Origin of the sequence: Pseudomonas sp. OST1909 (assembly GCF_015277575.1) — a bacterium.
In the GTDB taxonomy this organism is placed as follows: domain Bacteria; phylum Pseudomonadota; class Gammaproteobacteria; order Pseudomonadales; family Pseudomonadaceae; genus Aquipseudomonas; species Aquipseudomonas synxantha_A.
On sequence record NZ_CP063780.1, the window covers coordinates 5,869,102 to 5,926,772 of the forward strand.

The 57,671-nt window shown below is 59.7% G+C and carries 54 protein-coding genes and 1 tRNA gene (2 of these 55 only partly in view); 36 read left to right on the forward strand and 19 right to left on the reverse strand.

The window, feature by feature from the left end:
• Positions 1-78: the beginning of an iron-sulfur cluster insertion protein ErpA gene (erpA, locus tag IH404_RS25680; RefSeq protein WP_003176443.1), read on the reverse strand. The gene continues 273 nt to the left of window position 1, outside the view; 78 of the gene's 351 nt are visible here — the first part of the coding sequence; the start codon lies at positions 76-78; its stop codon lies off the left edge, out of view.
• 164 nt (positions 79-242) lie between these two features.
• Entirely contained in the window at positions 243-1,277 is a 1,035-nt protein-coding gene (argC, locus tag IH404_RS25685; RefSeq protein ID WP_122736018.1) for an N-acetyl-gamma-glutamyl-phosphate reductase, read from the reverse strand.
• 134 nt (positions 1,278-1,411) lie between these two features.
• On the opposite strand from argC, the gene hemJ reads away from it, so the two are divergent.
• The 6 genes from hemJ to coq7 all read left to right on the forward strand — a co-directional run bounded on the left by hemJ (position 1,412) and on the right by coq7 (position 5,828).
• A complete protein-coding gene (gene hemJ, locus IH404_RS25690) occupies positions 1,412-1,840 on the forward strand; it encodes a protoporphyrinogen oxidase HemJ (RefSeq protein WP_005792007.1) in 429 nt (142 codons plus the stop codon).
• A gap of 25 nt (positions 1,841-1,865) precedes the next feature.
• Positions 1,866-2,828: a nitronate monooxygenase family protein gene (locus IH404_RS25695; RefSeq protein ID WP_005792009.1), complete on the forward strand. Its 963-nt coding sequence runs from the start codon at positions 1,866-1,868 to the stop codon at positions 2,826-2,828.
• Positions 2,829-2,896: 68 nt separating this feature from the next.
• A complete protein-coding gene (locus IH404_RS25700; protein ID WP_005792011.1) occupies positions 2,897-3,859 on the forward strand; it encodes a DUF805 domain-containing protein in 963 nt (320 codons plus the stop codon).
• Positions 3,860-3,922: 63 nt separating this feature from the next.
• The gene (locus tag IH404_RS25705; protein ID WP_005792013.1) at positions 3,923-4,711 is read left to right on the forward strand and encodes an SDR family oxidoreductase; all 789 of its coding nucleotides are present in this window, start codon (positions 3,923-3,925) and stop codon (positions 4,709-4,711) included.
• A gap of 45 nt (positions 4,712-4,756) precedes the next feature.
• Entirely contained in the window at positions 4,757-5,095 is a 339-nt protein-coding gene (locus IH404_RS25710) for a histidine triad nucleotide-binding protein (protein WP_005792015.1), read from the forward strand.
• A gap of 85 nt (positions 5,096-5,180) precedes the next feature.
• On the forward strand, positions 5,181-5,828 hold the full coding sequence (gene coq7, locus IH404_RS25715; RefSeq protein ID WP_005792017.1) for a 2-polyprenyl-3-methyl-6-methoxy-1,4-benzoquinone monooxygenase: 648 nt from the start codon (positions 5,181-5,183) through the stop codon (positions 5,826-5,828).
• A gap of 49 nt (positions 5,829-5,877) precedes the next feature.
• On the opposite strand, the gene IH404_RS25720 is transcribed toward coq7, so the two are convergent.
• A complete protein-coding gene (locus IH404_RS25720) occupies positions 5,878-6,300 on the reverse strand; it encodes an OsmC family protein (protein WP_005792019.1) in 423 nt (140 codons plus the stop codon).
• 246 nt (positions 6,301-6,546) lie between these two features.
• On the opposite strand from IH404_RS25720, the gene crp reads away from it, so the two are divergent.
• The gene (crp, locus tag IH404_RS25725) at positions 6,547-7,191 is read left to right on the forward strand and encodes a cAMP-activated global transcriptional regulator CRP (RefSeq protein ID WP_005792020.1); all 645 of its coding nucleotides are present in this window, start codon (positions 6,547-6,549) and stop codon (positions 7,189-7,191) included.
• On the opposite strand, the gene IH404_RS25730 is transcribed toward crp, so the two are convergent.
• From IH404_RS25730 to IH404_RS25745, 4 genes are all read right to left on the reverse strand, one after another.
• Complete coding sequence (locus tag IH404_RS25730) at positions 7,188-7,883, reverse strand: lipoate--protein ligase family protein (RefSeq protein ID WP_194439376.1); 696 nt, start codon at positions 7,881-7,883, stop codon at positions 7,188-7,190. The genes crp and IH404_RS25730 overlap by 4 nt on opposite strands.
• 83 nt (positions 7,884-7,966) lie before the next feature.
• Positions 7,967-8,803 (reverse strand): indole-3-glycerol phosphate synthase TrpC, encoded by an 837-nt coding sequence (gene trpC / locus IH404_RS25735; protein WP_122736012.1) that lies wholly within the window; start codon positions 8,801-8,803, stop codon positions 7,967-7,969.
• Complete coding sequence (gene trpD / locus IH404_RS25740) at positions 8,800-9,849, reverse strand: anthranilate phosphoribosyltransferase (RefSeq protein WP_003194694.1); 1,050 nt, start codon at positions 9,847-9,849, stop codon at positions 8,800-8,802. The genes trpC and trpD overlap by 4 nt, the downstream gene beginning before the upstream one ends.
• Before the next feature lie 9 nt (positions 9,850-9,858).
• On the reverse strand, positions 9,859-10,452 hold the full coding sequence (locus IH404_RS25745; RefSeq protein ID WP_005792025.1) for an aminodeoxychorismate/anthranilate synthase component II: 594 nt from the start codon (positions 10,450-10,452) through the stop codon (positions 9,859-9,861).
• A gap of 410 nt (positions 10,453-10,862) precedes the next feature.
• Between IH404_RS25745 and estP the strand changes: the two genes are divergently transcribed.
• Positions 10,863-12,785 carry an esterase EstP gene (estP, locus tag IH404_RS25750; protein WP_194439379.1) on the forward strand — a complete coding sequence of 641 codons (1,923 nt, stop codon included), beginning with the start codon at positions 10,863-10,865 and terminating at the stop codon, positions 12,783-12,785.
• Between the two features lie 122 nt (positions 12,786-12,907).
• Here the strand turns inward: estP and trpE are convergent, their stop codons facing one another.
• The 4 genes from trpE to IH404_RS25770 all read right to left on the reverse strand — a co-directional run bounded on the left by trpE (position 12,908) and on the right by IH404_RS25770 (position 17,181).
• Positions 12,908-14,389, reverse strand: coding sequence for an anthranilate synthase component I (gene trpE, locus IH404_RS25755; RefSeq protein ID WP_005792028.1), 1,482 nt, complete (start codon positions 14,387-14,389; stop codon positions 12,908-12,910).
• A gap of 69 nt (positions 14,390-14,458) precedes the next feature.
• On the reverse strand, positions 14,459-15,277 hold the full coding sequence (locus tag IH404_RS25760) for a phosphoglycolate phosphatase (protein ID WP_122736009.1): 819 nt from the start codon (positions 15,275-15,277) through the stop codon (positions 14,459-14,461).
• Complete coding sequence (gene rpe / locus IH404_RS25765; RefSeq protein WP_057702265.1) at positions 15,274-15,948, reverse strand: ribulose-phosphate 3-epimerase; 675 nt, start codon at positions 15,946-15,948, stop codon at positions 15,274-15,276. Before rpe ends, IH404_RS25760 begins: the two co-directional genes overlap by 4 nt.
• Before the next feature lie 84 nt (positions 15,949-16,032).
• A complete protein-coding gene (locus IH404_RS25770; RefSeq protein WP_194439381.1) occupies positions 16,033-17,181 on the reverse strand; it encodes an iron-containing alcohol dehydrogenase in 1,149 nt (382 codons plus the stop codon).
• 183 nt (positions 17,182-17,364) lie between these two features.
• Here IH404_RS25770 and IH404_RS25775 point away from each other — a divergent pair, with 183 nt between their 5' ends.
• Positions 17,365-18,339 (forward strand): alpha/beta hydrolase family protein, encoded by a 975-nt coding sequence (locus IH404_RS25775; RefSeq protein WP_194439383.1) that lies wholly within the window; start codon positions 17,365-17,367, stop codon positions 18,337-18,339.
• A gap of 58 nt (positions 18,340-18,397) precedes the next feature.
• On the opposite strand, the gene IH404_RS25780 is transcribed toward IH404_RS25775, so the two are convergent.
• From IH404_RS25780 to IH404_RS25790, 3 genes are read right to left on the reverse strand one after another with little or no spacing between them, the layout of a single operon-like run.
• Positions 18,398-19,165 (reverse strand): TerB family tellurite resistance protein, encoded by a 768-nt coding sequence (locus IH404_RS25780; protein WP_194439385.1) that lies wholly within the window; start codon positions 19,163-19,165, stop codon positions 18,398-18,400.
• A gap of 1 nt (position 19,166) precedes the next feature.
• Positions 19,167-19,841, reverse strand: coding sequence for an N-acetylmuramate alpha-1-phosphate uridylyltransferase MurU (gene murU / locus IH404_RS25785; RefSeq protein WP_194439387.1), 675 nt, complete (start codon positions 19,839-19,841; stop codon positions 19,167-19,169).
• Complete coding sequence (locus tag IH404_RS25790; RefSeq protein ID WP_194439389.1) at positions 19,838-20,863, reverse strand: phosphotransferase; 1,026 nt, start codon at positions 20,861-20,863, stop codon at positions 19,838-19,840. Before IH404_RS25790 ends, murU begins: the two co-directional genes overlap by 4 nt.
• A 130-nt stretch (positions 20,864-20,993) precedes the next feature.
• Between IH404_RS25790 and IH404_RS25795 the strand changes: the two genes are divergently transcribed.
• The 11 genes from IH404_RS25795 to IH404_RS25845 all read left to right on the forward strand — a co-directional run bounded on the left by IH404_RS25795 (position 20,994) and on the right by IH404_RS25845 (position 35,157).
• On the forward strand, positions 20,994-23,837 hold the full coding sequence (locus IH404_RS25795; protein WP_194439391.1) for an LPS-assembly protein LptD: 2,844 nt from the start codon (positions 20,994-20,996) through the stop codon (positions 23,835-23,837).
• Positions 23,818-25,152: a peptidylprolyl isomerase gene (locus tag IH404_RS25800; protein ID WP_164366076.1), complete on the forward strand. Its 1,335-nt coding sequence runs from the start codon at positions 23,818-23,820 to the stop codon at positions 25,150-25,152. The genes IH404_RS25795 and IH404_RS25800 overlap by 20 nt, the downstream gene beginning before the upstream one ends.
• Positions 25,149-26,138, forward strand: coding sequence for a 4-hydroxythreonine-4-phosphate dehydrogenase PdxA (pdxA, locus tag IH404_RS25805; protein ID WP_078822479.1), 990 nt, complete (start codon positions 25,149-25,151; stop codon positions 26,136-26,138). Before IH404_RS25800 ends, pdxA begins: the two co-directional genes overlap by 4 nt.
• Positions 26,135-26,947 carry a 16S rRNA (adenine(1518)-N(6)/adenine(1519)-N(6))-dimethyltransferase RsmA gene (rsmA, locus tag IH404_RS25810; protein WP_194439393.1) on the forward strand — a complete coding sequence of 271 codons (813 nt, stop codon included), beginning with the start codon at positions 26,135-26,137 and terminating at the stop codon, positions 26,945-26,947. The genes pdxA and rsmA overlap by 4 nt, the downstream gene beginning before the upstream one ends.
• Positions 26,948-27,137: 190 nt before the next feature.
• Positions 27,138-27,518: a Co2+/Mg2+ efflux protein ApaG gene (apaG, locus tag IH404_RS25815; protein WP_005792049.1), complete on the forward strand. Its 381-nt coding sequence runs from the start codon at positions 27,138-27,140 to the stop codon at positions 27,516-27,518.
• Positions 27,518-28,369, forward strand: a complete 852-nt coding sequence (locus IH404_RS25820) for a symmetrical bis(5'-nucleosyl)-tetraphosphatase (RefSeq protein WP_194439395.1) — start codon at positions 27,518-27,520, stop codon at positions 28,367-28,369. The genes apaG and IH404_RS25820 overlap by 1 nt, the downstream gene beginning before the upstream one ends.
• A gap of 9 nt (positions 28,370-28,378) precedes the next feature.
• Positions 28,379-28,708, forward strand: a complete 330-nt coding sequence (glpE, locus tag IH404_RS25825; RefSeq protein WP_194439397.1) for a thiosulfate sulfurtransferase GlpE — start codon at positions 28,379-28,381, stop codon at positions 28,706-28,708.
• A 286-nt stretch (positions 28,709-28,994) separates the two neighbouring features.
• Positions 28,995-30,917 (forward strand): PrkA family serine protein kinase, encoded by a 1,923-nt coding sequence (locus IH404_RS25830; protein ID WP_003194732.1) that lies wholly within the window; start codon positions 28,995-28,997, stop codon positions 30,915-30,917.
• A gap of 113 nt (positions 30,918-31,030) precedes the next feature.
• Positions 31,031-32,302, forward strand: a complete 1,272-nt coding sequence (locus tag IH404_RS25835) for a YeaH/YhbH family protein (RefSeq protein ID WP_005792055.1) — start codon at positions 31,031-31,033, stop codon at positions 32,300-32,302.
• A complete protein-coding gene (locus IH404_RS25840; RefSeq protein WP_194439399.1) occupies positions 32,299-33,864 on the forward strand; it encodes a SpoVR family protein in 1,566 nt (521 codons plus the stop codon). The genes IH404_RS25835 and IH404_RS25840 overlap by 4 nt, the downstream gene beginning before the upstream one ends.
• Positions 33,865-33,927: 63 nt before the next feature.
• Positions 33,928-35,157 carry a multifunctional CCA addition/repair protein gene (locus tag IH404_RS25845; RefSeq protein WP_194439401.1) on the forward strand — a complete coding sequence of 410 codons (1,230 nt, stop codon included), beginning with the start codon at positions 33,928-33,930 and terminating at the stop codon, positions 35,155-35,157.
• Between the two features lie 27 nt (positions 35,158-35,184).
• Here IH404_RS25845 and folK read toward each other — a convergent pair whose 3' ends face one another.
• On the reverse strand, positions 35,185-35,703 hold the full coding sequence (gene folK, locus IH404_RS25850; protein ID WP_194439403.1) for a 2-amino-4-hydroxy-6-hydroxymethyldihydropteridine diphosphokinase: 519 nt from the start codon (positions 35,701-35,703) through the stop codon (positions 35,185-35,187).
• A complete protein-coding gene (gene folB, locus IH404_RS25855) occupies positions 35,694-36,047 on the reverse strand; it encodes a dihydroneopterin aldolase (protein WP_032803736.1) in 354 nt (117 codons plus the stop codon). Before folB ends, folK begins: the two co-directional genes overlap by 10 nt.
• 74 nt (positions 36,048-36,121) lie before the next feature.
• On the opposite strand from folB, the gene plsY reads away from it, so the two are divergent.
• Complete coding sequence (gene plsY / locus IH404_RS25860; protein ID WP_005792062.1) at positions 36,122-36,691, forward strand: glycerol-3-phosphate 1-O-acyltransferase PlsY; 570 nt, start codon at positions 36,122-36,124, stop codon at positions 36,689-36,691.
• 31 nt (positions 36,692-36,722) lie between these two features.
• Here the strand turns inward: plsY and tsaD are convergent, their stop codons facing one another.
• Positions 36,723-37,748 (reverse strand): tRNA (adenosine(37)-N6)-threonylcarbamoyltransferase complex transferase subunit TsaD, encoded by a 1,026-nt coding sequence (gene tsaD, locus IH404_RS25865; RefSeq protein WP_005792063.1) that lies wholly within the window; start codon positions 37,746-37,748, stop codon positions 36,723-36,725.
• 203 nt (positions 37,749-37,951) lie between these two features.
• Here tsaD and rpsU point away from each other — a divergent pair, with 203 nt between their 5' ends.
• The 14 genes from rpsU to pqqE all read left to right on the forward strand — a co-directional run bounded on the left by rpsU (position 37,952) and on the right by pqqE (position 55,466).
• Entirely contained in the window at positions 37,952-38,167 is a 216-nt protein-coding gene (gene rpsU, locus IH404_RS25870; RefSeq protein WP_002551877.1) for a 30S ribosomal protein S21, read from the forward strand.
• A gap of 443 nt (positions 38,168-38,610) precedes the next feature.
• The gene (gene dnaG / locus IH404_RS25875) at positions 38,611-40,581 is read left to right on the forward strand and encodes a DNA primase (RefSeq protein WP_005792066.1); all 1,971 of its coding nucleotides are present in this window, start codon (positions 38,611-38,613) and stop codon (positions 40,579-40,581) included.
• A gap of 67 nt (positions 40,582-40,648) precedes the next feature.
• Complete coding sequence (gene rpoD / locus IH404_RS25880) at positions 40,649-42,499, forward strand: RNA polymerase sigma factor RpoD (protein WP_194439405.1); 1,851 nt, start codon at positions 40,649-40,651, stop codon at positions 42,497-42,499.
• 120 nt (positions 42,500-42,619) lie between these two features.
• Positions 42,620-46,363: a bifunctional diguanylate cyclase/phosphodiesterase gene (locus tag IH404_RS25885; protein WP_122735995.1), complete on the forward strand. Its 3,744-nt coding sequence runs from the start codon at positions 42,620-42,622 to the stop codon at positions 46,361-46,363.
• A gap of 15 nt (positions 46,364-46,378) precedes the next feature.
• Positions 46,379-46,455 (forward strand) — tRNA-Ile (locus tag IH404_RS25890).
• A gap of 110 nt (positions 46,456-46,565) precedes the next feature.
• Entirely contained in the window at positions 46,566-47,012 is a 447-nt protein-coding gene (locus tag IH404_RS25895; protein WP_003194755.1) for an Lrp/AsnC family transcriptional regulator, read from the forward strand.
• 167 nt (positions 47,013-47,179) lie between these two features.
• Positions 47,180-48,862, forward strand: coding sequence for an NAD(P)/FAD-dependent oxidoreductase (locus IH404_RS25900; RefSeq protein WP_032803990.1), 1,683 nt, complete (start codon positions 47,180-47,182; stop codon positions 48,860-48,862).
• A 10-nt stretch (positions 48,863-48,872) separates the two neighbouring features.
• Complete coding sequence (locus IH404_RS25905; RefSeq protein WP_194439407.1) at positions 48,873-49,667, forward strand: carbon-nitrogen hydrolase family protein; 795 nt, start codon at positions 48,873-48,875, stop codon at positions 49,665-49,667.
• Between the two features lie 48 nt (positions 49,668-49,715).
• Complete coding sequence (gene pqqF, locus IH404_RS25910) at positions 49,716-52,091, forward strand: pyrroloquinoline quinone biosynthesis protein PqqF (RefSeq protein WP_194439409.1); 2,376 nt, start codon at positions 49,716-49,718, stop codon at positions 52,089-52,091.
• Positions 52,092-52,249: 158 nt separating this feature from the next.
• Entirely contained in the window at positions 52,250-52,324 is a 75-nt protein-coding gene (pqqA, locus tag IH404_RS25915) for a pyrroloquinoline quinone precursor peptide PqqA (protein WP_003194766.1), read from the forward strand.
• A 71-nt stretch (positions 52,325-52,395) separates the two neighbouring features.
• On the forward strand, positions 52,396-53,307 hold the full coding sequence (gene pqqB, locus IH404_RS25920) for a pyrroloquinoline quinone biosynthesis protein PqqB (RefSeq protein ID WP_005792074.1): 912 nt from the start codon (positions 52,396-52,398) through the stop codon (positions 53,305-53,307).
• Positions 53,308-53,318: 11 nt separating this feature from the next.
• Complete coding sequence (gene pqqC / locus IH404_RS25925) at positions 53,319-54,071, forward strand: pyrroloquinoline-quinone synthase PqqC (RefSeq protein ID WP_194439411.1); 753 nt, start codon at positions 53,319-53,321, stop codon at positions 54,069-54,071.
• Positions 54,068-54,343 (forward strand): pyrroloquinoline quinone biosynthesis peptide chaperone PqqD, encoded by a 276-nt coding sequence (gene pqqD / locus IH404_RS25930; RefSeq protein WP_005792077.1) that lies wholly within the window; start codon positions 54,068-54,070, stop codon positions 54,341-54,343. Before pqqC ends, pqqD begins: the two co-directional genes overlap by 4 nt.
• Complete coding sequence (gene pqqE / locus IH404_RS25935; protein ID WP_005792079.1) at positions 54,315-55,466, forward strand: pyrroloquinoline quinone biosynthesis protein PqqE; 1,152 nt, start codon at positions 54,315-54,317, stop codon at positions 55,464-55,466. Before pqqD ends, pqqE begins: the two co-directional genes overlap by 29 nt.
• A 5-nt stretch (positions 55,467-55,471) precedes the next feature.
• Here the strand turns inward: pqqE and IH404_RS25940 are convergent, their stop codons facing one another.
• A complete protein-coding gene (locus IH404_RS25940) occupies positions 55,472-55,630 on the reverse strand; it encodes a YqaE/Pmp3 family membrane protein (RefSeq protein ID WP_003194776.1) in 159 nt (52 codons plus the stop codon).
• A 183-nt stretch (positions 55,631-55,813) separates the two neighbouring features.
• The gene (locus tag IH404_RS25945) at positions 55,814-57,082 is read right to left on the reverse strand and encodes an aminotransferase class III-fold pyridoxal phosphate-dependent enzyme (protein ID WP_194439414.1); all 1,269 of its coding nucleotides are present in this window, start codon (positions 57,080-57,082) and stop codon (positions 55,814-55,816) included.
• 209 nt (positions 57,083-57,291) lie between these two features.
• Here IH404_RS25945 and IH404_RS25950 point away from each other — a divergent pair, with 209 nt between their 5' ends.
• Positions 57,292-57,671 carry the beginning of a LysR family transcriptional regulator gene (locus IH404_RS25950; protein WP_005792083.1) on the forward strand. 520 nt of this gene lie beyond the right edge of the window, so the window shows 380 of its 900 coding nt (coding positions 1-380); its start codon is at positions 57,292-57,294; the stop codon falls past the right edge of the window.

The following is a 57,671-nucleotide window of genomic DNA, read 5'->3' on the forward strand; positions in this document are numbered from 1 at the left end:
ATCGACCAGGCTCTTCACCTTGTGCGCAGCACCGTGGGTGAATTGCAAAGCCGTGGGGGTGAAGGATTCAACGCTCATGCTGATAATCTCCCGGCGTAGCGCCGCCATATGCGTAATGACCGGCATTATCCGCTTCTCCTAGAAAAGCGGTCAACTATTGTTACGGTATATCAATCCGTGCAGCCGCCATAAAAACACGAAAGGCCCGATCACCGGGCCTTTTGCGTAACCACCAAACTGCGTTAAGGCAACATCCCCGCATGGGCCAGGCCCAACTTCTCATCCAGACCGAACAGGATGTTCATGTTCTGCACCGCCTGGCCCGACGCGCCTTTGACCAGGTTGTCGATCACCGACAGCACCACAACCAGGTCGCCATCCTGCGGACGATGCACGGCGATACGGCACACATTGGCACCACGCACACTACGAGTCTCCGGGTGGCTGCCCGCCGGCATCACGTCGACGAACGGCTCATTGGCATAACGCTTTTCAAACAGCGCCTGCAAGTCGACCGAGCGATCAGTGACGGTTGCATAAAGCGTGGAGTGAATCCCACGGATCATTGGCGTCAGGTGCGGCACAAAGGTCAGCCCCACATCCTTGCCCGCGGCGCGACGCAACCCCTGGCGGATTTCAGGCAAGTGGCGATGGCCTTTTACCGCATAGGCTTTCATGCTTTCCGACGTTTCGGAGTACAAAGACCCCACCGCAGCACCACGACCAGCGCCGCTGACGCCCGATTTGCAGTCGGCAATCAGGCGCGACGCATCCGCCAAGCCCGCTTCCAGCAATGGCAGGAACCCCAACTGTGTCGCCGTCGGATAGCAGCCTGGTACCGCAATCAGCCGTGCTTGCTTGATCTGCTCACGATTGACTTCCGGCAAGCCGTACACCGCCTCCTCCAACAACTGCGGCGCTCCATGAGGCTGACCGTACCACTTGGCCCACTCATCGGCGTCCTGCAGGCGGAAGTCGGCCGACAAGTCGATAACCTTGGTGCCGGCCGCCAGCAACTCACCGGCCAGTGCATGGGCGACACCGTGAGGCGTGGCGAAGAACACCACGTCGCACGCGCCCAGGGTCTTGATGTCCGGCACGCTGAACGCCAGGCCGTCATAGTGGCCTCGCAGGTTCGGGTACATATCGGCCACGGCCAGCCCAGCTTCGGATCGGGAAGTGATGACCACCACCTCAGCTTGCGGATGCTGAGCCAACAGACGCAGCAATTCGACACCGGTGTAACCCGTGCCGCCGACGATACCGACCTTGACCATAAACCTGCCCTCAACGAACCCACTGGAAAGCCGTCGATAATAGGGGCCGTATCGTCCTGCGACAACCGTCAACGTGACGTACGGGCGCATGAGCCACTACTATCTTCGCTACCGTGAACCTGGGAATAACCAAAATGCTCTATCTATGGGTCAAAGCCTTCCACATCGTCAGCATCGTCTGCTGGTTTGCCGGGCTGTTCTACCTGCCGCGCCTGTTCGTCTACCACGCCCAAAGCGAAGACAGCGTCAGCAAGGAGCGCTTCAGCGTTATGGAGCGCAAACTGTACCGCGGCATCATGGGACCGGCGATGATTGCCACACTGGTCTTCGGTATCTGGATGCTGGCGCTCAACCCCGGCATTTTCCAGTCAGGCGCGTGGATGCACGCCAAACTGACCCTGGTCGTTCTGCTCATCGGCTACCACCATATGTGTGGAGCGCAGGTAAAACGCTTCGCCCGTGGCGAAAACACCCGCAGCCATGTCTTTTATCGCTGGTTCAATGAAGTACCGGTTCTGATATTGCTGGCTATCGTAATTTTGGTCGTGGTCAAACCGTTCTAGTTTCAATTACTCGGGGGAACTTCCAATGTCGCTGCCCGCTTTACTGGAACAACATCTGCGCCTACCCGTCGTGGTGGCGCCGATGTTTCTGATTTCCAATCCGCAACTGGTCCTGGCCTGCTGTCGTAATGGCGTGGTTGGCAGCTTCCCGGCGCTCAACCAGCGTGAAAGCAGTGGTTTCAGGGCCTGGCTGGAAGAAATCGAAGCGGGCTTGGCCCAGTTGGACAACCCTGCTCCCTATGCTGTGAACCTGATCGTGCACAACAGCAACCCACGGTTGGAAGCAGACCTGGCAATCTGCGTAGAGCACAAGGTACCCATCGTCATCACCAGCCTCGGCGCGGTAAAGGAACTGGTCGATGCCGTCCACAGCTACGGCGGCCTGGTGTTTCATGACGTCACCACCCGGCGACATGCCGAGAAAGCCGCTGAGGCGGGCGTCGATGGCCTGATTGCTGTAGCCGCGGGTGCCGGTGGCCACGCTGGCACCTGGAGCCCCTTCGCTCTGATTGCCGAGATTCGCCAGTTCTTTGATAAAACCCTGCTGCTGGCCGGTTGCCTCAACCACGGCCACGAAATTCTCGCCGCCCAGTTGCTGGGCGCCGACTTGGCGTATTTCGGCACGCGCTTTATCGGTACTACCGAAAGCCACGCGCCAGATGCCTATAAAGAGATGCTGCTCACGTCGCGCGCCGCCGACATCGTGCACACTCCGGCAGTCTCCGGCGTACCTGCGAGCTTTATGCGCCAGAGCCTGGAAAATGCCGGTTTCGACCTCGCCGCGCTGCAAGGCAAAGGTGAAGTCAATTTCGGTTCCAAGCTCAAACCATTGAGCGATGAGGCCAAAGCGTGGAAAACTGTATGGTCAGCGGGCCAGGGCGTCGGTGAAATCGATGATTTACCCAGCGTCGATGAACTCGTCGCCCGCCTGGATGCCGAATACCGCAAAGCACGCGAGCATGCCGCGCAACTGCGCTGGCCACGCTGACCCACTGCACGGCCCGCCGATTGGACGGGCCTGCACACCCTCCCTGATTAAGTGACAAGGATGCCCGCATGAGCGACAGCCGTTTCAAGATTGTGTTTGACGGAGCCTTGCTTCCGGGTGTCGAAAGCACCACCGCCAAGCTGAACCTCGCCGAGCTGTTCAAGAGCGATGTCGAGGCGATCGAAAAACTCTTTACCGGCCGCCCGGTCGCGCTCAAACGCGATCTTTCCCGCCCCGATGCCGAAACCTACCTGACGGCATTGAAAAACGCCGGGGTCGACGCACGCATCGAAGCCGAACAGCCCGTGGCGTTCAGCCTCGCTGAAACCCACGAGACGAGCTCCCCTGGCTCCGACTTTTCCCGCTCCGAAGCTTCGCCTTATGCCCCGCCACGCGCAGCGGTTGGCGATGACTTGCCGGAGTTCGCCACACTCAAGGTCTTCACCATCCACGGGCGCATCGGGCGCCTGCGTTATCTGGCCTGGACACTGGCGCTGACCGTCGCGTTGCTGGTAGCCGCAGGCATCATCAGTACCGTCGGCTTCGCAGTGGCGACAGCCTCGCCAACCATAGCCATCATCCTCGGCTCGCTACTGGGTTTCGCACTGTTTGTTGCTCTGGTAGTCGTGAGCGTGCAAATCGGTGTGCAACGCTTGCACGATATGGGCTGGTCTGGCTGGCTGTACTTGCTGAACCTGGTTCCAGTGGTCAATAGCGTGTTCCCTATCCTGTTGCTGGTATTGCCGGGGAACGCGGGTGCCAACCAATACGGCGCACCGCCACCACCGAACTCTACTGCGGTGAAAATCCTGGCCTCGCTGTGGCTGGCGTTTATTCCATTGATGCTCATCATCGGCCTGACCCTGGGCATGAACGGCTACCTGGATCAACTTGAAGCCAACATGGACAGCAGCTACGAAAGCAGCTCAATCACCTCCGATGAAGGCGCCGATCAAAGCGTCATCACTGATGAAGCCGCAGAGCAAAGTGCTGACGACGCAGCCGAACCTGTAGACTCTACGCAACAGTGAAGAAACGCCCGCCTGCCTGTGACGCCACTGTCACAGGCAGGCGACGTTGCGATGGAGAAAGGCATGACCCGTTACGCTCTGATCACCGGCGCCTCCAGCGGCATCGGCCTGGCTTTGGCCGAAGCGCTGGCTCGACGCGGCCGCAGCCTGATTCTCGTGGCCCGTCAACGTGATCAGTTGGAAAGCATTGCCACCGAACTGACCCAACGCTTCGGCGTCGAGGTGTTGTTTCGTGCCTGCGACTTGGGCGAGCCGCTGCGTTTGTCCGGTTTTTTGCTGGAACTCGAAGAAGGCGAGCGGCAGATCGACCTGCTGGTCAACTGCGCAGGCATCGGTACCAGCGGGCCATTTTTGGCCCAGGACTGGATGACCGAGCAAGACCTGATCGAAGTCAACATCCTGGCGCTAACCCGTATGTGCCATGCCCTCGGCAACTCCATGGCGCTGCAAGGCGGCGGGCAGATACTCAATGTCGCTTCGATCGCTGCCTTTCAGCCAGGCCCGTGGATGAGCAGCTACTACGCCAGCAAAGCTTATGTATTGCACTTCTCCGAGGGCTTGCGCGAAGAACTGAAGACCTGCGGCATCAAGGTTTCAGTACTGTGCCCCGGCCCTACGCGCACCGCGTTCTTCGGCACTGCGCAGATGGACACCGCAAAACTCGACCGCAGCCAGCAGCTAATGAGCCCGGAGGAAGTCGCGCTCTACACCGTACGCGCGCTGGAAAAGAACAAAGCCATCATCATTCCCGGGCGCCGCAACCGCTGGCTGGCATTCAGCCCACGTTTCAGTCCACGCTGGCTGACCCGCAAGATTGCCGGCGCCATCAACAAAGCCTATTGCCCACGCTAACCGCCTGATTACACTTACCTACACTTTCACCCTGGAGAAACAGCTGTGGATACTCTGTTCACCAAGATCATCAACCGAGAAATACCCGCCAAGATTATCTATGAAGATGATCAAGTCCTCGCCTTCCACGATATCGCCCCACAGGCGCCGGTGCATTTTCTGGTTATTCCGAAAAAGCCGATTCGTACCCTCAATGACTTGACCGAGGAAGACAAAGCCCTGGCCGGCCATATTTTGTTCACCGCCCAGCGCCTGGCCGTGGAACAGGGCTGCGAAAAAGGCTTTCGTGTGGTGATGAACTGCAATGAAGACGGTGGGCAGACTGTCTACCACATCCATATGCACGTGCTGGGTCAACGTCAGATGAACTGGCCGCCGGGTTGAGTGCCCAGGGTCAAATTGACTCAGCGCAAACGCTTCGTCCTCTCTTGCGGTAAACTGGCCGCCGAGATTCTTCCCGGAGGTCAGCATGACTACCCAACGTCACTACTCGCCGATTGACCGTCTGCTGCTGCAAGCCGATATGGCCATGCGCACGCTGTTGCCATTCAGTGGCCAACCGTACCGCCCGTCACCGGCCATCGTACAGCCCGATGCCCAGATGAGCGAAACGGACACCCGCCATGTCGCCGGCCTGATGCGCATCAACCACACCGGCGAAGTGTGTGCCCAGGCGCTGTATCAAGGCCAGGCATTGACCGCCAAATTGCCGCAGGTACGTGCAGCGATGGAGCATGCGGCCGAGGAAGAGATCGACCACCTGGCCTGGTGCGAACAACGTATCCGCCAATTGGGCAGCCACCCCAGCGTGCTGAACCCGCTGTTTTACGGTTTGTCATTTGGTATCGGTGCCGCCGCCGGTTTGATCAGCGACAAAGTCAGCCTCGGATTTGTCGCCGCGACAGAACATCAGGTATGCAAGCATCTGGATGAGCATCTTGAGCAACTGCCGGCCGAAGATGAAAAATCCCGCGCCATCCTTGAGCAGATGCGCATCGATGAAGAACACCATGCAGATAGCGCGCTGGACGCAGGCGGTTTCCGCTTTCCAGCACCGGTGCGCTTCGGCATGAGCGTTTTAGCCAAGGTCATGACCAAAAGCACCTACAGGATCTAAACCCAAAAAAGGGCGCTCGAAGCGCCCTTTCTTTTGCCAATTGCCGCAATCAGCCCAACTCGATGATTTCATAATCGTGAGTGATGGCCACACCCGCGGCACCCAGCATGATCGACGCCGAGCAATACTTCTCGGCCGACAGCTCGATGGCACGCTTGACCTGGGCTTCCTTCAACGCCCGGCCCTTGACCACGAAATGCATATGGATCTTGGTAAATACCTTGGGGTCTTCAGTGGCGCGCTCGGCTTCCAGGAAGGCTTCGCAGCTTTCCACTGCCTGGCGGGACTTCTTCAAGATGCTGACCACATCAAAATTGCTGCAACCGCCCACACCCAGCAGCAACATTTCCATCGGGCGTACACCCAGGTTACGGCCACCGGCTTCCGGCGGGCCGTCCATGACCACCACATGGCCACTGCCCGACTCACCGAGGAACATGGCTTCGCCCGCCCATTGGATGCGTGCCTTCATCGCCCAGACTCCACTGCTAAAAAAGGGTCGCCAGCTTAGCACAGGCCCTTGAAACAGCAGCGCCCCGGATAAAATCGATAAATGACTGCGTTTGCCGGTAAATTGGCTAATCGAGGCAGAATGTGTCTGGTAAGCTGGCGCCAAATCAATGGCGCATTGCCATGATTCTCACAGCCTGCATCAATGCCGATGCCGCTGGATAAAAACAACGCCACTTACACCGTGCAGTCTTTTCGGGATACAACCATGGTTGCTCTTACTCCCACACCCAAGATCAAGAACCTCGACAAGCTGTTGATGCATTGTCAGCGTCGGCGTCATCCGGCCAAGCACAACATCATCTGCGCCGGCGAGCGCTCGGAAACCCTGTTCTTCATTATCAAGGGCTCGGTCACCATCCTGATCGAAGATGAAGACGGTCGCGAAATGATCATTGCCTACCTCAACACCGGCGATTTCTTCGGAGAGCTGGGGTTGTTTGAACAAGCAGGCAAAGAACAGGAGCGTAGCGCCTGGGTCCGAACCAAAGTCGAGTGCGAAGTGGCCGAGATCAGCTATGCGAAATTTCGCGAATTGGCCCAGCATGATCCGGATATCCTGTACGCCCTGAGCGGCCAGATCGCCCAGCGCCTGCGCGACACTACGCGCAAAGTCGGCGACCTGGCGTTCTTCGATGTGACCGGTCGCGTGGCGCGTTGCCTGTTGGAGTTGTGCAAGCAACCCGATGCCATGACCCATCCCGACGGCATGCAAATCAAGGTCACCCGCCAGGAGATCGGGCGCATTGTCGGTTGTTCGAGGGAAATGGTCGGCCGCGTGCTCAAGGACTTGGAAGAGCGCAACCTGGTACACGTCAAAGGCAAGACGATGGTGGTATTCGGCACCCGTTAAACCGGCAGGAAGCTGGCCAGCATCTGACGGTACAAGGTATCGAGCCGATTGATCGCATCCGGTGCGGGAAAGGCTTCGTGCAGCGCGATATGGCTCTCGGCGCGAACCCGCTGCTCCAAGCCACAGGCTTGATTGAAGCGGTTGACCGCCGCAATCAACTCCTCACGATCGTTCTCCAGCAACATCGCCCCATGCACCAACCCGACCGGGCGGCCACCGCTTTGTCGCCAACGCTGGGCCGTGCCCACCATTTTGCGGCCATTGAGATTGACGTTGTAACGACCGTCGCAAAAGGCACCGTCAATTTCGCCGACGGATGCATCGCCGCCCAATTCAATCAATAGATCACAGATCGGTTGGCACAAGCGCTGATAACCCGTCTCGATGCGCCCGTGGTCGCCTTCGCTACGGGGCGGGGCATAGACCAGGGCGATATTGACCGTGGCGCCGGACTGCGGCACAGGCTCACCACCGGTTTCACGCAGCAATACCGGCCAACCCGCATCGGCCGAGACTTGGCTCGCCACCGCGAAGGCAGGCAGCCGGCTCAAACGGCGCGGCATGACGAGCGCTTGGTCGCTGGGCTGCCAGAACAGCAGCCCGAATTCCTGCTCTTGCGCGCAAACGGCTGCCAATAGGGCTTGCTCGGCGGCAAGGCCTGCTTCGACAGTCATGATCACGGGCTGGAGCATCGAACATCTACCTATCTGAATAAACACAAAACCCAATGTGGGAGCTGGCTTGCCTGCTCCCACAGTTTCGAGCGTATTTCACATCAATCCAATGTCGAACTGCTGATCGTCGTACCGCGCTCCGGAAAGAACAGGCGCTGCAGTTCCGCTCCCGGGTTCTCGGCGCGCATAAATGTCTCGCCCACCAGGAATGAGTAAACGCCGCTGATTTCCATCAGTTCCACATCGGCACGGTTGACGATGCCACTCTCGGTAATCACCAGGCGGTCGCGAGGAATACGCGGCAACAGATCCAGGGTATTTTCCAGGCTGACTTCAAAGGTATGCAGATTACGGTTATTGACCCCCACCAGCGGGGTGTCGAGGGTTTTCAATGCGCGCTCCAGCTCATCGCCGTCATGCACTTCAACCAACACATCCAGGCCGACGCTTTTGGCCACGGCTGCCAACTCCGCCATCTTCACGTCATCCAGCGCCGAGACGATCAGCAATACGCAGTCGGCGCCCAGAGCACGGGCTTCGACGATCTGGTACGGGTCAACCATGAAATCCTTGCGGATCACCGGCAACTTGCAGGCAGCGCGAGCTTGTTGCAGGAATAGGTCCGAACCCTGGAAGTAGTCGATATCGGTCAACACAGACAGACAAGTCGCCCCGCCCTTCTCATAGCTGACGGCGATTTCAGCTGGTACGAAGTTTTCGCGGATCACGCCTTTGCTCGGCGAGGCTTTCTTGACCTCGGCGATCACTGCCGGTTGCTTGAGCTTGGCCTGGGCGATCAGAGCATTGGCAAAGCCACGCGGCGCATCCGCGGTTTTAGCTTGCGCCTCAAGCTCAGCCAGGCTCACACGGGCGCGGCGTTCGGCCACTTCCTCGGCCTTGCGGGCCAGAATCTTTTCCAGAACGGTTGGCACACTCATCCCTCATTCTCCATCTTGAATACGGCAGTGAATGCACCCAGCTCTTCGAGCTTCTCTCGAGCCAGACCGGTGTGCAGCGCATCGTGGGCCAACGCGACACCTTCCTTAAGACTATAGGCATGGTCGGCAGCGTAAAGTGCCGCGCCAGCATTCAGAACGATCATTTCCGCAGCTTTCTGGCCGTTTTCGGTTTTGCGACGCCCCAGGGCATCGCGAATCAGTTCCAGCGAAGCCGCCGGGCTTTCCACTGCCAGGCCGTGCAAACTCTGGCTTTTCATGCCCAAGTCTTCAGGCTCGACCCAGTATTCGGTGACCTCGTCGTTTTTCAGCTCTGCAACAAAGGTCGGCGCCGCCAGGCTGAACTCGTCCAGGCCGTCTTTGGAATGCACTACCAGCACATGCTTGCTGCCCAAACGCTGCAAGACTTCGGCCAGCGGCCGGCACAATGCCTGGCTGAACACTCCCACCACCTGATGCTTCACACCGGCCGGATTCGTAAGCGGGCCAAGCATGTTGAACAGGGTACGCAGGCCAAGGTCTTTGCGCGGGCCGGCCGCGTGTTTCATGGCGCCGTGATGGGATTGGGCAAACATGAAGCCGATGCCAACGCTGTCGATACAGCGCGCGACTTGCACAGGCGTGAGGTTCAGATAGATGCCGGCCGCTTCCAGCAAGTCGGCACTGCCGCTCTTGCCGGACACCGCGCGGTTACCGTGCTTGGCAACGGTGCAACCAGCGGCGGCCACCACGAAGGATGAAGCTGTAGAGACGTTGAAAATATTCGCACCGTCACCGCCGGTGCCGACCACATCGACGACGCCGTCGAGGGTCTTGAGCTCAACCTTGTCCGCCAGCTCACGCATCACCGAGACCGCGCCGACGATTTCGTCGATGCTCTCGCTCTTCATGCGCATTGCCATCATAAAGGCGCCGATCTGCGCGTCGGTGCATTGACCGGTCATGATTTCGCGCATCACATCGCTCATTTCAGCGGTGCTCAGGTCCAGATGGCCGACGATACGGCTCAGGGCAGTCTTGATATCCATGAAAAGTCCTTAGCGCGTGCCGCCGCTCTGCTTGAGAAAGTTGGCGAACAGCTCGTAGCCCTGCTCGGTCAGGATTGATTCAGGGTGAAACTGCACCCCTTCGATGTTCAGTGTCTTGTGACGCAGGCCCATGATCTCGTCGACCGAACCGTCTTCCAACTGGGTCCAGGCGGTCAGTTCCAGGCATTCAGGCAAGGTGTCACGCTTGACCACCAGCGAGTGGTAACGGGTCACCGTCACCGGCATGTTCAGGCCTCGGAATACACCAAGGTCCTTATGGAACACCGGGCTGGTCTTGCCATGCATCACCTGACGCGCACGCACCACATCGCCGCCAAACGCCTGACCAATGGACTGGTGACCCAGGCACACGCCCAGGATCGGCAGTTTGCCGGCGAAATACTGGATGGCTTCCAGCGAGATACCCGCCTCGGTCGGCGTGCAAGGGCCAGGCGAAACCACAATGCGCTCAGGGTTCAGGGCGGCGATTTGCGCAACGGTGAGTTCATCATTGCGCACCACCTTGACGTCCGCACCCAGCTCGCCCAAGTACTGCACAACGTTGTAGGTAAAGGAATCGTAGTTATCAATCATCAGCAACATGTGGGTTCAAACCTCTTGAATTCACTGATTTCAAATGACCGCCTTCCAGGAGAGTAACCCGCTGCCAAACGCACGTTCCGGTTGCCGGGGTTGGCCGGCAAGGGGCGTCAGACACAGGGTGAAGAAGGCAGATCGGTACAGGTCCGGCCGGGCCGGCAGAGAAAAATGTCAGGCGCGCCAACGCCAACGGGCGTGTGCCTTGACTACTCGCATCAAGAGTTTGCTGATGATCAACACGGGGAGGGTCTCATTCATACGTTCAGGCACAGTAACGTAGCCTCGCCAGCGGTGCAATATGGAGCAGCAAATACGGGGCCCCGCGTAGGCGCATTCCGCATATACCTACAGAAAATGCCGGAAGTTTTGCTAGTGTTTTGTTTCCTGCATAAAAACAACCAAATGGAATTCTCATGCTCAAACCAGCGTTTTTCACACCCCTTGCCGGCTGCCTCTTGGCACTGGCCTGCACCCAAGCCTTTGCCGCCCCGACGCCTTATTCAACCATGGTGGTTTTTGGCGATAGCCTGGCCGATGCAGGCCAGTTCCCCGACGGTTCGAATGGCTCGACACTACGTTTTACCAACCGGACAGGTCCAAGCTTCCAGGGTGAGTACGGCCTGGTTTCATCAACCCTGTTGGGCACCAAACTGGGTGTGGCCCCCAACGACTTGAATGCCTCCACCTCACCGGTTCGGGCGGCCCAAGGCTTGCCAGACGGAAGCAACTGGGCGGTCGGTGGCTACCGCACCGATAACATCCTGGACTCTATTACCTCGGTTTCCAACGCCGCGATCCCACCCGGAAATCCTGGCGGTGGCACAGTATTGCGCAGTCGCCAGGGCTATCTACCGGCTAATGGCGGGCGAGCCGACCCGAACGCGCTCTACTTCCTCTCCGGTGGTGGCAATGACTTCCTTCAGGGCCGCGTGCTCAGCCCCGCGCAAGCAGTCGCCGCAGGTGGGAGACTGGCCGACAGTGCCCAAGTGCTGCAGCAAGCCGGTGCGCGTTACATCATGGTGTGGATGCTGCCCGACCTGGGGCTGACGCCAGCCATCAACGGCACCCCACAGCAGGCCGCAACCTCTGCCCTGAGCAATATTTTCAACCAATCGTTGGTACAGCGTCTGTCACAAATCGATGCCCAGGTTATTCCACTGAACATCCCGCTGCTATTGAACGAAGCCTTCGCCGATCCTGCGCGCTTCGGCCTCGCAACCGGGCAAAACCTGACCGGCACCTGCTTCAGCGGCAACAGCTGCACCGCCAACCCGGTCTATGGCATCGGCGGCACCAACCCGGACCCGACCAAGCTGGTCTACAACGACTCGGTCCACCCCACCGTAGCCGGGCAACAGTTGATCGCCGACTATGCCTATTCGCTGCTCGCAGCGCCCTGGGAGCTGACCTTGCTGCCGGAAATGGCCCAAGGCACGTTGCGCGCCCATCAGGACGAACTACGCAACCAATGGCAAGCAGACAACGGCCACTGGCAAGCCGTCGGCCAATGGCGCGCAATCGTGGCCGGTGGCGGCCAGCGCCTGGACTTCGATGATCAGAGCAGTTCAGCCAGTGGTGACGGCAGCGGCTATAACCTGAATATCGGTGGCAGCTACCGGCTTGATGACGATTGGCGTGTGGGCGTTGCAGCCGGCCTGTACCGGCAGACACTCGAAGCCGGGGCCAGCGACTCGGACTACAAGCTCAACAGCTACATGGGCACGGCATTCACGCAATATCAGCACAATCAATGGTGGGCCGACGCCGCGTTAACGGGTGGCAAGCTGGACTTCGACAGCCTCAAACGCAAGTTCGCCCTGGGCGTCAACAAAGCGTCCGAGAAAGGCGACACCGACGGCTGGCTCTGGGCCTTGAGCGCTCGCTTGGGTTACGACCTTGCTGCACCGGGTAGCGATTGGCACCTGTCACCCTTCGTCAGCGCCGATTACGCACGCGTCGAAGTGAATGGCTACTCGGAGAAAAACAGTCGCTCCACCGCACTGACCTTTGATGACCAACAACGCGACTCCAGGCGCCTGGGCGTCGGCCTGCAAGGTAGCTACCGCATCACCCCGCAAACCCAGGTATTTGGCGAAGTGGCCCACGAGCATGAGTTCGAAAATGACACCCAGAAGGTGAACATTTCGCTCAACAGTGTTCAGGGGATCGACTTCAAGCTGGACGGCTACACGCCTCGCAGCAACTCTGACCGTTTGAGCCTTGGGGTCAGCCACAAACTGACTCAGGAGCTGGCGTTGCGGGCGGCATATAACGTGAGGAAGGATGACAACCTAACCCAGCAAGGGGTCAATGTGGGGGTGAGTCTGGATTTCTAAATACCACGCAAAACAAATGTGGGAGCTGGCTTGCCTGCGATGGCGGTGGATCAGTCACTGAATATCTCGAGTGATACACCGCCATCGCGGGCAAGCCCGCTCCCACACTTTTTATTCCAGCTTTAGTCTTGTGGAGTTTGCTCTGCCAGCGCCACAGCACGGAACATCGCCCGGCGCTTGTTCAAGGTTTCTTCCCACTCAAGGGCCGGCACCGAGTCCGCCACAATCCCGCCACCGGCCTGTACATGCAGTTCGCCATCCTTGATCACCGCGGTGCGGATCGCGATCGCAGTGTCCATATTGCCGTTCCAGGCGAAGTAACCGACGGCACCGCCATACACGCCACGCTTGACCGGCTCCAGTTCGTCGATGATTTCCATCGCACGGATTTTCGGTGCGCCCGACAAGGTGCCCGCCGGCAAAATCGCGCGCAGTGCATCCATCGCCGTCAGCCCGGCCTTCAGTTCGCCAGTCACGTTGGACACGATGTGCATCACGTTGGAGTAGCGCTCGATGACCATCTTCTCGGTCAACTTCACCGAACCGATTTCTGAAACACGCCCGGTGTCATTGCGCCCCAGGTCGATCAGCATCAGGTGCTCGGCGATTTCCTTGTCATCGCTGAGCAGGTCTTCTTCCAGCGCCAAGTCTGCCTCTTCGGTCGCGCCACGTGGGCGTGTGCCGGCAATCGGGCGTACGGTGATCAGGTTATCTTCGACACGCACCAGCACTTCCGGCGAGCTGCCCACCACGTGGAAGTCGCCAAAGTTGAAGAAGTACATATACGGCGTCGGGTTGAAGCACCGCAGCGCACGGTACAGGTCGATCGGCGCGGCCTTGAAGTCGATGGACATGCGTTGCGACGGCACCACTTGCATGCAGTCACCGGCGAGGATGTATTGCTTGATGGTATCGACTGCGCGCTCGTAGTCATCCTGCGTAAAGCTGGAGCGAAACACCGGATCGGCCGCAGGTGGGCGGCTCAGGTCCAGGCCGCGACGCGGGGTGATCGGCTGGCGGAGTTTTTCCAACAGCGCCTGCAGACTGGCCTGGCCTTGCTCGAAGGCATCCGCTTGAGCAGGGTCGGCAAGGACAATCGCATGCATCTTGCCGGCAAGGTTGTCGAACACCACGACCGCGTCGGAGACCATCAGCAAAATGTCCGGCACACCCAATGGGTCTGGGTTCGGACATTTCCCAAGACGCTTTTCGACATAGCGCACGCAGTCATAGCCGAAATACCCCACCAGGCCACCATTGAAACGCGGCAGGCCGGCAATGGTCGGTACGTTGTAGCGCGCCTTGAAAGCTTCGACGAAGGCCAGCGGGTCTTCAACGTCATGGCTTTCGATCTCTACGCCATCGTGGGTGATGCTGACATGATGGTCGTGCACGCGCAGCACCGTGCGGCATGGCAGGCCGATGATCGAGTAACGGCCCCATTTCTCGCCGCCCTGTACCGATTCGAGCAGGTAAGAGTTGGGCGCATCGGCAAGCTTCAGATAAATCGACAATGGCGTGTCGAAGTCGGCCAGGGTTTCGCAGGCCAGGGGAATACGGTTATAGCCGGCAGCGGCCAAACGCAGGAATTCTTCACGGATCATGGGGGAGCCTCGTGGCTTGAGGGTCAAACGGTCAGGTAGGCAAACGTGCCGCAGCGCGGCGAGAATCAGTCAGGCGCGCCAACGCCAGCGGGCCAGGGCCTTGATGACTTTCATCCAGAGTTTGCGAGTGACCACCACGATGGCGTTTCCAGAAGGGGACGGATCAATGTCGGGCAACGTTATCTCAGCGCCCGCTCCCAGGCAACCGGGGATTAGCAGGCGCAGATCATCAATCACCAGCGCCGGCGACTCTTCGGCAATCGGGCGCCCGTGGTTGTAGCCGTAGCTCAAGGCTACGCACTGCACGCCTGCAGCTTTTGCCGCCAGTACATCACTGCGCGAATCGCCGACAAACAACGACTGGGACGCCGGGATATTCGCCATTTTCATCACAAAGAACAGTGCGGCCGGGTCAGGCTTCTTCTGCGGCAAGGTATCGCCACCGATGATCCAGCGAAAATAGCGGCCGATTTTCATCTGGTCCAACAGCGGCGCAACAAAGCGCTCCGGCTTGTTGGTGATCAAGGCCATTTCCACGCCCTGCTTGCTCAGCCATTTGAGAGTGTCACGCACGCCGGGGTAGACCACGGTGAGTTCGTGGCCGTTTTCGTACGCGACATTGAATAATTCCAGAGCGTGCTCGGCTTCCACCTCATCGACACCCGAAGCGTCGATATGGTTTGCCAGGGCCCGGCGCACCAGCATCGGCGCGCCGTTGCCGACCCACTCGCGCACCGACTCGATCCCCGCCGGCTTGCGCCCCAATTTGAGCAGCATCTGGTCCACCGCCGCTGCCAGGTCAGGCACCGAGTCGATCAGCGTACCGTCCAGATCGAACATCACCAGCCGTGGCAGCTTGCCGGGGAACAGCTGCTCGAAGCCGCTCATGGACGCGTCAGCGCCAGTTCGGCACGCATCGTGTCGATGACGGCCTGGTAGTCCGGTGCGTTGAAGATCGCCGAGCCTGCCACGAAGGTATCGGCGCCGGCGGCAGCGATTTCACGAATATTGTTGACGTTGACCCCGCCGTCGATCTCCAGGCGGATATCGCGCCCTGAGGCGTCGATCAGCGCCCGCGCTTCGCGCAGCTTGTTCAGGGTGCCCGGGATGAACTTCTGCCCGCCGAAACCTGGGTTGACGCTCATCAGCAGCACCATGTCGACCTTGTCCATCACGTACTCAAGCACGCTCAGCGGAGTGGCCGGGTTGAACACCAGGCCCGCCTTGCAGCCGCCTTCGCGGATCAGTTGCAGGGTGCGGTCGACGTGCAGCGTGGCTTCCGGGTGGAAGGTAATGTAGGTCGCGCCGGCCTCGATGAAGTCACCGATGATGCGGTCCACGGGGCTGACCATCAGGTGGGCGTCGATCGGCGCGGTGATGCCGTATTTGCGCAGCGCTGCGCAGACCATCGGGCCGATGGTCAGGTTGGGTACGTAGTGGTTGTCCATGACATCGAAGTGCACGAAGTCGGCACCCGCGGCCAACACCTTGTCCACTTCCTCACCCAGGCGGGCGAAGTCGGCGGAGAGAATCGATGGAGCAATGACGAAGGGCTGCATGACGCACCTTTTTTGAGCTAAATCACGATGGCGCGCATTGTATACCTCATGCTTTGCTGCGCGCACCGTGACCTAACTCAATGCTTAGTAAGCCGCCCGGTAGATTTTCTCGATATCGACCACACTGAGCTGACGCGGATTATTGCGCATCAGGCGCTCGATACCCGCGGCCTCGGTGGCCATGGAGGCAATGGCGTCCTCGGGCACCCCGAAACTGCGCAGCCCTGCGGGAATCTCGACAGCGGCGCACAGTCGCGTCATCGCTTCCACGGCGCCGTCGGCAGCCTCGCTGACACTCAAGCCTGTCACGTTAACGCCCATGGCTTGGGCAATATCCTGCATACGTTCGACGCAGGCCAACTTGTTCCAATGCATGACATATGGCAGCAACAGCGCATTGCTTACGCCATGGGCAATATTAAAACGCCCGCCCAGCGGATACGCCAGCGCATGCACGGCACCGACTCCGGCATTCCCGAATGCCATGCCGGCCATGAGGCTGGCAGTAGCCATGTCATCACGGGCCTGCAGGTTGGCCGGGTTGGCGTAAGCCTTGGGCAGCGCGTTGGCGATCAGCTTGATCGCGCCGATGGCCAGGGCGTCGGTGATCGGCGAGGCGTTCAGTGACAGATAGGACTCAATGGCATGCACCAACGCGTCGACACCACTGGCTGCGGTGACACTGCGCGGGCAGGTCAGGGTCATTTGCGGGCTGATCAGCGCGACATCCGGCAGCAGGTAGTCGCTGACGATGCCTTTTTTCAGCTGTGCGACCTTGTCGGAGAGGATCGCCACATTGGTAACCTCCGAACCGGTGCCCGCCGTGGTCGGGATGGCGATCAGCGGCGGGCCCTTGCGCGGCACCTGGTCGACCCCGAACAAATCCGCCAGCGCACCGTGGTAGCCGGCATAGGCCGCCACGCTCTTGGCGATATCGATGGCGCTGCCGCCGCCCACACCAATGAGGCCGTCATGCCCGCCTTCGCGGTACGCACGCATGCAGTCTTCAACGATGGCGATTTCCGGGTCGGGCAGTACGCGATCGAAGATTTCGTAAGCACGATCGCCCAGATGTTCGAGGGCCAGGGCCACAGTGCCAGACTTGACCAGGGCCGCATCGGTGACGATCAGCGGGTTATCCACATCCAGCCGGGTCAGTTCCGCGGCCAATTGCTCGATGGCGCCCGCGCCGGTCAGCAGTTTATGGGCGATCTTGAATGAGGAAGTACTCATGTGCGCGGCCTCTTATGAATGATGGGCTGGCACAAGAATAGCTGCCCATCCCGTGTTGTCTGCCATTCACTGGTTGAATGGTCATCGCCGCTAACCTGCTGGCAGAAAACCACGCCCCACATCACTGACAAATACTGACCAACCCATTAGGCTGCTCACATCACTTATGGCCGGAAATTAACGATGCTTTTTCTCCACCGTTCGGCACTGCCAACGTTGTGCCTGTCGCTACTATGTGCCAGCGCCCTGCCTGTTCACGCCGCCGACGCGCCCGCGCCCGCTGCCGAAAAACCAGCTGAGCGCCAACCCCTGCCCGAGCGCAGCCAGTCGCAAGCCAGCGCTCTGGAGCGCCAGATTCCGCAACCGGAACAACAACAGCTGCAAGCCGGTAGCGATTCGTTCCTGGCCCTGTGGAAACCCGCCAACGGCGCAGAGGCCGAAGGTGTGGTGATTATCGTACCGGGCGCCGGGGAGAACGCCGACTGGCCGCAAGCAATCGCCCCCTTGCGGCGCAAGCTACCGGATGCGGCCTGGGGCACCTTGAGCCTGTCACTGCCGGACGTAAATGTAGACACCTTGCCGCCACGGGTCATCGAACCGCCAAAAGCTGCGGTCGACACCAGCAGCAAGGACGGCAGCACGGCCGCCAAACCTGTCGAACAGGCCGCAAGCGCCGAGGCCGAAGGCACTGACCCGGCGGTGGTGCCGGGTGCGGATGAACAGGACAAGACCGACGCCAAGCGCATCTTCGACCGCATCGACGCCGCTGTTGCCTTCGCCCAGACCCAAAGCGCGCGCAGCGTGGTGTTGCTCGGCCACGGCACCGGCGCCTGGTGGGCCGCACGCTACCTGAGCGAGAAACAACCATCCCAGGTGCAGAAGCTGATCATGGTGGCCGGGAAGACGCCGGCGGCTCGCCAACCGGACCTGCAACAACTGGCGCCGAGCTTGAAGGTGCCCACGGCGGATGTGTTCTATCAAGACGCCCCTCAGGAACGCAAAAACGCGCAGGAGCGTATCCAGGCGGCCAAGCGTTCGAAAAATGACGGTTACAAGCAGGTATCGCTCACGGCGTTGCCCGGCAATAGCGCAGCAGAGCAGGAACAGTTGTATAGGCGGGTTCGCGGGTGGCTCAGCCCGCAGGGCGGCGCAGACTGATCATGTCTTCGAACCTGTTGCAGAAACAATGTGGGAGGGGACTCTCAGGCCAATAGCCTCAGCGAAAATCCCGACGCTCGCGAATCAATGCATAAGCGTTATGCAGCTCCCGGGTACGCTCGGTGGCTTCACGCACTTGTGCGGGGCTGGCGCCCGTGCCGGCGACCTTGTCCGGGTGGTGGCGGCTGAGGAGGCGACGGTAGGCACGCTTGATCACCGAGGGCTCAGTGGTCGCCGTCACACCCAGAACCCGCAACGCCTCCTGATAGGCTCCGCCACAATTGGCCAGCGGTTTGCGCTGCGGCGCGTAATCGGTTGCCAGTGCCTGGAGTTGTTGCGGCGTCCAGCCCAGCCATTTGCCCCACAGGTCGATCAGGTCGCGCTCGGCGTCATCCGCCCGTCCGTCCGCCCAGGCCATGCGCCAACAGGCACGTAGCACGCCTTCCGCCGCATGGGGTTGCGCCTTGAGTACACGCAAGTAGCTGCGCACACGGTCGCTGCCAGACTTGCCCCGGTTGAAGGCGCTGATAGCGCGACGCTGGGCCGGCTCGGACATATCCAACGCGCGCATCTCCTGACGCGCCTGCTGGATATGCCCATCCACAACCCGGCCGTTACTCTTGGCCAACCGCCCCAACAACACAAACAACAGTTCGTCGTTGCGCAACGCCGGGCGCCCGCCCAGGCGTTCGCGCAACTGCGCCCAACTGTGCAGTTGCAGGCGACGATCCAGCGCCTGCCCCAGCAATGCACCCAACAAGGCCCCCGGAATACTGGCAATGGCAAAGCCAGCCCCGGCGCCGATCAGCGTCCCTGGCCACAACATCCTACTGCTCCGCTGTCAGCAAGGTTTCGACTTGCCCCAGACGCTCCAGCGTCCCGACATCCACCCAGCGTCCCGTCATGTGCTCCCCCGTTACCAGACCTTTAGCCATGGCCGCGCGCAACAGCGGGGCCAACTTGAAGGCACCGGCGCTGCAACCCGCGAACAATTTGGGGTCGAGCACTGAAATGCCACTGAAGGTCAGGTTATCGGCACCGGGCACGGCATCATGAAGCAGACCTTTATGCAGGTAGAAATCCCCGCCTGACGGGTGGTGCTCAGGGTTGTCGACCATCACCAAGTGCGCCAGGCCCTGGATCGGCTGCCTGAGGCGGGTGAAATCGTAGTCAGTCCAGATATCGCCATTGACCACCAGGAAGGGGTCATCCCCCAGCAGCGGCAACGCCTGGAATATCCCGCCCCCCGTTTCCAGCGGCTCACCCTCCGGCGAGTAGCGGATGCGCAGCCCGAACTGGGCGCCGTCACCCAAGTAGTTTTCAATCTGCTGGCCCAGCCAGGCATGGTTGATCACGATCTCGGTGAAGCCGGCCTTCGCCAAGGCTTCAAGGTGATACTCGATCAACCGCTTGCCGCCGGCTTGCACCAGCGGCTTGGGCGTATGCAGGGTAAGCGGACGCATGCGCTCGCCCTTTCCCGCTGCCAGGATCATTGCCTTCATACAATGGCCTCGGCGGGCTGGCGCAGGCTGGCGAGCAGTTCGCCCAGTTCGCTCAACTCGGGTCGGTCGGCGAGCACCGCTTCTATATAGGCAAAGAAACGCGGCACATCGGCCAGGTAGCGCGGTTTACCGTCACGGTGGCAAATACGCGAAAAAATACCGATGACCTTGAGATGACGCTGCACGCCCATCAGGTCGCTGGCGCGCAGAAAGTCTTCGAAGTCGTCCTGCACCGGGATCCCCAACTGCCCGGCGCGCTGCCAGTAGCCGTGCTGCCATTCACGCACACGCGACTGGGGCCAACTGAGGAAGGCGTCTTTGAACAGGCAGGTAATGTCATAAGTCACCGGGCCGTAGACTGCATCTTGAAAATCCAGTACGCCGGGGTTCGGCTCACTGATCATCAGGTTGCGCGGCATATAGTCGCGATGCACCAGCACCTTGGGCTGCGCCAGGGCACTGTCGATCAATTTTTCGCTGACGCGTTGCCAGAGGGCGTGTTGCTCAGCGTCGAAGTCGATCCCCAGGTGACGGCGCACATACCATTCCGGGAACAACTCCAGCTCGCGACGCAACAAGGCCGCGTCGTAGCTGGGCAATGGTGCGTCCATCGGCAATTGCTGGAAAGCCAGCAGCGCATCGATGGCGTCGGCAAATAATTGATCGGCATTTTCAGCGTCAATCACGTCCAGATAGGTTTTTCTGCCCAGGTCATTGAGCAAAAGAAAGCCACGAGGCAAGTCTTCTGCATAAATTTTTGGCACATTTATTCCTGATTTCGCCAGTAAATGCGCGATATCGACGAAAGGTTTGCAGTTTTCCTGGGGGGGTGGCGCGTCCATTACGACGAACGTATGGGCACCGCCCTCCCACCGGAAGTAACGCCTGAAACTCGCGTCGCTGCTGGCCGCGGTCAATGTGGCCGGGGGTACGGGGCCCCAGTCCTGAGCGTTGAAGAGGATCGGCAACTGCTCATCCAGCCAGACTTCCAGCTGTTGTAAACGTAGATCTTGCTCGGGCATTACAAGGGTCTCCGACGGCGCTAGCCGTCAAGCGGGGCATGCTTTATTATCACGCATCTTTTTCAGACCATCGAGAGGCGTGCGGCCCAAACCGCGGGCAGATGGCACGCAGGAAGCCCGGACTAATAAGATGGCATTGAAATCCCCCGCGTTTCGTAGAAAATTTCCGTTGCTGGTAACCGGCAGTCTGCTGGCCTTGCAACCTTTCGCCACCTCATTCGTGGTCGCCGCGGAACAGTATGACTGCTCAGTCTCTGCTTCGGGTGCCTGGGATTGCGCGCCGAAGACCGCCGCAGCCCCATTGCCACCGCGCCCGGTGCATGACGGTTCTGCCGTCAGCTCGGCCAACGGCACGCCGCAAGGCAAGGCTGGCGGCAGCGTCGACGCCGAGCCCAAGACTGTGCTGGTCACCGAATCCAAGGGCCGTGGCCTGCGCTCGCGCAGCGCCGACTACAGCCACCTGGACTGGGTGCCTCGCGACAAGCTGACTGCAGCGCAGCTGGCCGAGACCGGCCCTTACTGCGGCGGTGCCTACATCGAGCCGACTCGTCCTGGCATGAACGACAAGACGGACAAGAGCGATGCGCCGACCTTCATCGGTGCCAAGGCCTCGCGTTACGAACAGGAACAGCAGGTCGCCACCCTGGCCGGTGACGTGGTCATGCGCCAGGGCAGCATGCAGCTTGAAGCGGACGAAGCCAGCCTGTACCAGGCCGAGAACCGTGGCGAGCTGAACGGCAAAGTGCGACTGCGCGACAACGGCGCGCTGATCGTGGGCGACCATGCCCAGGTCCAGCTCGACACCGGCGCCGCCCAGATCGACAACGCCGAATACGTGATGCACAAGTCGCGCATTCGCGGTAACGCCCTGTACGCCAAGCGTGCCGAGAACGCGATCATCCGTCTCAAGGACGGTACGTACACCACCTGCGAGCCGGACAGCAACGCCTGGCAGCTCAAGGGCAACAACATCACGTTGAACCCGGCCACCGGTTTCGGTACGGCCACCAACGCGACGTTGCGGGTCAAGAACATCCCGATCCTGTATACCCCGTATATCTACTTCCCGATCGACGACCGTCGTCAATCCGGCTTCCTGCCGCCGAGCTTCAGCACCGGCAGCGAGACTGGCTTCACGCTGGTAACGCCGTACTACTTCAACCTGGCGCCGAACTACGATGCCACGTTGTACCCGCAATACATGACCAAGCGCGGTTTGTTGATGGAAGGCGAATTCCGCTACCTGACCAAGTCGAGTGAAGGGCAGTTTGGTGGGGCGTATCTCAACGATGATAGCGACGAGCGGAAGAAGCAGACCGATTACGAAAAAACCCGTTATATGCTCAATTGGCAGCATAAGGGTGGGTTGGATTCGCGCCTGACGACTCAGGTCGATTACACCAAGATCAGTGATCCGTTCTACTTCCAGGATTTGAAGTCGTATCAGGAAGGCGTTGAGAGCCAGGACTACCTGAATCAGCAAGGCTCGGTGACCTACCGTGGTGACAGCTATCAAGCTCGCGTGAATCTGCAGTCGTATCAATTGGCGACGATTTCGCAGATCACTCCGTATGACCGTTTGCCGCAGATCACCTTCAATGGTCAACTGCCGTATCACCCGGGTGGGCTCAACTTCTCCTACGAGACTGAAGCCGTAAGATTTGACCGAGACCTTCGAAAGGGTAATGTGGTCAATGAAGATGGCGGGCCGATCAACCCACTTGATGGCACCATCGGTGAACGACGCCTGGATACCTACGTAAACGGCCTGACCCGTGCAAACGGAACACGCTTGAACGTAGCTCCCGCTGTCGAGTACCCAATGAACTGGAGCTATGGCTTCATTACGCCGAAACTCAAGTACGTCTATACCAAATATGATCTTGACCTCGATAGCATAGGCAAGGGTGACATTGTCCGCGCGCAGCAGGATGCTGCTCAGCCTGGTGCAGCTCCTTACGCCGGCGGCGTGTTCAAAAGTTCACAAGATCGTGCAGTCCCGATCGCCAGCATCGACAGCGGCCTCTACTTTGACCGCACCACCAATTGGTTCGGCAAGGACTACAACCAGACCCTTGAGCCGCGCGCCTTCTATCTTTACGTACCAAACAAAGATCAAAGCGATATCCCGGTCTTCGATACAGGTGAGTACTCGTTCAGCTACTCCTCCCTGTTCCGCGATAATCGTTTCAGCGGGTCAGACAGGATCGGTGATGAGAATAAGCTTTCCCTGGGCGTAACCAGCCGCTGGATCGAAGAAAACGGCTTTGAACGCCAGCGTGTTTCCGTCGGTCAGGCTGTGTACTTCAAGGATCGCGAAGTCCAACTGCCGGGTGTATTGGCCGCTGATCGCGACGATGCACGCTCAAACGTCTCGCCTATCGCTCTGGAATACGCGTTCCGCTTCAACCGCGATTGGCGTGCAACAGCCGACTACAACTGGGACCCTGAAAGCCACGCCCCTCGTTCGGGCAGCGCGATGTTCCACTACCAGCCGGAAGACAACCCGAACAAGGTCGTCAACCTCGGCTATCGCTATCGCAACGACCAGGTGGTCTACAACCAGCTGACCGGCAAATGGCAGTTTGGTGGTGATTACGGCCAACCAAGTGAACCGAACTACGTGAAGGATTACTACAAAATCCAGCAACACGACTTCTCGATGATGTGGCCGATCATTCCTCAGTGGAACCTGATCACCCGCTGGCAGTATGACTATGCCCGCAACCGCACCCTGGAAGCCTTCGGTGGTTTCGAGTACGACAACTGCTGCTGGAAACTGCGCGTCATCAATCGCTATTGGGTTTCCAACGACGAATACAGCCAGATCGCCCCGCTTAACGAAAAGGGTGACCACGGGCTCTTCTTCCAGATCGTCCTCAAAGGACTCGGCGGCCTGACCGGCGCCAAGGTAGAGAGCTTCCTCGACAAAGGCATTGAAGGTTATCGTGAACGTGAAGACAAAGCTTTCTGAGTGTTTGCGCCCGCTAGTGCTGGGCGCGCTGTTCCTGGGTACTGTTTCGGCACACGCCGCGGTTCAACAGCTGGATAAAGTAGCGGCCATTGTCGACAACGACGTGATCATGCAGAGCCAGCTGGACCAACGGGTCAAGGAAGTTCAGCAAACCATCGCCAAGCGTGGCGGTGGTGTGCCGCCGACCAGCGTCCTGGAACCCCAGGTACTGGAGCGTCTGATCGTCGAAAACCTGCAGTTGCAGATCGGCGAACGTTCCGGCATCCGGATTTCGGACGAAGAACTGAACCAGGCCGTCGGCACCATCGCTCAACGCAACAACATGAGCATTGACCAGTTCCGCGCCGCGCTGGCCCACGACGGCTTGTCCTATGAGGACGCCCGCGACCAGATCAAGCGCGAGATGATCATCAGCCGTGTGCGCCAGCGCCGTGTGGCCGAGCGGGTCCAGGTATCGGAGCAGGAAGTGAAGAACTTCCTGGCCTCGGACCTTGGCAAGATGCAGCTCTCCGAAGAACTGCACCTGGCCAATATCCTGATCCCGACGCCAGACAGCGCCAGCGCCGAGCAACTGAACGCGGCGGCGGCCAAGACCCAAGCGGTGTACGACCGCCTGAAAGCCGGTGCTGACTTTGCCCAGACCGCCATTGCCGTCTCCGGCAGCGATAACGCACTGGACGGCGGTGACATGGGCTGGCGCAAAGCCGCACAGCTGCCACCTCCGTTTGATCGCGAGCTGAGTTCCATGGAAGTCGGCGGCATCACCCAACCGGCACGTACCCCAGGTGGCTTCATTATCCTCAAGCTGCTGGGCAAGCGCGGCGGCGAGACCTCGCTGAAAGACGAAGTGCACGTTCGTCACATCCTGGTCAAACCAAGCGAAATCCGTACCGAGGCACAAACCAAGGAACTGGCGCAGAAGATCTACGACCGCATCGAAAGCGGTGAAGACTTCGCCACCCTGGCCAAAAGCTTTTCGGAAGACCCTGGTTCTGCCCTTAACGGCGGCGACTTGAACTGGATCGACCCGAAAGCTCTGGTGCCCGAGTTCCAACAGGTCATGGCCGACACGCCGCAAGGCGTATTGTCCAAGCCGTTCAAGACTCAATACGGCTGGCATGTGCTGGAAGTCCTTGGCCGTCGCGCCACCGACAACACCAACCAGGCCCGCGAGCAGCAAGCCCTCACCGTGCTGCGTAACCGCAAATACGACGAAGAGCTGCAAACCTGGTTGCGTCAGATCCGTGACGAAGCCTACGTAGAGAACAAGCTGCCAGGCGCCGAGCAAACAGGCACCGACCAGGCAGCCCAGTGAAACCCCAGCGTTTCGCGGTGACACCCGGCGAGCCGGCCGGCATTGGTCCAGACCTGTGCCTGCTGCTCGCCTCGCAACCTCAGCCACACCCCCTGATTGCCATTACCAGCCGCGACCTGCTCCTTGAGCGGGCCGCGCAGTTGGGCGTGGCTGTCAACTTGCTGGAAGTGGCACCGGGCAATTGGCCGGACCTGCCCGCCCCGGCCGGCAGCCTGTATGTATGGGACACCCCTTTACAGGCCAAGGTGGTCGCCGGGCAACTGAACAAGGCCAATGCAGCCTTTGTGCTGGAAACCCTGACACGCGCCGGGCAAGGCTGCATCGACGGCGACTTTGCCGGCATGATCACCGCGCCCGTGCATAAAGGCGTGATCAACGAATCCGGCATCGCGTTTTCCGGCCATACCGAATTCCTCGCCGAGCTGACCCATACCGAACAGGTCGTGATGATGCTGGCGACCCGTGGCCTGCGTGTTGCGCTGGTGACCACACATCTACCCCTGCGCGATATCGCCGACGCCATCACCGCCGAGCGCATAGAGCGCGTCACGCGCATCCTGCATGACGACCTGCAACACAAATTCGGCATTGCCCGACCGCGTATCCTGGTCTGCGGGCTAAACCCCCACGCCGGTGAAGGCGGCCACTTGGGCCATGAAGAAATCGACATCATTGAACCGACATTAGAGCGCCTGCGCCAAGAAGGCATGGACCTGCGCGGCCCATTGCCTGCAGACACTCTGTTTACCCCCAAATATCTGGAGCACTGCGACGCAGTGCTGGCGATGTACCACGACCAGGGGCTGCCCGTGCTGAAGTACAAAGGCTTCGGCGCTGCAGTCAACGTGACACTGGGCCTGCCGATCATCCGCACCTCCGTCGACCATGGCACAGCCCTGGACCTGGCGGGCAGCGGCAAGATCGATACCGGCAGCCTGCACGTAGCCCTGGAAACCGCCTATCAGATGGCCGAGACCCGTATATGACTGAGCATTACCAACACCGGGCGCGCAAGCGCTTCGGGCAAAACTTCCTGCACGACGCGGGTGTCATCGATCGCATCCTGCGCTCCATCCACGCCAAGCCAGAAGACCGCCTGCTGGAAATCGGCCCGGGCCAGGGCGCGCTGACCCAGGGCCTGCTGGCCAGCGGCGGGCAACTGGACGTGGTGGAACTGGACAAGGACCTGATCCCGATCCTGAACCAGCAGTTCGCCGGCAAGCCCAACTTCAACCTGCACCAGGGCGATGCGCTGAAGTTCGACTTCAATAGCCTGAATGCCGCCCCCAATAGCCTGCGGGTGGTGGGCAACCTGCCGTACAACATCTCCACACCGCTGATTTTTCACCTGCTGAACAACGCCGGGATCATCCGCGACATGCACTTCATGCTGCAGAAGGAAGTGGTGGAGCGCCTGGCCGCAGGCCCTGGCGGTGGTAATTGGGGCCGTTTGTCGATCATGGTCCAGTATCATTGCCGCGTGGAGCACCTGTTCAACGTCGGCCCGGGCGCGTTCAACCCGCCGCCGAAGGTTGATTCAGCCATCGTACGCCTGGTGCCGCATGCCGTGCTGCCCCACCCAGCCAAGGATCACAAGCTGCTGGAGCGCGTTGTGCGTGAAGCGTTCAACCAACGCCGCAAGACCCTGCGCAACACGCTCAAGGCCCTGCTGAGCAACGCTGAAATCGAAGCCGCCGGTGTCGATGGCAGCCTGCGCCCCGAACAGCTGGACTTGGCCGCGTTCGTACGCCTGGCTGACCAACTGGCGATCCAGCCTGCTCCGACAGAAGGATAAGGCTCAACGCAATCCAACGTGGGAGGGGGCTTGCTCCCGATAGGGGAGTATCAGTGGATACATTTTCAACTGACACACCGCTATCGAGAGCAAGCCCCCTCCCACATTTGGATCACGTATCTGGCCTAGTGCCCACCTCATGGCCTAGACTGACCCGCATCTGCTGTCCTCTGCTTTTAAGGCCTCTTGCATGTCCGATCCTCGCTATCAGATCGACGTCAGCGTCGTCACCCGCTTCCTGGCGGACCAATCGCAACCCGAACAGAACCGCTTTGCCTTCGCCTACACCGTCACCGTAAAAAACAACGGGTTGGTCCCGGCCAAGCTGCTATCGCGCCACTGGGTCATTACCGATGGCGACGGCCAGGTCGAGGAAGTGCGCGGTGCTGGCGTTGTCGGCCAGCAACCCCTGATCGACAGCGGCGCCAGCCACACCTACAGCAGCGGCACGGTGATGACCTCGAAGGTCGGCACCATGCAGGGCTCGTATCAGATGAAAGCTACCGACGGCCACTTGTTCGATGCAACGATCGAGCCCTTCCGCCTCGCGGTACCTGGAGCCCTGCACTGATGGCGACGTACGCGGTCGGCGACCTGCAAGGTTGCCTTGAACCTCTCAAGTGCCTGCTTGAGCGCGTAGCCTTCAACCCCACAGAAGATCGCCTTTGGCTGGTGGGCGACCTCGTCAACCGAGGCCCGCAATCCCTGGAGACCCTGCGCTATCTCTATAGCCTGCGTGACTCTCTGGTATGCGTACTCGGCAACCACGACCTGCACCTGCTCGCGGCCGGCAATAACATCGAGCGCCTGAAAAAGGGCGACACCCTGCGCGAAATCCTCGAAGCGCCGGACCGCGCCGAGTTGCTCGACTGGCTGCGCCGGCAGAAACTCATGCACTACGATGAGGGCCGCAACATGGCCTTGGTGCATGCAGGCATTCCACCTCAGTGGACGCTGAAAAAAGCCCTCAAATGCGCCGCTGAAGTCCAAAGTGCACTGGCCGATGACACCCTGTACACCACCTACCTGGACGGCATGTACGGCAACGAACCGGTGAAGTGGGACAACGACCTCACGGGCGTAACCCGCCTGCGCGTGATCACCAACTACTTTACGCGGATGCGCTTCTGCACCGCTGAAGGCAAGCTGGACCTCAAGAGCAAGGAAGGCGCCGACACCGCGCTACCCGGCTACAAGCCATGGTTCGCCCATAAGGAGCGCAAGACCCGTGATACGAAGATCATCTTTGGTCACTGGGCCGCCCTGGAAGGCAAATGCGACGAACCCGGCATGTTCGCCCTCGACACCGGCTGCGTATGGGGCGGCGCCATGACCCTGATGAACATCGACACCGGCGAGCGCTTCGGCTGCCAGTGTGAATCCCCTCTTTCCATTACCCAGCCGGCCGCCGCCAAACCATAGGAGCCCGCCATGACCGAATTCAAACGTATCCCTCCCCAAGAAGCCCAAGCGCTGCGCGAGCGAGGCGCAGTGGTTGTCGATATCCGCGACCAGCCTACTTACGCGGCGGCCCACATCAGTGGTGCCAAGCATTTGGACAACGTCAACATCGCCGACTTCATCCGCGCCGCCGACCTCGATGCGCCGCTGATCGTGGCGTGCTACCACGGCAATTCCAGCCAGAGCGCGGCTGCCTACCTGGTCAGCCAGGGCTTCTCCGACGTCTACAGCCTGGACGGCGGCTTTGAGCTATGGCGTGCGACTTACCCCTCGGAAATTTCCTCAGGCAATTCGCAATAATTTTTTTCACACCCCGCTATCCCGCGTGACGCTTGGGCTTGCGCCGTTTCTGACGAACGGCGCAGCCAAACTAATTGCGCATCGCGCCTTGACCTCCCGGATTCCGAACTATCCTTAAGCGCAGGCCATCCGAATCAGGGGAGAGCCGGTACACCGGCGTACGGGTCATCGGTAGCGTTTCAGGGTGTTCTGGGGGGGAAAACAGCCATTGGCGTACGTCAATGACTGCCAGCATCCGCTGATTGATCCGGCGTCGGCTCCACGTATCGAGCGAGGTGACGACGTCATGAGTATCTTTAGCCACTTCCAACAACGCTTCGCGTCCACGCAGCAGGAAGAACTCACGCTTCAAGAGTATCTCGAGCTGTGCAAGCAGGACCGCAGCACATATGCCTCTGCCGCCGAACGCCTGCTATTGGCGATCGGCGAGCCGGAGCTGGTGGAAACCGCCAACAATTCGCGCCTGTCGCGAATATTCTCCAACAAGGTGATCCGCCGCTATCCGGCCTTTGAAGACTTCCATGGCATGGAAGAATGCATCGACCAGATCGTCTCCTACTTCCGCCATGCCGCCCAAGGCCTGGAAGAGAAGAAACAGATCCTTTACCTGCTCGGGCCAGTCGGCGGCGGCAAGTCGTCCCTGGCGGAAAAGCTCAAGCAGTTGATCGAGAAGGTGCCCTTCTACGCGATCAAGGGCTCGCCGGTCTTCGAGTCGCCCCTGGGCCTGTTCAACGCCACGGAAGATGGCGCGATTCTCGAAGAAGACTTCGGTATCCCGCGGCGCTACCTCAACACCATCATGTCGCCCTGGGCCACCAAGCGCCTGGCCGAGTTCGGCGGTGATATCAGCCAATTCCGCGTAGTGAAACTCTACCCGTCGATCCTCAACCAGATCGGCGTGGCCAAGACCGAACCGGGCGACGAAAACAACCAGGATATTTCGGCACTGGTGGGCAAGGTCGATATCCGCAAACTCGAAGAATTCCCACAGAACGACGCTGACGCCTACAGCTACTCCGGCGCGCTGTGCCGGGCCAACCAGGGCTTGATGGAGTTCGTGGAGATGTTCAAGGCGCCGATAAAGGTGCTCCACCCACTGCTCACCGCTACCCAGGAAGGCAACTACAACAGCACCGAAGGCCTGGGCGCGATTCCGTTCACCGGGATCCTGCTGGCCCACTCCAACGAATCGGAATGGCACACCTTCCGCAACAACAAGAACAACGAAGCCTTCATCGACCGGATCTATATCGTCAAGGTGCCGTACTGCCTGCGGGTCAGCGATGAGATCAAGATTTACGACAAGCTGCTCTTCAACAGCTCCCTGGCCAAGGCCCACTGCGCACCCGACACGTTGAAGATGCTCGCCCAGTTCACCGTACTGTCGCGCCTCAAGGAGCCGGAGAATTCGAATATCTATTCGAAAATGCGGGTGTATGACGGCGAGAACCTCAAGGACACCGATCCCAAGGCCAAGTCGATCCAGGAGTATCGCGATACAGCGGGCGTCGATGAGGGCATGAATGGCCTGTCGACACGCTTTGCGTTCAAGATCCTGTCCAAAGTCTTCAACTTCGACCCCCACGAGATCGCCGCCAACCCGGTGCATCTGCTGTATGTACTGGAGCAACAGATCGAACAGGAGCAATTCCAGGCGGAAACCCGCGAACGCTACCTGCGCTTCCTCAAGGAATACCTGGCACCGCGCTACATCGAGTTTATCGGCAAGGAAATCCAGACCGCGTACCTGGAGTCCTACAGCGAGTACGGTCAGAACATCTTCGACCGCTATGTGCTGTACGCCGACTTCTGGATTCAGGACCAGGAGTACCGCGATCCGGAAACCGGCGAAATCCTCAATCGCGTGGCGCTCAACGAAGAGCTTGAGAAAATCGAGAAACCGGCCGGCATCAGCAATCCGAAGGATTTCCGCAACGAAATCGTCAACTTCGTACTGCGCGCCCGTGCCAACAACAATGGCAAGAATCCCACCTGGCTCAGCTACGAGAAGCTGCGGGTGGTCATCGAAAAGAAAATGTTCTCCAACACCGAGGATCTGCTGCCGGTCATCAGCTTCAATGCCAAGGCCAGCAAGGAGGATCAGCAAAAACACAACGACTTCGTCACACGAATGGTCGAGCGCGGCTACACCGACAAACAGGTACGACTGCTCTCCGAGTGGTACTTGCGGGTGCGTAAATCGCAGTAAGGCAGCGACAAGCCAACGCTGCCAGGCATCCGGCCTGGCGGCTGACCGCTTGTCTCTAAGCTTCCAGCTCGCGGCTTGAAGCTTGTAACGTGAAGCTGCCCGGAGGGCTCCCCATGAGCTATGTGATCGACCGACGCCTTAATGGCAAGAACAAGAGCACGGTAAACCGCCAGCGTTTCCTGCGGCGTTACCGTGACCACATCAAAAAGGCCGTAGAAGAAGCCGTCAGCCGCCGCTCCATTACCGACATGGAGCATGGCGAGCAAATCAGCATTCCTGGCCGGGACATCGACGAGCCCGTGCTTCACCACGGGCGCGGCGGCAAACAGACCGTCGTGCACCCCGGTAACAAGGAATTCACCACCGGCGAACACATCCAGCGCCCACAAGGCGGCGGTGGCGGCAAAGGTCCGGGCAAGGCCGGTAATTCCGGCGAAGGCATGGACGAATTCGTGTTCCAGATCACCCAGGAGGAATTTCTCGAATTCATGTTCGAAGACCTGGAGTTGCCCAACCTGGTCAAGCGCAACCTGACCGGCACCGACACGTTCAAGACTGTACGCGCCGGGATCAGCAACGAAGGCAACCCCTCGCGCATCAACATCATCCGCACCTTGCGTTCAGCCCATGCACGACGCATCGCCCTCTCGGGCAGCAGCCGCGCAAAACTGAAGGCGGCCAAGGAAGAGCTGGCGCGTTTGAAGCGTGAAGAACCAGACAACTTCGGCGATATCCAGGAAATCGAGGTAGAAATCGAGAAACTCAGCGCACGCATTCACCGCGTGCCGTTCCTCGACACCTTTGATTTGAAATACAACCTGCTGGTCAAGCAACCCAATCCCAGCTCCAAAGCCGTAATGTTCTGCCTGATGGATGTCTCCGGCTCCATGACCCAGGCCACCAAGGACATCGCCAAGCGTTTCTTCATCCTGCTGTACCTGTTCCTGAAACGGAACTACGACAAGATTGACGTAGTTTTCATTCGCCATCACACCAGCGCACGGGAAGTGGACGAAGAAGAGTTTTTTTATTCGCGGGAAACCGGCGGCACCATTGTCTCCAGTGCACTGAAGCTCATGCAGGAAATCATGGCCGAGCGCTATCCTGCCAACGAATGGAACATCTACGCCGCCCAAGCTTCGGATGGCGACAACTGGAACGACGATTCGCCGATCTGCCGCGACATTCTGATCAACCAGATCATGCCGTTCGTGCAGTACTACACCTATGTTGAAATCACCCCCCGTGAGCATCAGGCCCTGTGGTTCGAATACGAGCGCATCGGCGAAGCCTTTGCCGACACGTTCGCCCAACAGCAACTGGTCTCGGCCGGCGATATCTATCCGGTCTTCCGTGAACTCTTCCAGCGCAGGTTAGTGACATGACCGCCAAAAAAGAGAACAAGCGCCAACCCCTATCCACTGGCTCCGAGTGGACCTTTGAACTGATCCAGGCCTATGACCGGGAAATCAGCCGTATCGCGGCAGGTTATGCCCTGGACACTTACCCCAACCAGATTGAAGTGATCACCGCTGAGCAAATGATGGATGCCTATGCCTCGGTGGGCATGCCGCTGGGTTATCACCACTGGTCCTATGGCAAACACTTCCTCAGCACCGAGAAGTCCTATACGCGAGGCCAGATGGGCCTGGCCTATGAGATCGTGATCAACTCCGACCCGTGCATCGCCTATCTGATGGAAGAAAACACCATCTGCATGCAGGCGCTGGTAGTGGCTCATGCCTGCTATGGACATAACAGTTTCTTCAAAGGCAACTACCTGTTTCGAACCTGGACCGACGCCAGCTCAATCATCGATTACCTGGTGTTTGCCAAGCAGTACATCATGCAGTGCGAAGAACGACACGGCATTGATGCGGTGGAAGACCTGTTGGACTCCTGCCATGCACTGATGAATTACGGGGTCGACCGCTACAAGCGTCCCTATCCGATCTCAGCCGAGGAAGAGCGCCTGCGCCAGAAGGAACGCGAGGAGCACCTGCAGAAACAGATCAACGACCTGTGGCGCACCATTCCCAAGCGCGCCGGCAAAAACAACGACAGGGATAATGCACGCTTCCCCGCCGAACCCCAGGAAAACATCCTGTATTTTCTGGAAAAACACGCCCCGCTGCTGGAGCCTTGGCAGCGTGAGATTGTGCGCATAGTGCGCAAGATCGCCCAGTATTTTTATCCCCAGCGTCAAACGCAGGTGATGAACGAAGGCTGGGCAACATTCTGGCACTACACGCTGATGAACGACCTGTACGACGAGGGCCTGGTCACGGACGGCTTCATGATGGAGTTCCTCACGTCCCACACCAGCGTAGTCTTCCAACCCGGCTTCGACAGCCCGTATTACAACGGCATCAACCCCTATGCCCTGGGCTTTGCCATGTACCGCGATATCCGTCGCATGTGCGAACACCCCACCGAGGAGGATCGTCGCTGGTTCCCGGAGATCGCTGGCAGCGACTGGCTGTCGACCATCAAGTTCGCCATGAGCAGCTTCAAGGACGAGAGTTTCATCCTGCAGTACCTGTCACCTCAGGTGATTCGTGACCTCAAGCTGTTCAGCATTCTGGATGACGACCTGAAAGACGACCTCGTGGTGCCGGCTATCCATGATGAACCCGGCTACCGCATCATTCGCGAAACCCTGGCCGCCCAATACAACCTGGGCAACCGCGAGCCCAACGTGCAGATCTACAGCATCGATGTGCGCGGCGACCGTTCGCTCACCCTGCGTCATCAGCAACACGACCGTAAGCCGTTGGGCGATTCCACCGAGGAAGTGCTCAAGCACCTGCACCGACTGTGGGGGTTTGACATCCACCTGGAGACCCTGCAAGGCGATCAGGTGATGAAAACCCATCATGTGCCACCGCGCAGCGATCATAACGACAACGACTACGGCCGCCTGGACATGGCCGTCGTTCATCTCTGAAACAGCAAAGCCTCCATTGCTCAGGCACAGGCGTTATCCTGTGCCGCTAATGGAGGCTTTTTCATGAAAATCTACAAAGTCGGCGGTGCGGTGCGTGATCGCCTGCTGGGCATCAAGGTCACCGATATCGATCGTGTCGTCGTAGGTGCAACCACCGAAGAGATGCTCGCCAAAGGCTATAAGCCCGTAGGGGCCGATTTCCCGGTATTTCTCGACCCGAAAAACGGCGATGAGTACGCCCTCGCCCGCACCGAACGCAAGAGTGGCCGAGGCTACGGTGGTTTTGTGTTTCACGCGAGCCCCGATGTCACGCTGGAGGAAGACCTGATTCGTCGCGACCTGACCATCAATGCCATGGCAGAAGACGATGACGGCACCCTGACCGACCCTTATCACGGCCAACGCGATCTTGAAGCGCGCATTTTGCGTCATGTTTCCCCCGCGTTCGCCGAAGATCCCCTGCGAGTACTCCGCGTCGCCCGCTTTGCCGCACGTTATGCACACCTGGGTTTCAAGGTCGCACCCGAGACGCTGGAATTGATGCGCCAGCTCAGTGAGTCCGGCGAACTGGAGGCCCTTACCCCCGAGCGCAGCTGGAAAGAAATCTCCCGCGCACTGATGGAGGATCAGCCACAGGTTTTCATCCAGGTGCTACGCGACTGCGATGCGCTGAAAACCCTGATGCCGGAGGTAGATGCCCTGTTCGGCGTACCGCAACCCGAAGCCCATCACCCGGAAATAGATACTGGCGTACACACCTTGAGCGTGCTGGAACAAGCTGCATTGCACAAACAGCCGCTGACCGTACGCTGGGGTTGCCTGCTGCACGATTTGGGCAAGGGCCTGACGCCTGTGGATAAGTTGCCGCAGCATATTGCCCATGAGCACCGTGGCTTGAAGCTGATCAAGGCGGTGAACGAACGCTTCAAGGTACCTAGGGATTGCCAGGAATTGGCCTTGCTGGTGGGGCAATATCATACCCATGGGCATCGAGCGCTGGAGCTGAAAGCCTCGACTTTGCTGGAGTTGCTGCAAAGCTTTGACGTGTACCGCCGGCCGCAACGCTTCGAAGAGTTTGTGATGGCCTGCGAAATGGATGCCCGGGGCCGCAAGGGTCTTGAGCAGCGCAGTTATCCACAGGCGGATTATTTGCGCGGCGCGGCAAAGGCTGCACGCGAAGTACCGGTCGCACCACTGCTGGAAAAAGGTTTCAAAGGCCCCGAGCTGGGAGAAGCGCTCAAGCGCGAACGGCTGAACGCGCTGAAAGCCTACAAGGCACAGCCTTCACCGTAGTCACGGTCTTTGTGGCAAGCTCGGCTCCTACAGGAGATTGTCCGGTGTAAGTTGCTGGCCTTGCCACTCAAAGCCGACAGGCGCCAGCACCTGGTCGATCTGCGCATCGCGCCACAGCTCGGCCATTGTCTTGCCTGCCTCAGGGTGAACACGGTCCGGCGCCATCATCGAAAGCGGCCACAACACAAAAGCGTTTTTAAGAATTTCTGCTCGCGGCAGGATCAATCCATCAAAATCCCCCACCAAGTCGCCATACAACAGCACATCGATATCCAGCGGTAACCCTTTGCGACCAGGTGCATACCGGCCATTATCGGCCTCGATGAGTTTGAGTCGACGGTCCAGCTCCATCAACGGCAGGTCGGTATAGGCCGACACCACCAGGTTGAAAAACGGCCCGCTCTTGATACCCACCGGCTGGCTCTCGAACACCGCCGAGCAGCGCATCTGCGTCAGGAACCCTGCCAGCGCATCCAGGCCGGCACATAGACGGCTCTCGCGCTCGATGTTGCTGCCAAGCCCGAGGTAAACCTGAGTCAACGACATCCGCGCTCGATCTCCACGCCCACGCCCTTGGCAGCGGGCACCGCGCCTGGCTTGGTCAACTTGAGGTGCAACCAGGGAATCTGGAATTCGCTCATCAGCACTTCGGCCAGGCGCTCGGCAAAGGTTTCCACCAACTGATACCGGGACTGCTCGGCAAAGGCCTGGATACGCGCGGATACACTGGCGTAGTCGAGCGCCAGGGTCAGGTCATCACCCGCGGCGGCCGGGCGATTATCCCAAGCAAAGCTCAGGTCCAGGCGCAGGCATTGACGGATGCCGCGCTCCCAGTCGTAGGCCCCGATCACGGTGTCCACTTCCAGGCCTTCGATAAACACTCTGTCCAAGCACTCTTCTCCGCAGCACGACAAGGGCGCGATGCCCCGTTAGAATCAGGGCGTCCTCGCCCGGAATAGTTAGCATGTTTTGGTCACTGGCGATTTTCGCCTACCTGCTCGGCTCGCTGTCCTTCGCCATTTTGCTCAGCCGCCTGACGGGAAATCCCGACCCGCGAATGAGTGGCTCAGGCAATGCCGGCGCCACCAATATGTTGCGTCTGGCCGGCAAGAAACTTGCCGTCCTGACCCTGCTGGGCGACGTTTGCAAGGGCCTGCTGCCCGTGCTGATCGCCAGTCTCGCCGGCCTTACCTTGCAACAGCAGGCCTGGGTGGGCATATGCGCCGTCCTCGGTCACCTGTTCCCATTGTACTTCCGCTTTCGCGGTGGCAAGGGTGTCGCCACCGCGGCCGGGATGCTGCTGGGCATTTACCCACCGGCAGCATTGCTGGCCATGCTCGCCTGGCTGCTGACGTTCTACCTGACCCGTACCAGCTCGTTGGCCGCGCTGATTGCCACGCCGCTTACCCTGCCGCTGTTGGCCTGGCAGGCACCGCAGGCGTTACTGCCGATGAGCGTGCTGACGCTGCTGATCGTCTGGCGCCACCGCGGCAATCTACGCGACCTATTTGCCGGGCGCGAACGGCATTTTTAAATACGCCGGGCGAAACCGGTTCACGTAAGCCCTACAGCGGCGGCAACTGCTCCATCGGCCAGCGCGCCTGCACGCTGATCGCCAGGCTTTCATGCTGCCCGGCCTGCAAGCGCTGGCAGCCGGCGTAGGCAATCATCGCGCCGTTGTCAGTGCAGAATTCCGGGCGGGCGTAGAACACATGGCCTTGCATGTCGCCGAGCATTTTTTCAAGCGAACTGCGCAATGCCTTATTGGCGCTGACGCCGCCTGCGATCACCAGCCGCTTCATACCTGCCTGCTTGAGGGCGCGCTTGCACTTGATGGTCAAAGTCTCTACCACGGCCTGCTGGAACGCCAGTGCGATGTCGCAACGGGCTTGCTGACCGTCGTCCCCGGCGCTGACGCTCTGCTGCCAGGTATTCAGCGCGGACGTTTTCAAACCGCTGAAACTGAACATCAGCCCCGGCCGATCACACATCGGACGCGGGAAAACGTAGCGCCCGGCGACGCCTTTCTCGGCCAGACGGGCGATTTCCGGACCACCGGGATAGTTAAGCCCCATCATCTTCGCGGTTTTGTCGAACGCTTCACCGGCGGCATCATCCAGGGACTCGCCCAACAGCGTGTATTGGCCGATTCCATCGACCTGAACCAACTGCGTATGACCACCCGACACCAACAAAGCGACGAACGGGAACTCTGGAGGTGTTTTTTCCAACATCGGCGCCAGCAAATGGCCTTCCATGTGGTGCACGCCAAGGGCGGGAATACCCCAGGCAAAAGCCAGCGCCTGGGCGCAAGAAGCCCCAACCAGAAGGGCTCCGACCAATCCGGGGCCTGCCGTGTAGGCGATGGCGTCGATCTCGGTCGGCACACAGCCGGCCTCATCCAGCACCTGGCGAATCAACGGCAGCATGCGTTTGACATGATCACGGCTGGCCAGCTCCGGAACCACGCCGCCATAGGCGCGGTGCAGGTCGATCTGACTGAACAGTGCATCGGCCAAAAGCCCGCGTTCACTGTCGTATAGTGCGACTCCGGTTTCGTCGCAGGAGGTTTCAAGTCCCAGTACTAGCATGGGTTTGCGCCTTGTAGAGGCTGAATTCGAAGGCGCGCATAATAGTCGCCACTCCCCCTCCCGACTAGCGGTTTTCGATCAGAGGCTTTGCATTCCGGCCAATGAGGGGTTAACATCCGCAACCCTTAAAAACCGACGACCTCAGCCGCGAATTTTTTGCGACGAGAACGTTGATTCCCGGTAATGAAAGAAGGTAGCTCTGGATGCCAGCCGTCAAAGTAAAAGAGAACGAACCCTTCGACGTAGCTCTGCGTCGTTTCAAGCGCTCCTGCGAAAAAGCCGGTGTTCTGGCTGAAGTTCGTAGCCGCGAATTTTATGAGAAGCCAACTTCTGAGCGTAAGCGTAAAGCAGCAGCCGCTGTTAAGCGTCACGCCAAGAAAGTTCAGCGCGAACAGCGCCGCGCCGTTCGTCTGTACTAATACACAGACGTTCGTAGCAAGCTTCTGCCAAGCCCGGCCCTCAGCCGGGCTGTTGGCATTTGCGGATATCGCTTGATGCTTCACCGTCGACGCCGCACATGCGACCGAGACACTGCTTCACACGTCAGGGCTGGCTCTTTTGCCAGCGGTGCACGTCTCTTCTGACGAGCCTAACAAGGCTACTGACGAGCACACCTATTCTTCAAGCAGGCGATCAACTGTATCGGCTGTGCCCATCGATGCGTTTCCGAGGCCCACCGTTGGCCTAGACCGGACGCCCGGGCAACATTTCCATGCCGAACACTGATCAGAAACTACCCTCAGTGAATATTCGGCAGATACACTTCCTGAAGACCCATGCAGACGATGATGATCAAGCACTCCATACGTGCGCTTGAACACTTCACGGGCCCTCATTTACACGCAGTGATGACGAGAACGCCATGGCCGGGCTGATTCCCCAGAGCTTTATTGACGACCTTCTGAACCGCACCGACATCGTCGATGTTGTCAGCTCACGCGTACAGCTGAAAAAAGCCGGCAAAAACTACACCGCCTGCTGCCCGTTCCATAAAGAAAAAACGCCGTCATTCAGTGTCAGCCCCGACAAGCAGTTCTATTATTGCTTCGGTTGCGGCGCTGGCGGCAACGCCCTCGGCTTCCTGATGGACCACGACAACCTGGACTTTCCCCAGGCCGTCGAGGATCTGGCAAAAGCCGCGGGCATGGAAATCCCCCGGGAAGAAAGTGGCCGCCCGCACAAACCTCGGCAACCCACCGATTCGCCGCTGTATCCGCTGCTGACCGCGGCCGCCGACTTCTATCGCCAGGCGCTTAAAAGCCATCCGCAGCGCAAGGCCGCCGTTGACTACCTCAAGGGCCGCGGCCTCACCGGTGAAATCGCCCGCGACTTCGGCCTCGGCTTCGCCCCGCCCGGCTGGGACAACCTGTACAAACACCTGAGCAGCGACACCCTGCAGCAAAAGGCCATGATCGATGCCGGCCTGCTGATAGAAAACGCCGAGACCGGCAAGCGTTATGACCGTTTCCGCGACCGCGTGATGTTTCCGATCCGCGACAGCCGTGGCCGCATCATCGCCTTCGGTGGCCGCGTACTCGGGGACGACAAGCCCAAGTACCTGAACTCCCCGGAAACCCCGGTGTTCCACAAGGGCCAGGAACTCTACGGACTGTTCGAAGCGCGCAAGAACAACCGCAACCTCGACGAAATCATCGTGGTTGAAGGCTATATGGACGTGATCGCCCTGGCCCAGCAAGGTCTGCGCAACGCCGTGGCAACCCTGGGCACCGCCACCAGCGAAGAGCATTTGAAGCGCCTGTTCCGCGTCGTGCCCAGCGTGCTGTTCTGCTTTGACGGCGACCAGGCCGGCCGCAACGCCGCCTGGCGTGCGCTTGAGGCCACACTGTCAAGCCTGCAGGACGGGCGCCGCGCACGTTTCCTGTTCCTGCCCGAAGGCGAAGACCCGGACACCCTGGTCCGTTCGGAGGGCACCGACGCGTTCCGTGCGCGCATCAATCAACATGCGCAGCCGCTGGCGGATTATTTTTTCCAGCAATTGACCGAAGAAGCCGACCCGCGCTCGCTCGAAGGCAAGGCTCATATGGCCACCCTCGCTGCGCCATTGATCGACAAGGTGCCAGGCGCCAATTTGCGCACGCTGATGCGCCAGCGCCTGCTGGAAATTACCGGTTTGAGTGGCGAAGCCGTGAGCCAGCTGGTGCATAGCGCACCGCAAGATGCGCCGCCAGCCTACGATCCAGGCATGGATTACGACGCCATGCCGGACTATGCCGACTTTCACCAGCCTCAGGAGGCCTTTGCCCCCCAACAGGAGTGGACGCCGAAAAAGCCCGGGGCCGGCGGCAAGAAATGGGACAAGAAACCCTGGAGCAAAAACGGCAAGCGCGGTGATCGCGATGAAGCCTACGCTCCACGCACACCCGTAGCAGTGGAAGCCCCGACGCTTATTGCGCTGCGTACGCTGATTCATCACCCACAACTGGCCGGCAAGGTTGAAAGCGCCGACCACTTTGCCAACGAAAGCAACACCTACGCCCAGGTGCTGATTGCCCTGATCGAGGCGGTGCAGAAAAATCCCAAGCTAAACTCAATCCAGCTGATGGCTCGCTGGCACGGCACGGAACAAGGCCGTTTATTGAAAGCGTTGGCGGAAAAGGAGTGGCTAATTGACGGCGACAACCTTGAACAACAGTTTTTAGACACCATTAATAGGTTATCTGCGGGTCAACACACTCAGACCCTCGATGAGCTCATTAAGAGAGCAAGGCAGCCGGGATTGTCGGCTGAAGAGCAGATTCAGATAGCAAAACAGATGCGCGACCTCTTAAAACAGAATGTTTACGCATCAAACCCGACCTCAGCTGGCGTGTGAGGTCATAGCTCGGGTATAATCCTCGGCTTGTTTTTTGCCCGCCAAGACCTTCAGTGGATAGGGTGTTATGTCCGGAAAAGCGCAACAGCAGTCTCGTATCAAAGAGTTGATCACACTTGGTCGTGAGCAGGGTTACCTGACTTACGCGGAGGTCAACGACCACCTGCCTGAGGATATTTCAGATCCAGAGCAGGTGGAAGACATCATCCGCATGATTAACGACATGGGGATCAACGTATTCGAAGTCGCGCCAGATAAGGATTCCCTTATGCTGGCCGACGCTGATACCGACGAGGCCGCCGCTGAGGAAGCTGCTGCCGCGCTGGCTGCAGTAGAGACCGATATCGGCCGCACGACGGACCCGGTGCGCATGTATATGCGTGAAATGGGTACTGTCGAGCTGCTGACACGCGAAGGCGAAATCGAAATCGCCAAGCGTATCGAAGAGGGCATCCGTGAAGTGATGGGCGCTATTGCGCACTTCCCAGGCACGGTTGACCACATTCTCTCCGAGTACACCCGCGTCACCACCGAAGGTGGCCGCCTGTCCGACGTCCTGAGCGGTTACATCGACCCGGACGACGGCATTGCGCCGCCTGCCGCCGAAGTACCGCCGCCTGTCGACGCCAAAGCCGCGAAAGCGGATGACGACACCGAAGACGACGATGCCGAAGCCAGCAGCGACGACGAAGATGAAGTCGAAAGCGGCCCGGACCCAATCGTCGCGGCCCAGCGTTTCGGTGCGGTTTCCGATCAAATGGAAATCACCCGCAAGGCCCTGAAGAAGCATGGTCGCTCCAACAAGCAGGCAATTGCCGAGCTGGTGGCGCTGGCTGAGCTGTTCATGCCGATCAAGCTGGTGCCCAAGCAATTCGAAGGTTTGGTCGAGCGCGTTCGTAGCGCCCTTGAGCGTCTGCGTGCACAAGAGCGTGCGATCATGCAGCTGTGCGTGCGTGATGCCCGTATGCCGCGTACCGACTTCCTGCGCCAGTTCCCGGGCAACGAAGTTGACGAAAGCTGGACCGACGCACTGGCCAAGGGCAAGGCGAAATACGCCGAAGCCATCGGCCGCCTGCAGCCCGATATCATCCGCTGCCAGCAGAAGCTGACTGCGCTTGAGACCGAAACCGGTCTGACGATTGCTGAAATCAAGGACATCAACCGTCGCATGTCGATCGGTGAGGCCAAGGCCCGCCGCGCGAAGAAAGAGATGGTTGAAGCGAACTTGCGTCTGGTGATCTCGATCGCCAAGAAGTACACCAACCGTGGCCTGCAGTTCCTGGACCTGATCCAGGAAGGCAACATCGGCTTGATGAAAGCGGTAGACAAGTTCGAATACCGTCGCGGCTACAAGTTCTCGACTTATGCCACCTGGTGGATCCGTCAGGCGATCACTCGCTCGATCGCCGACCAGGCCCGCACCATCCGTATTCCGGTGCACATGATCGAGACCATCAACAAGCTCAACCGTATTTCCCGGCAGATGTTGCAGGAAATGGGTCGCGAACCGACCCCGGAAGAGCTGGGCGAACGCATGGAAATGCCTGAGGATAAAATCCGCAAGGTATTGAAGATCGCTAAAGAGCCGATCTCCATGGAAACGCCGATTGGTGATGACGAAGACTCCCATCTGGGTGACTTCATCGAAGACTCGACCATGCAGTCGCCAATCGATGTCGCCACCGTTGAGAGCCTGAAGGAAGCGACTCGCGACGTACTGTCCGGCCTCACTGCCCGTGAAGCCAAGGTACTGCGCATGCGTTTCGGCATCGACATGAATACCGACCACACCCTTGAGGAAGTCGGTAAGCAATTTGACGTGACCCGCGAGCGGATCCGTCAGATCGAGGCCAAGGCACTGCGCAAGTTGCGCCACCCGACGCGAAGCGAGCATCTGCGCTCCTTCCTCGACGAGTGATACCAGAACCCCCGGCCCAGGCCGGGGGTTTTGTTTTGCACAGATAAAATTCCCCGCAACACCCCTCCCCTGAAAGCCCGTCTACACTCGAACTATTCCCCGTGCCATAACGAGACCGTTATGCCCAGATTGCCGACCGTGTTGCTACTGTCGCTGCTGACCTGGACCGCAACGGCTGGCGCGTTGACTCTCACGGAGGATGAGCGTAGCTGGTTGGCGGACCATCAGGAGCTTCGCCTTGGGGTGGACGCGTCCTGGCCACCCTTCGAATACCGTGATGAGAATGGCCGTTACCAGGGCCTGGCTGCCGACTATGTGCGCCTGATCCAGGACCGACTGGGTGTCAGGATCAAGCTGATCGAACCGGCAAACTGGACCGCTGTACTTGAGCAAGCCCGGAGCAACCAGCTCGACTTGCTACCCGGCATCATGTCCACTCCGGAGCGCCAAAGCTACCTGGCCTTTACACGCCCCTACCTCGACTTCCCCATCGTCATCCTTGCCCATGAAGGCGGCGCGAAACCACGCAACCTGAAGGATTTGTACGGGCTGAAAATTGCCGTGGTGGAAAACTATGCACCCCATGAATTGCTGCGCACACACCACCCGGACCTGAATCTGGTGGCGATGCCCAACGTCAGTTCGACGCTGCAAGCCCTGGCCACCGATGAAGTGGACGCCGTCGTCGGCGACTTGGCGTCCAGCGTCTGGAGCCTGCGCCAACTCAAGCTCGATGGCTTGTACGTCAGCGGCGAAACGCCCTATCGCTACCAATTGGCAATGGGTGTCCCGCAGGAACAGAAAATGCTGGTGGGCATCCTGGACAAAGTCCTCGCCGACCTTAGCTCAGCCGAAACCGATGCGATCCAGCAACATTGGGTCGGCAGTTTCACCGATCACCGCACCTTCTGGGTCGACCTGCTGATGTATGGCCTGCCCGCCGTCTTGTTGCTCAGTACCGTGCTGGCGGTGGTCATTCGGATCAATCGCCGGCTCAGTTCGGAAATCTCCCGCAGGGTCGCCCTCGAACAAGAACTGCGCAGCAGCGAATACCACTATCGCGGCCTGGTAGAGAGCTTGTCCGCCATCGCCTGGGAAGCGAGCATCAGCGATTTCACCTACAGCTATGTGTCGCCCCATGCCGAAGACTTGCTCGGCTATCCGCGCGCCCATTGGCTGATTCCGGGCTTCTGGCGCAACATCATTCACCCCGCCGACCTCACGCGCACCGAAGCGTACTGCTACCGGGAAACCCGTGCCAATCGTGATCACAGCGTCGATTACCGGGTCATCACGGCGGACGGCCGCTGCTTGTGGGTGCGCGATATTGTCAGCCTGATTGAACACGGCCACGAGCCAGTGCTGCGCGGCCTGATGATCGATATCAGCGAAGCCAAGCGCACGGAGGAAGCTCTGCAGCTGTCCGAGCAGAAGTTCGCGTCGGTGTTCCAGCAATGCCCCGACATCCTGGTGATCGCCAGGCTATCTGATGGCTGCCTGCTGGAGGTCAACAAGGCATTCGAGGACCAGATTGGCCTGACCGCCGACGAGGTGGTGGGCAAAGCCGCCTCAGATCTGAATATATGGCGTATTCAGGGCGTCGGGCCGGATTTGCTGCAGCGGGTACAGACCACCAGTATCCGCAACCTGGAAATGTCCTTTCTGCGCAGCAACGGCGAAGCGTTTACGGGGCTGATCTCAGCTGAGCCCTTCCAACTCGACACCACCGAAGCCCTGGTGGTGGTGGTGCGCGATATCACCCAGCTCAAGGAAACCCAACAGCAACTGCAAACCTCCGAAGAGAAATTCGCCAAGGCGTTCCATGCGTCCCCCGACGGCTTGCTGCTGAGTCGCCAAAGGGATGGCCTATTGATTGAGGTGAACGAAGGTTTCAGCCATCTGACCGGCTTCACCAGCGCCTCTTCGCTCGACCAATCAACCCTGGACCTGGGTATCTGGGTCGATCTCAACGAACGCAAGCACATGCTGGAATTGATGCAGCGCGACGGCTTCGTGCGTGATTTCATCTGCCATATCCGTCGCGCCGACGGCCAGCTTCGCCTCTGCGAAGTCTCCAGTCGCCCGCTGCCCATCGGTGACGAAGACTGCATGCTGACCATCGCTCGGGACATCACCGAACGCCAGCAGATGCAGGAAAAACTGCAACAGGCCGCCACGGTATTCGAGAGCACCGCTGAAGGCGTCTTGATCACCGACACACGACAGAACATCAGTGCCGTCAATCGCGCCTTCAGTGAGATCACCGGCTACAGCGAAATCGAAGCACTCGGCCATACCCCGCGTTTGCTCGCCTCGGGCCTGCATGACAGCGCATTCTATGCGGCGATGTGGCACCAATTGACGGCCCATGGACACTGGCAGGGAGAGATTTCCAACCGCCGCAAGAACGGCGAGGTGTACCCAAGCTGGCTGACCATCAGCGCCGTGCGTAACCGCGACCAATTGATCACGCACTTCGTTGCCGTGTTTGCCGACATCTCCAGCCTCAAGCTGGCCCAGGCACGCCTGGACTATCAGGCCCACCACGATCCGCTGACCGGGTTGCCCAACCGCACCCTGTTTGAAAATCGACTGCAGGCCGCCCTTAACGGCCAGCAGGAAAGCGGCAGGCAAGGCGCGGTGTTGTTTCTTGACCTGGACCGTTTCAAACACATCAACGACAGCCTCGGCCACCCGGTCGGCGACCTGCTGCTCAAAGACATCGCCGTACGCCTCAAGCAGCAACTGCGCGACGTCGACACCGTCGCCCGCCTGGGCGGGGATGAATTCATCATCTTGCTGCCCGGCTTGCAGCAGGCCGGCGATGCCCAGTATCTGGCGAACAAGCTGCTCGACTGCTTTACCCCCCCATTCCAGGCCGGTGAGCATGAGTTTTTTATCAGCGCCAGTATTGGCACCAGCCTTTACCCACAGGATGGCACCGACGTCGCTACTCTGGTCAAGAACGCCGATGCTGCGATGTATCGCTCCAAGGCCAAGGGCCGCAACCGTGTGGAAAGCTATACCCGCGACCTGACGGCCCAAGCCAATGAACGCGTAGCGCTGGAGCACGAGCTGCGCCGTGCCATCGAACGTGAAGAGCTGAGCCTCTATTACCAACCCAAGCGCAGCCTGTTGACCCAAGAGCTGATCGGCGCCGAAGCCCTGATCCGCTGGCGTCACCCCACCTTGGGCGACGTCCCGCCCGAACACTTCATCGCCCTGGCCGAAGAGAACGGCACGATCCTGCAAATTGGCGACTGGGTGCTGGAACAAGCCTGTCGGCAGTTGCACGCCTGGCAAGAGGCTTTCGACGATTTCGGGCCACTGTCGGTCAACCTCGCAGGCGCGCAACTGCGTCACCCCAACCTGTTGTCACGCATCGAACAACTGCTGCGCGATTACCGCCTTGAACCTGGCTGCCTGCAATTGGAGATCACCGAGAACTTCATCATGAGCCAGGCCGAAGAAGCCCTGGGGGTTCTGCATCAACTCAAACGCTTGGGCGTCCAGCTGGCGATCGATGATTTCGGCACTGGCTACTCGTCCCTCAGCTACCTCAAGCGCCTGCCCCTGGACTTCCTCAAGATCGACCAATCCTTCGTTCGAGGCCTGCCCGACGATCCCCACGACGTCGCCATCGTGCGCGCCATCATCGCGCTGGGCCACAGCATGCAATTCACCATCATTGCCGAAGGCGTGGAGACCCCCGCACAGCAAACATTCCTCGCCGCCGAAGGCTGTGAACAGATGCAAGGCTACATCGTCAGCCTGCCCCTGCCGCCGGAGCTTTTTGCCGCGAGCTTCCTTCGTACGAAGCTGGAGGATTTTTCGGATGGCACAGTGAACAAACCATCGTTATAATCCGCGACCTACTGAGGGCCTATAGCTCAGTTGGTTAGAGCAGGGGACTCATAATCCCTTGGTCGCAGGTTCGAGTCCTGCTGGGCCCACCAACTTGAAAGCCGCGCATTGCGCGGCTTTTGCGTGTCTGGTGTAACGGTTCTTTCGGCCGGACCCAGCCTGTACCATGCGTGCTCATTGTCGTCCGCACCGGAGTCCCCCCTTGCCCGCCTTAGACGAAATCGACCGCCAACTGATCGCCGCCCTGCAGCTCAATGCCCGCGAAAGCGTGGCCATGCTTGCCCGGCAACTGGGGATTGCGCGCACCACAGTCACGTCACGCCTGGCACGCCTGGAGAAAACCCAGGTGATCACCGGTTACGGCGTGCGCCTGGGCCAGCGCGTAGCGGATGGGGGTTTGCAGGCTTATGTGGGGATTACCGTGCAACCACGCTCAGGCAAAGAGGTGCTGCGCAGGCTGAGTGCCATGGCGCAGGTGCAGCAGTTGTGTGCGGTCAGCGGCGAGTTCGATTACGTGGCATGGCTGCGCACCGATTCGCCGGAACAACTGGATCAACTGCTCGATCAGATCGGCAGTGTCGACGGTGTGGAGAAAACCACCACCTCGATCATCCTCAGCAACAAATTGGATCGCGGACAGCCAATCTGATCGATCACTTCGTCATATTGACAAAAATCAGTGCAATCCGACGACACATTGCGTCTTATTAACGAGCGCTACGCTCCCTAAACTGGCTGCCATCTTTTCCTATACTCAACGGGCCATATCCCGCCGAGCCGTCAGTAAGGTCAGCCATGAGCATTCCGTCCAGCACTATCAGCAAGACCAATCGCCACCCAGCAGACGGCAAGAAACCCATCACCATTTTCGGCCCGGATTTCCCGTTCGCATTTGATGACTGGATCGAGCACCCCGCCGGGCTGGGCAGTATTCCCGCCGCCAACCATGGGGCCGAAGTGGCGATCGTGGGCGCCGGTATCGCTGGTTTGGTCGCGGCCTACGAGCTGATGAAGCTGGGGCTCAAGCCAGTGGTGTATGAAGCCTCGAAGATGGGTGGCCGCTTGCGCTCCCAGGCCTTCGAAGGCGCCGAAGGCATCATCGCCGAGCTGGGCGGGATGCGTTTCCCGGTGTCGTCGACGGCGTTCTACCATTACGTAGACAAGTTGGGCCTGGAAACCAAACCCTTTCCCAACCCGCTGACCCCGGCGTCCGGCAGCACTGTGATTGATCTGGAAGGCCAGACCCACTACGCACAAAAACTCTCCGACTTGCCTGCGCTGTTTCAGGAAGTGGCCGATGCCTGGGCCGATGCACTGGAAGCCGGCTCGCAGTTCGGCGATATCCAGCAGGCGATCCGCGACCGTGATGTACCGCGGCTCAAAGAACTGTGGAACAAGCTCGTGCCGCTGTGGGATGACCGTACCTTCTACGACTTCGTCGCAACCTCCAAGGCCTTTGCCAAGTTGTCGTTCCATCACCGCGAGGTGTTTGGCCAGGTCGGCTTCGGCACCGGCGGCTGGGACTCGGACTTCCCCAACTCCATGCTGGAAATCTTCCGCGTGGTGATGACCAACTGCGACGACCATCAACACCTGGTCGTCGGCGGCGTAGCGCAAGTGCCCATGGGCATCTGGCGTCATGTGCCGGAGCGCTGCGCCCATTGGCCGGCCGGCACCAGCCTCAGCTCGCTGCATAGAGGTGCACCACGGGCAGGGGTCAAACGCATTGCTCATGCGGCCGATGGCCGTTTCGCCGTCACTGACAACTACGGTGATACCCGCGAGTACGCCGCGGTGCTGACCACCTGCCAAAGCTGGCTGCTGACCACCCAGATTGAATGCGACGAAACCTTGTTCTCGCAAAAAATGTGGATGGCCCTGGACCGCACGCGCTACATGCAGTCGTCGAAAACCTTCGTGATGGTTGACCGCCCATTCTGGAAAGACAAAGACCCGCAAACCGGCCGCGACCTGATGAGCATGACCCTCACCGACCGCCTGACCCGCGGCACCTATCTGTTCGATAATGGCGACGACAAGCCGGGGGTGATTTGCCTTTCCTACTCGTGGATGAGCGACGCCCTGAAAATGCTACCCCAGCCTATCGACAAGCGGGTGAAGCTGGCCCTGGACGCGTTGAACAAGATCTACCCCAACGTCGATATCAAGGCACGCATCATCGGCGACCCGATCACGGTTTCCTGGGAAGCCGACCCGCACTTCCTCGGGGCTTTCAAAGGTGCACTGCCCGGCCACTATCGCTACAACCAGCGGATGTACGCGCACTTCATGCAGAAAGACATGCCCGCCGAACAACGCGGGATTTTCATCGCCGGTGACGACGTATCGTGGACGCCCGCGTGGGTCGAAGGCGCCGTACAAACCTCGCTCAACGCGGTGTGGGGCATCATGACCCACTTCGGTGGCAGCACCCACCCAGAGAACCCGGGCCCCGGCGATGTGTTCGATGAAATTGGGCCAATCGCCCTGGCCGAGTAAGGAGCTGAACATGCGTGTCGCCCTGTACCAATGCCCGCCGCTGCCGCTGGATGTGGCCGGTAATATCCAGCGCCTGCGCCAACTGGCGCAAGAGGCATCCGACGCCGATGTGCTGGTGCTGCCAGAGATGTTTCTCTCGGGCTATAACATCGGCGCCGAAGCCGTTGGCGCGTTGGCCGAGGCGCGGGATGGGGAGTCTGCCCAAGCCATTGCCGAGATCGCGAAAAACGCCGGGCTGGCCATTCTCTACGGCTATCCGGAGCGGGCTGACGATGGGCAGATCTACAACGCCGTCCAGTTGATCGACGCCGAGGGTCAGCACCTGTGTAACTATCGCAAGACCCACCTGTTTGGCGATCTGGATCACGCCATGTTCAGCGCAGGCGACGATGATTTTCCGGTGGTAGAACTCAACGGCTGGAAGCTGGGGTTTCTGATTTGCTACGACCTGGAGTTTCCGGAGAATACCCGGCGTCTGGCCCTGGCCGGCGCCGAACTGATTCTGGTGCCCACCGCCAACATGGTGCCGTTCGATTTTGTCGCCGACGTCACCGTGCGTTCGCGGGCGTTTGAAAACCAGTGCTTTGTGGCCTATGCCAATTACTGCGGGCACGAAGGCGAGATTCATTACTGCGGGCAAAGCAGCATTGCCGCACCGGATGGCCAACGTATCGCCCAGGCCGGCCTGGACGAAGCCTTGATCGTCGGCACCCTGGATCGCCAGTCAATCCTCAACGCCCGCGCCGCCAACCACTACCTGCAAGACCGCCGCCCCGAACTCTACGGCGCGCTGCACAAGCCCTGACCCCACGGGTTTGCTAGCATAGGCACTTCTCACGCCTCGGAAGTGCCCATGCCTGCGCCGGTTCACCCTCACCCCGTTCATCTGACCCTGGCCAATGGCCTGCGAGTATCCCTGCGCCATGCGCCGCGCTTGAAGCGTTGCGCAGCCGTTCTGCGTGTGGCTGCCGGCAGTCACGATGTGCCATTGGCCTGGCCGGGGCTGGCACACTTTCTTGAGCATTTGCTGTTTCTCGGTACCGAGCGTTTTCCGGCCGGGGAAGGATTGATGGCCTACGTGCAGCGCCTCGGTGGGCAGGTCAATGCCAGTACCCGCGAGCGAACCACCGAGTATTTCTTTGAGCTGCCGGGGTCGGCCTTCGCTGACGGGCTGGCGCGGTTGGCAGACATGGTGACTCATCCACGCCTGACGCTCGACGATCAACGACGTGAACGCGAAGTGCTGCACGCGGAGTTCGTGGCCTGGTCCGAGGACGCCAGGGCACAACACCAAGTTGCGTTGTTGCAAGGTTTAGCGGCCGATCACCCGCTGCGAGGATTCCATGCCGGTAACCGCGACAGCCTGACGGTGGAAAGCGACGATTTTCAGCAAACCTTGCGCGAATTCCATAGGCACTTCTATCAAAGCGGGCAGATGACCTTGAGCCTCGCCGGTCCGCAATCGCTGGCAGACTTGCAAGCCCTTGCCCAGCAGTTCGGTGACGAACTGATTGCCGGCCCCCTGCACCCGCAAACCGCACCACCACCCCTGATGCACGGCCAGGCACGCAGCTATCAATACACCGCCAGCCGGCACCTGCATCAGGTCATCACCTGTAACGCCCCTCGCCAAGCACTGGAGTTTCTCTGCACCTGGCTCAACGCTTCGGCGTCGGGCGGGTTGTTGGCCGAATTGAAAGCTCGCCAACTGGCCAGCGCGCTGCATGCGTCTGTGCTGTACCACTACGCGGACCAGGCGGTACTGGATATCGACGTTACCCTCGATAGCGACCGCCAACCGGCGACGCAGATCGAAGCCTTGTTGTATGACTGGCTGAGCTTTTTCGCACACAGCGACTGGAATCCATTACGTGAAGAGCTTGCCTTGCTCAATGCGCGTCAACAGCAGGTTCAAGGCGCCCTGACATTGGCTCGCGACAACAGCGAAGACCTGTCGGACCAAGGCATTGCAGCCCTCAAGGCCATGCTTGCATCGCTGCATCTGCCCGCGTCTGAACACAGTTGGCAACTCCCACCTGGCAACCCCTTTCTTCGTCCGCCGGCCAAGGAAGAACGCGCCGGTTTGATCCGCGGCCAAACCAGCGCCCATCGGGGCTTGCGTACCTTTGCCCAGGATCGCTTACGGGGCCGGAGGGAGTTATCGGCGCTGACCTTCAGCAACGCACTGGCGGATGACACCGAGGAAGGCGCGCTGTACCTGCATTGGCGGTTTGACGCTGCCGTACCCGCCGGATTGGAAAGCCTGTTGCAGCCATTGCGTGAGCAAGCCCGTCAAGCGGGTGTCGAGTTGTCTTGCGAAACCATTGGCAACGATTGGCGGGTGAACATGCACGGCCTTCACGAACCGATGCCGGCCGTGCTCGAAGCGTTGGCGCGCTGCCTGAGCAGCTCGGATGCACATCTGTCATCTCCGACGCCCCCGCCGATGATCGCCATTCGCGAACTTCTCAAGGCGTTGTCGGCTTGCTGCGTCGGTGTTTCAGCCGACTCCTCGGAGACACCAGCGTCGTGGTCCACCGCTCACTGGCAGGGGCTGGGTGCGGGTTTGCCGGCAGCCTGTGAAGCGGCGATCAAAATCGCAGCCGCCCGCTTGCCAGGGCAGCCGGCCCATATTCAATGCACACCTGAAGTTCTTGAAGGGCAGCGGATCTGGCACCCAGTGAACACTGCATCCAGCGACGCTGCGCTGCTGCTTTTTTGTCCAGTGCCGAGCCAATCTCTCGTCGATGAGGCCAACTGGCGGCTGCTCGGGCATATGCTCCAGGGCCCGTTCTACCAACGTTTGAGAGTTGAGCTGCAAATCGGCTACGCCGTGTTCAGCGGCATCCGACAAGTCGACGGGCAAACCGGCCTGTTGTTTGGCGTGCAATCGCCCAGCCTGTCACTGGGCAGGATCGCCGAACACCTGCAAACCTTCCTGCAACAACTGCCGTCTTTGATCAAACGCAGCGCAGACGTCGGCAATCAGCCTCTTGCGCAGCAATTCACGGCGCAGGCACTCCCCGTCAGCCAAGCCGCCGATTTGCTTTGGCACGCGCAGTTAGCGGGTCATTCGTCGAGTTACCTGGATCAACTTCAACACCTGATCCAAAGCCGCACACGCGAGGACTTGCAGCACGCAGCCCAACAACTCCTTGAAGCAGCAGGCGGCTGGCGCTGCGTGGCTAACGGCCCGCGTATCAGCGATGACTGGCAAGCGGCACAATGATCGTTGCCAACCCTGCAACAGGCTTTTTCCATCGAGACAGCGCTAACTTGAAAAGAATTGCGTAACATTGCGCAGCAATATCTGAACATCTCCAATGGGAGGTGGACTATATGTATTACTTGGTAGTGAACGTCCCATCCCTTGATAGGAGTAAGAATATGACCTGGTCCAAACCTGCTTACACTGATCTGCGTATTGGTTTCGAAGTCACCATGTACTTCGCCAGCCGTTGATTGGCTGAGTAATACAACGCCTCGGTTCGCCCGGGGCGTTTTTGTTTTGAGCTGTGCTTGATGGAGCGATCATGTTTGTCCAGATTCTAGGTTCCGCCGCCGGCGGTGGCTTCCCGCAGTGGAACTGCAACTGCGTGAACTGCGCAGGCTTTCGCGATGGCAGCCTGCGGGCCCAGGCGCGCACCCAGTCGTCCATCGCGATCTCCGACGACGGTGTGAATTGGGTACTGTGCAATGCGTCGCCGGATATCCGCGCGCAACTCCAGGGCTTTGCGCCCATGCAACCCGGGCGCGCCCTGCGCGATACCGGTATCAGCGCAATCATCCTGATGGACAGCCAGATCGACCACACCACTGGCCTGTTGAGCCTGCGTGAAGGCTGCCCGCATCAGGTGTGGTGCACCGACATGGTCCATGAAGACCTGAGCACCGGGTTCCCGCTGTTCACCATGCTGACCCACTGGAACGGCGGCCTGGCCTGGAACCGCATCGAACTGGACGCCAGCTTCACCATCCCGGCCTGCCCCAACCTGCGTTTCACCCCACTGCCGTTGCGCAGCGCCGCGCCGCCCTACTCGCCGCACCGCTTCGACCCGCACCCCGGTGACAACATCGGCCTGATCGTCGAAGACCTGCGCACCGGCGGTAAACTGTTCTACGCCCCGGGCCTGGGCAAGGTCGACGCGCCGCTGCTGGATATCATGGGCGGCAGCGATTGCCTTTTGGTAGACGGCACGATGTGGGATGACGATGAAATGCAGCGCCGTGGCGTCGGCACCCGCACCGGTCGCGAGATGGGCCACCTGGCGCAGAACGGCCCTGGCGGTATGCTCGAAGTGCTGGAGCAACTACCCAAGCAGCGCAAGGTGCTTATCCACATCAACAACACCAATCCGATCCTCGATGAAGATTCCCCCGAGCGAGCCGAGTTGGTGCGGCGCAATGTCGAAGTGGCGTACGACGGCATGAGCATTGAATTGTAGGAGCCACTGAAATGACTGACACACCGCTGACGACCGCCGAGTTCGAAGCAGCCTTGCGGGCCAAGGGCGCCTTCTACCATATCCATCACCCCTACCATTTGGCGATGTATGAAGGCCGCGCTACCCGCGAGCAGATCCAGGGCTGGGTCGCCAATCGCTTCTATTACCAGGTGAACATCCCCCTGAAAGACGCCGCGATCCTGGCCAACTGCCCGGACCGTGAGATCCGCCGCGAGTGGATCCAGCGTTTGCTCGACCACGACGGCGCACCGGGGGAAGACGGCGGTATCGAGGCCTGGCTGCGCCTGGGCCAGGCCGTTGGCCTCGACCCGGACCAGCTGCGCTCCCAGGAACTGGTGCTGCCCGGCGTACGCTTCGCGGTGGACGCCTACGTCAACTTCGCCCGCCGCGCCAGTTGGCAGGAAGCTGCCAGCAGCTCGCTGACCGAGCTGTTCGCGCCGCAGATCCACCAATCGCGCCTCGACAGCTGGCCGCAGCACTACCCGTGGATCGACCCGGCCGGCTACGAATACTTCCGCACCCGCCTGGGCCAGGCTCGTCGCGATGTGGAACATGGCTTGGCGATCACCTTGCAGCACTACACCACCCGCGAGGGTCAGGAGCGCATGCTGGAAATTCTCCAGTTCAAACTGGATATTCTATGGAGCATGCTCGATGCAATGAGCATGGCCTACGAACTCAAACGCCCGCCCTATCACAGCGTGACCGAGCAGCGGGTGTGGCATAAAGGGATCACCCTATGAGCTTTGATCGCAGCAAAATACCGACCTGGCGCCAGGGCTACCGTTACCAGTATGAGCCTGCGCAAAAAGGCCATGTGTTGCTCTATCCGGAAGGCATGATCAAGCTCAACGACAGCGCCGCGTTGATCGGCGGTTTGATCGACGGCGAGCGCGACGTGGCAGCCATCATCGCCGAGCTGGACCAACAATTCCCCGACGTACCGGAGCTCGGTGAAGACATCGAGCAATTCATGGAGGTCGCTCGTGCTGAGCACTGGATCACCCTTGCCTGAAAAACCCGCCATCGGCCTGCCGCTGTGGCTACTGGCCGAGTTGACCTATCGCTGCCCGCTGCAGTGCCCGTACTGCTCCAACCCGCTGGATTTCGCCGAGCAGGGCAAAGAGCTGAGCACCGAGCAATGGATCAAGGTGTTTCGCGAAGCCCGCGAGATGGGTGCCGCACAGCTGGGGTTTTCCGGGGGTGAACCACTGGTGCGACAGGACTTGGCCGAACTGATCGCCGAGGCCCGCAAGCTGGGCTTCTATACCAACCTGATCACCTCCGGTATCGGCCTGACCGAGCAGAAAATCAGCGACTTCAAAAAGGCCGGGCTGGACCATATCCAGATCAGTTTCCAGGCCAGCGACGAACAGGTGAACAACCTGCTGGCAGGCTCGAAAAAAGCCTTCGCGCAAAAACTGGAAATGGCCCGTGCGGTCAAGGCGCACGGCTACCCGATGGTGCTGAACTTCGTCACCCATCGGCACAATATCGACAAGATCGACCGCATCATCGAGCTGTGTATCGCGCTGGAAGCGGATTTTGTCGAACTCGCCACCTGCCAGTTCTACGGCTGGGCGCAGCTTAATCGCGTGGGCTTATTGCCGACCCGAGACCAGTTGGTGCGCGCCGAACGCATCACCAATGAATACCGCGCCAAACTGGAAGCCGAAGGTCATCCGTGCAAGCTGATCTTCGTGACACCGGATTATTATGAAGAGCGTCCGAAAGCCTGCATGAACGGCTGGGGCAGCATCTTTCTGACGGTGACACCGGACGGCACCGCCCTGCCCTGTCACGGCGCGCGGCAGATGCCGGTGCAGTTTCCCAATGTGCGCGACCACAGCATGCAGCACATCTGGTACGACTCGTTTGGTTTCAATCGCTTTCGCGGCTACGACTGGATGCCCGAGCCTTGCCGCTCATGCGATGAAAAGGAAAAGGATTTCGGCGGCTGCCGTTGCCAGGCGTTCATGCTCACCGGTGACGCCAGCAATGCCGACCCTGTATGCAGTAAGTCCGAGCAGCACGGCATCATCCTTCAGGCACGGGAAGAAGCCGAACATGCCACCCAGACCATCGAGCAACTGGCCTTTCGCAATGAGCGCAACTCACGGCTCATTGCAAAAGGCTGAGGGCTTCAACGCTTGGCGATGATGTACACCGCGTGGATGATGCCAGGGAAGTAACCGCACAGGGTCAGCAGGATATTCAGCCAGAATGCACCGCCGAAACCTACTTGCAGGAACACACCCAGTGGCGGCAGCAGAATGGCGATGATGATACGAATAATGTCCATGGGTCAGCTCCAGAAAATCGGCTCGTGTGAGCCGTGTAGCTAATCGACATTGGCGGTTCGTGAGGGTTCAGTGGATTCTGGCACTGCGCCATCCTTTAATCGACAAGCAAAAAAACGCCCCCAGCCAAAAGAATCAGGCTGAGGGCGCCGCGTATACCGCGAGACGGTTCAGGAATTGGACGGTTAAACAGCAATGCCCTTTCGGCATTGCAGTTGCGCGGTGCGCACCCGTGAGAAGGCGCGGGCCAGGCGCAGGAGCATTTCGTCGATGTTGCTTTTGCTCACCGTCAGCGCCGGTGTGAAGCGCAGGCAGTCGGGTTGCGGAGCGCTGAGGATCAGTCCCTCTTGCAGCGCGGCTTTTACCACCGCATCTGCAGAATCATCCGATAAGGTAAGCCCCCACATCAGGCCATTCCCGCGCAATGGGCCATGGCCGTAGCGATAGGCCAGGCGGGCAAGCCCTTCGCCCAGGTGACAGCCCGACACGCGTACATGCTCAAGAAAACCGGGCTCAAGCACGGTATCGGTGACGGCCAACCCAGCCGAGGCCATCAATGCATTGCCATGATGGGTGCCTTCCAGCTCACCCACTTCAAAGCAACAGGCCTTGCCCCGTGCCAGCAGCGCCGCCAACGGCACACCGCCGCCCAGGCCCTTGCCCAGGGTGATGATGTCGGCATGCACGCCGTACTGTTGCTCGGCAAGCAAGGTGCCACAGCGGCCCATGCCGGTTTGCACTTCGTCGAGGATCAGCAGGATCCCCAGTTCGCGGCACAGCCGCTCGACGCCTTTGAGATAGTGTTCGGTCGCCGGGATCACGCCAGCTTCGCACTGGATCGGCTCCAGCAGAATGGCCACCGTCTGGGCATCCACGGCAGCATGCAGGGCGGGAAGATCATTGAAGGGGACGTGACTGAAGCCCGGCAATTGCGGTTCGAAACGGTTTACCAAGGTACCGGCCGAAGCCGCCAGCGTAGCGAAGCCATGTCCATGGCAACCGTTGCTGGCGCTGATAATGCGATAGGCGCCGCCACGGTGCAGTTGCCCCCACTTGCGTGCCAGTTTGATTGCCGCCTCGCAGGCCTCCGCGCCGCTATTGAGCAGGTAAGCCTGGTCGCTGCCGGTATGCTGGCAAAGACGCTCGACGAGATTGAGTTGGGCACGGTTGTGCAGGCCATTGCCGGGATTGATCAGCGCCTGGGTTTGCGCAGCCAGGGCCTTGATCAATACCTGTGGGCTATGGCCCAGGCTGTTGGCGGCATTGCCTTGGCTGAAGTCCAGATAGGCACGCTCATCACTGTCCCACAGCCACGAGCCCTGGCCGCGCACAAACACTTGAGGTGGGCGCGCCACAGTGGGCATCAAATGCTCGGTTGAATGCGTGTCGCGTGGGGCATCCTGGATCAGGTCATCCAGGCTCGGGACGGGGCGGCGGATGTTGAACAGATTCACAACTTACCCCCGTTTGCAACCTGACCTTGGTGGTTACGGCCGGACCATTGCACCTGAGGTTTTTTTGCCTTGCCTATGTAAACGCTATCAACAAAAACGCTGTTCATTGTCCGATCCGGCCCTGTAAGCCCTGCGAATAGGCGCTAGACTAGGCCCCTCGCGGGCCAGCGGCCATTTCGATTTTCCAGCTTTTTCGATAAGTAAGCCTTATGGATTTCAAGCAACTGCGTTATTTCGTCGCGGTGTATGAGGAAGGCCACGTAGGGCGTGCTGCGGAACGTCTTTCGATCTCGCAACCGGCCTTGTCACAGCAGATTCGCCAGCTGGAGCAGAACCTTGATGTAAGTCTGTTCGAACGCAGCAGCAAGCGGCTACTGCCGACCCTGGCGGCGCACACTTTATACAACCACGCGTTGCCACTCATTGATGGCATGCAGCAAGCCGTCGAAGCGCTACGCAACTTCAAGGGCCAGGCCATGCGGACGCTGGCCATCGGTGTGCTGCAAACCGTGCACACCAGCCTGGTGCCGCAAATGCTTGAGCGCGTGCGCAAGGCCCAGCCTCATTTGGTGGTGCAGATTTACGAACT

Coding starts and splice junctions, on each gene's coding strand:
- trpD (WP_003194694.1), bottom strand. CDS start 9,849: ATGGATATCAAGACTGCCCTGAGCCGTATCGTCGGCCATCTGGACCTG.
- tsaD (WP_005792063.1), bottom strand. CDS start 37,748: ATGCTAGTACTGGGACTTGAAACCTCCTGCGACGAAACCGGAGTCGCA.
- glpE (WP_194439397.1), top strand. CDS start 28,379: ATGACCGAATTCAAACGTATCCCTCCCCAAGAAGCCCAAGCGCTGCGC.
- plsY (WP_005792062.1), top strand. CDS start 36,122: ATGTTTTGGTCACTGGCGATTTTCGCCTACCTGCTCGGCTCGCTGTCC.
- rpoD (WP_194439405.1), top strand. CDS start 40,649: ATGTCCGGAAAAGCGCAACAGCAGTCTCGTATCAAAGAGTTGATCACA.
- IH404_RS25705 (WP_005792013.1), top strand. CDS start 3,923: ATGACCCGTTACGCTCTGATCACCGGCGCCTCCAGCGGCATCGGCCTG.
- murU (WP_194439387.1), bottom strand. CDS start 19,841: ATGAAGGCAATGATCCTGGCAGCGGGAAAGGGCGAGCGCATGCGTCCG.
- IH404_RS25770 (WP_194439381.1), bottom strand. CDS start 17,181: ATGAGTACTTCCTCATTCAAGATCGCCCATAAACTGCTGACCGGCGCG.
- trpC (WP_122736012.1), bottom strand. CDS start 8,803: ATGAGTGTGCCAACCGTTCTGGAAAAGATTCTGGCCCGCAAGGCCGAG.
- IH404_RS25845 (WP_194439401.1), top strand. CDS start 33,928: ATGAAAATCTACAAAGTCGGCGGTGCGGTGCGTGATCGCCTGCTGGGC.
- IH404_RS25720 (WP_005792019.1), bottom strand. CDS start 6,300: ATGAAGGCACGCATCCAATGGGCGGGCGAAGCCATGTTCCTCGGTGAG.
- IH404_RS25745 (WP_005792025.1), bottom strand. CDS start 10,452: ATGTTGCTGATGATTGATAACTACGATTCCTTTACCTACAACGTTGTG.
- rpe (WP_057702265.1), bottom strand. CDS start 15,948: ATGCAGCCCTTCGTCATTGCTCCATCGATTCTCTCCGCCGACTTCGCC.
- IH404_RS25830 (WP_003194732.1), top strand. CDS start 28,995: ATGAGTATCTTTAGCCACTTCCAACAACGCTTCGCGTCCACGCAGCAG.
- pqqF (WP_194439409.1), top strand. CDS start 49,716: ATGCCTGCGCCGGTTCACCCTCACCCCGTTCATCTGACCCTGGCCAAT.
- IH404_RS25795 (WP_194439391.1), top strand. CDS start 20,994: ATGGCATTGAAATCCCCCGCGTTTCGTAGAAAATTTCCGTTGCTGGTA.
- rsmA (WP_194439393.1), top strand. CDS start 26,135: ATGACTGAGCATTACCAACACCGGGCGCGCAAGCGCTTCGGGCAAAAC.
- coq7 (WP_005792017.1), top strand. CDS start 5,181: ATGACTACCCAACGTCACTACTCGCCGATTGACCGTCTGCTGCTGCAA.
- crp (WP_005792020.1), top strand. CDS start 6,547: ATGGTTGCTCTTACTCCCACACCCAAGATCAAGAACCTCGACAAGCTG.
- rpsU (WP_002551877.1), top strand. CDS start 37,952: ATGCCAGCCGTCAAAGTAAAAGAGAACGAACCCTTCGACGTAGCTCTG.
- pqqB (WP_005792074.1), top strand. CDS start 52,396: ATGTTTGTCCAGATTCTAGGTTCCGCCGCCGGCGGTGGCTTCCCGCAG.
- hemJ (WP_005792007.1), top strand. CDS start 1,412: ATGCTCTATCTATGGGTCAAAGCCTTCCACATCGTCAGCATCGTCTGC.
- pqqD (WP_005792077.1), top strand. CDS start 54,068: ATGAGCTTTGATCGCAGCAAAATACCGACCTGGCGCCAGGGCTACCGT.
- IH404_RS25695 (WP_005792009.1), top strand. CDS start 1,866: ATGTCGCTGCCCGCTTTACTGGAACAACATCTGCGCCTACCCGTCGTG.
- IH404_RS25790 (WP_194439389.1), bottom strand. CDS start 20,863: ATGCCCGAGCAAGATCTACGTTTACAACAGCTGGAAGTCTGGCTGGAT.
- IH404_RS25760 (WP_122736009.1), bottom strand. CDS start 15,277: ATGAGCGGCTTCGAGCAGCTGTTCCCCGGCAAGCTGCCACGGCTGGTG.
- IH404_RS25820 (WP_194439395.1), top strand. CDS start 27,518: ATGGCGACGTACGCGGTCGGCGACCTGCAAGGTTGCCTTGAACCTCTC.
- dnaG (WP_005792066.1), top strand. CDS start 38,611: ATGGCCGGGCTGATTCCCCAGAGCTTTATTGACGACCTTCTGAACCGC.
- pqqC (WP_194439411.1), top strand. CDS start 53,319: ATGACTGACACACCGCTGACGACCGCCGAGTTCGAAGCAGCCTTGCGG.
- IH404_RS25840 (WP_194439399.1), top strand. CDS start 32,299: ATGACCGCCAAAAAAGAGAACAAGCGCCAACCCCTATCCACTGGCTCC.
- estP (WP_194439379.1), top strand. CDS start 10,863: ATGCTCAAACCAGCGTTTTTCACACCCCTTGCCGGCTGCCTCTTGGCA.
- folK (WP_194439403.1), bottom strand. CDS start 35,703: ATGTCGTTGACTCAGGTTTACCTCGGGCTTGGCAGCAACATCGAGCGC.
- IH404_RS25940 (WP_003194776.1), bottom strand. CDS start 55,630: ATGGACATTATTCGTATCATCATCGCCATTCTGCTGCCGCCACTGGGT.
- IH404_RS25885 (WP_122735995.1), top strand. CDS start 42,620: ATGCCCAGATTGCCGACCGTGTTGCTACTGTCGCTGCTGACCTGGACC.
- apaG (WP_005792049.1), top strand. CDS start 27,138: ATGTCCGATCCTCGCTATCAGATCGACGTCAGCGTCGTCACCCGCTTC.
- trpE (WP_005792028.1), bottom strand. CDS start 14,389: ATGATCCGTGAAGAATTCCTGCGTTTGGCCGCTGCCGGCTATAACCGT.
- argC (WP_122736018.1), bottom strand. CDS start 1,277: ATGGTCAAGGTCGGTATCGTCGGCGGCACGGGTTACACCGGTGTCGAA.
- IH404_RS25700 (WP_005792011.1), top strand. CDS start 2,897: ATGAGCGACAGCCGTTTCAAGATTGTGTTTGACGGAGCCTTGCTTCCG.
- IH404_RS25775 (WP_194439383.1), top strand. CDS start 17,365: ATGCTTTTTCTCCACCGTTCGGCACTGCCAACGTTGTGCCTGTCGCTA.
- IH404_RS25835 (WP_005792055.1), top strand. CDS start 31,031: ATGAGCTATGTGATCGACCGACGCCTTAATGGCAAGAACAAGAGCACG.
- IH404_RS25780 (WP_194439385.1), bottom strand. CDS start 19,165: ATGTTGTGGCCAGGGACGCTGATCGGCGCCGGGGCTGGCTTTGCCATT.
- IH404_RS25730 (WP_194439376.1), bottom strand. CDS start 7,883: ATGCTCCAGCCCGTGATCATGACTGTCGAAGCAGGCCTTGCCGCCGAG.
- IH404_RS25905 (WP_194439407.1), top strand. CDS start 48,873: ATGCGTGTCGCCCTGTACCAATGCCCGCCGCTGCCGCTGGATGTGGCC.